This window comes from Streptomyces sp. TM32 (genome assembly GCF_004122755.1).
Classification (GTDB): Bacteria; Actinomycetota; Actinomycetes; order Streptomycetales; family Streptomycetaceae; genus Streptomyces; species Streptomyces sioyaensis.
In genome coordinates this window covers 1-46580 of the sequence record NZ_SDIG01000036.1, presented here as the reverse complement: position 1 = coordinate 46580, position 46580 = coordinate 1, and the positions used below count along the sequence as shown (strand labels likewise).

The 46580-nt window shown below is 68.5% G+C and carries 77 protein-coding genes; 9 read left to right on the top strand and 68 right to left on the bottom strand.

Annotation, left to right across the window (positions count from 1 at the left end; genetic code table 11):
* Nucleotides 1–76: 76 nt before the first annotated feature.
* The 20 genes from EST92_RS11850 to EST92_RS11755 all read right to left on the bottom strand — a co-directional run bounded on the left by EST92_RS11850 (nt 77) and on the right by EST92_RS11755 (nt 18261).
* Nucleotides 77–436, bottom strand: coding sequence for a hypothetical protein (locus EST92_RS11850; protein WP_129280904.1), 360 nt, complete (start codon nt 434–436; stop codon nt 77–79).
* A gap of 39 nt (nt 437–475) precedes the next feature.
* Nucleotides 476–1711, bottom strand: coding sequence for a phage tail tube protein (locus EST92_RS11845; RefSeq protein WP_129280903.1), 1236 nt, complete (start codon nt 1709–1711; stop codon nt 476–478).
* 3 nt (nt 1712–1714) lie between these two features.
* A complete protein-coding gene (locus EST92_RS11840) occupies nt 1715–2077 on the bottom strand; it encodes a hypothetical protein (RefSeq protein WP_129280902.1) in 363 nt (120 codons plus the stop codon).
* A gap of 8 nt (nt 2078–2085) precedes the next feature.
* Nucleotides 2086–2622 (bottom strand): hypothetical protein, encoded by a 537-nt coding sequence (locus EST92_RS11835; RefSeq protein WP_129280901.1) that lies wholly within the window; start codon nt 2620–2622, stop codon nt 2086–2088.
* 2 nt (nt 2623–2624) lie between these two features.
* Nucleotides 2625–3515, bottom strand: coding sequence for a hypothetical protein (locus EST92_RS11830; protein WP_129280900.1), 891 nt, complete (start codon nt 3513–3515; stop codon nt 2625–2627).
* Between the two features lie 19 nt (nt 3516–3534).
* The gene (locus EST92_RS11825) at nt 3535–3846 is read right to left on the bottom strand and encodes a hypothetical protein (RefSeq protein WP_129280899.1); all 312 of its coding nucleotides are present in this window, start codon (nt 3844–3846) and stop codon (nt 3535–3537) included.
* A complete protein-coding gene (locus tag EST92_RS11820; protein ID WP_129280898.1) occupies nt 3846–4118 on the bottom strand; it encodes a hypothetical protein in 273 nt (90 codons plus the stop codon). The genes EST92_RS11825 and EST92_RS11820 overlap by 1 nt, the downstream gene beginning before the upstream one ends.
* A gap of 63 nt (nt 4119–4181) precedes the next feature.
* Complete coding sequence (locus EST92_RS11815) at nt 4182–5900, bottom strand: hypothetical protein (RefSeq protein ID WP_129280897.1); 1719 nt, start codon at nt 5898–5900, stop codon at nt 4182–4184.
* Between the two features lie 65 nt (nt 5901–5965).
* Nucleotides 5966–7639 carry a hypothetical protein gene (locus tag EST92_RS11810; RefSeq protein ID WP_254068777.1) on the bottom strand — a complete coding sequence of 558 codons (1674 nt, stop codon included), beginning with the start codon at nt 7637–7639 and terminating at the stop codon, nt 5966–5968.
* Nucleotides 7640–7727: 88 nt separating this feature from the next.
* The gene (locus EST92_RS11805; RefSeq protein ID WP_254068776.1) at nt 7728–10463 is read right to left on the bottom strand and encodes a phage portal protein; all 2736 of its coding nucleotides are present in this window, start codon (nt 10461–10463) and stop codon (nt 7728–7730) included.
* 41 nt (nt 10464–10504) lie between these two features.
* Nucleotides 10505–11974, bottom strand: coding sequence for a hypothetical protein (locus EST92_RS11800; protein ID WP_129280895.1), 1470 nt, complete (start codon nt 11972–11974; stop codon nt 10505–10507).
* A gap of 21 nt (nt 11975–11995) precedes the next feature.
* Nucleotides 11996–12706, bottom strand: a complete 711-nt coding sequence (locus EST92_RS11795; protein WP_129280894.1) for a hypothetical protein — start codon at nt 12704–12706, stop codon at nt 11996–11998.
* On the bottom strand, nt 12703–13113 hold the full coding sequence (locus EST92_RS11790) for a hypothetical protein (protein ID WP_129280893.1): 411 nt from the start codon (nt 13111–13113) through the stop codon (nt 12703–12705). The genes EST92_RS11795 and EST92_RS11790 overlap by 4 nt, the downstream gene beginning before the upstream one ends.
* 9 nt (nt 13114–13122) lie before the next feature.
* Nucleotides 13123–14940, bottom strand: a complete 1818-nt coding sequence (locus EST92_RS11785) for a hypothetical protein (protein WP_129280892.1) — start codon at nt 14938–14940, stop codon at nt 13123–13125.
* A gap of 12 nt (nt 14941–14952) precedes the next feature.
* Entirely contained in the window at nt 14953–15324 is a 372-nt protein-coding gene (locus EST92_RS11780; protein ID WP_129280891.1) for a hypothetical protein, read from the bottom strand.
* Between the two features lie 212 nt (nt 15325–15536).
* Nucleotides 15537–15779, bottom strand: coding sequence for a hypothetical protein (locus EST92_RS11775; protein WP_129280890.1), 243 nt, complete (start codon nt 15777–15779; stop codon nt 15537–15539).
* 147 nt (nt 15780–15926) lie between these two features.
* Nucleotides 15927–16676, bottom strand: coding sequence for a hypothetical protein (locus EST92_RS11770; protein WP_129280889.1), 750 nt, complete (start codon nt 16674–16676; stop codon nt 15927–15929).
* A gap of 112 nt (nt 16677–16788) precedes the next feature.
* On the bottom strand, nt 16789–17439 hold the full coding sequence (locus tag EST92_RS11765) for a hypothetical protein (RefSeq protein ID WP_129280888.1): 651 nt from the start codon (nt 17437–17439) through the stop codon (nt 16789–16791).
* Between the two features lie 79 nt (nt 17440–17518).
* Nucleotides 17519–17704 carry a CHAP domain-containing protein gene (locus tag EST92_RS11760; RefSeq protein WP_129280887.1) on the bottom strand — a complete coding sequence of 62 codons (186 nt, stop codon included), beginning with the start codon at nt 17702–17704 and terminating at the stop codon, nt 17519–17521.
* Between the two features lie 35 nt (nt 17705–17739).
* On the bottom strand, nt 17740–18261 hold the full coding sequence (locus EST92_RS11755; RefSeq protein ID WP_129280886.1) for a hypothetical protein: 522 nt from the start codon (nt 18259–18261) through the stop codon (nt 17740–17742).
* A gap of 90 nt (nt 18262–18351) precedes the next feature.
* On the opposite strand from EST92_RS11755, the gene EST92_RS11750 reads away from it, so the two are divergent.
* Together EST92_RS11750 and EST92_RS11745 are read left to right on the top strand one after the other, a co-directional pair.
* A complete protein-coding gene (locus EST92_RS11750) occupies nt 18352–18534 on the top strand; it encodes a hypothetical protein (RefSeq protein WP_129280885.1) in 183 nt (60 codons plus the stop codon).
* Nucleotides 18535–18923: 389 nt separating this feature from the next.
* Nucleotides 18924–19400, top strand: coding sequence for a hypothetical protein (locus EST92_RS11745; RefSeq protein WP_129280884.1), 477 nt, complete (start codon nt 18924–18926; stop codon nt 19398–19400).
* 616 nt (nt 19401–20016) lie between these two features.
* On the opposite strand, the gene EST92_RS11740 is transcribed toward EST92_RS11745, so the two are convergent.
* The 22 genes from EST92_RS11740 to EST92_RS11640 all read right to left on the bottom strand — a co-directional run bounded on the left by EST92_RS11740 (nt 20017) and on the right by EST92_RS11640 (nt 29973).
* Nucleotides 20017–20196 (bottom strand): hypothetical protein, encoded by a 180-nt coding sequence (locus EST92_RS11740; protein WP_129280883.1) that lies wholly within the window; start codon nt 20194–20196, stop codon nt 20017–20019.
* A gap of 55 nt (nt 20197–20251) precedes the next feature.
* Nucleotides 20252–20554 (bottom strand): hypothetical protein, encoded by a 303-nt coding sequence (locus EST92_RS11735; RefSeq protein WP_129280882.1) that lies wholly within the window; start codon nt 20552–20554, stop codon nt 20252–20254.
* A 72-nt stretch (nt 20555–20626) separates the two neighbouring features.
* Nucleotides 20627–20827 carry a hypothetical protein gene (locus tag EST92_RS11730; protein WP_129280881.1) on the bottom strand — a complete coding sequence of 67 codons (201 nt, stop codon included), beginning with the start codon at nt 20825–20827 and terminating at the stop codon, nt 20627–20629.
* An 11-nt stretch (nt 20828–20838) separates the two neighbouring features.
* On the bottom strand, nt 20839–21027 hold the full coding sequence (locus tag EST92_RS11725) for a hypothetical protein (protein WP_129280880.1): 189 nt from the start codon (nt 21025–21027) through the stop codon (nt 20839–20841).
* A gap of 38 nt (nt 21028–21065) precedes the next feature.
* Nucleotides 21066–21548: a hypothetical protein gene (locus EST92_RS11720; RefSeq protein ID WP_129280879.1), complete on the bottom strand. Its 483-nt coding sequence runs from the start codon at nt 21546–21548 to the stop codon at nt 21066–21068.
* Between the two features lie 122 nt (nt 21549–21670).
* Nucleotides 21671–21862 (bottom strand): hypothetical protein, encoded by a 192-nt coding sequence (locus EST92_RS11715; protein WP_129280878.1) that lies wholly within the window; start codon nt 21860–21862, stop codon nt 21671–21673.
* A gap of 92 nt (nt 21863–21954) precedes the next feature.
* The gene (locus tag EST92_RS11710; RefSeq protein WP_129280877.1) at nt 21955–22335 is read right to left on the bottom strand and encodes an RNase adapter RapZ; all 381 of its coding nucleotides are present in this window, start codon (nt 22333–22335) and stop codon (nt 21955–21957) included.
* Entirely contained in the window at nt 22335–22541 is a 207-nt protein-coding gene (locus tag EST92_RS11705; protein ID WP_129280876.1) for a hypothetical protein, read from the bottom strand. Before EST92_RS11705 ends, EST92_RS11710 begins: the two co-directional genes overlap by 1 nt.
* A gap of 234 nt (nt 22542–22775) precedes the next feature.
* Nucleotides 22776–24956 carry a hypothetical protein gene (locus EST92_RS11700; RefSeq protein WP_129280875.1) on the bottom strand — a complete coding sequence of 727 codons (2181 nt, stop codon included), beginning with the start codon at nt 24954–24956 and terminating at the stop codon, nt 22776–22778.
* Nucleotides 24953–26194: a hypothetical protein gene (locus EST92_RS11695; RefSeq protein WP_129280874.1), complete on the bottom strand. Its 1242-nt coding sequence runs from the start codon at nt 26192–26194 to the stop codon at nt 24953–24955. The genes EST92_RS11700 and EST92_RS11695 overlap by 4 nt, the downstream gene beginning before the upstream one ends.
* A 33-nt stretch (nt 26195–26227) precedes the next feature.
* Nucleotides 26228–26443, bottom strand: a complete 216-nt coding sequence (locus EST92_RS11690; RefSeq protein WP_129280873.1) for a hypothetical protein — start codon at nt 26441–26443, stop codon at nt 26228–26230.
* Between the two features lie 97 nt (nt 26444–26540).
* Entirely contained in the window at nt 26541–26672 is a 132-nt protein-coding gene (locus tag EST92_RS32570) for a hypothetical protein (protein ID WP_275540873.1), read from the bottom strand.
* Nucleotides 26673–26686: 14 nt separating this feature from the next.
* Nucleotides 26687–26869 (bottom strand): hypothetical protein, encoded by a 183-nt coding sequence (locus tag EST92_RS11685; RefSeq protein ID WP_129280872.1) that lies wholly within the window; start codon nt 26867–26869, stop codon nt 26687–26689.
* A gap of 141 nt (nt 26870–27010) precedes the next feature.
* Entirely contained in the window at nt 27011–27223 is a 213-nt protein-coding gene (locus EST92_RS11680; protein WP_129280871.1) for a hypothetical protein, read from the bottom strand.
* 106 nt (nt 27224–27329) lie between these two features.
* Nucleotides 27330–27587 carry a hypothetical protein gene (locus EST92_RS11675; RefSeq protein ID WP_129280870.1) on the bottom strand — a complete coding sequence of 86 codons (258 nt, stop codon included), beginning with the start codon at nt 27585–27587 and terminating at the stop codon, nt 27330–27332.
* Nucleotides 27587–27931: a hypothetical protein gene (locus EST92_RS11670; RefSeq protein WP_129280869.1), complete on the bottom strand. Its 345-nt coding sequence runs from the start codon at nt 27929–27931 to the stop codon at nt 27587–27589. The genes EST92_RS11675 and EST92_RS11670 overlap by 1 nt, the downstream gene beginning before the upstream one ends.
* 49 nt (nt 27932–27980) lie before the next feature.
* On the bottom strand, nt 27981–28187 hold the full coding sequence (locus EST92_RS11665) for a hypothetical protein (protein ID WP_129280868.1): 207 nt from the start codon (nt 28185–28187) through the stop codon (nt 27981–27983).
* Nucleotides 28188–28355: 168 nt separating this feature from the next.
* A complete protein-coding gene (locus EST92_RS11660) occupies nt 28356–28559 on the bottom strand; it encodes a hypothetical protein (protein ID WP_129280867.1) in 204 nt (67 codons plus the stop codon).
* 38 nt (nt 28560–28597) lie between these two features.
* Entirely contained in the window at nt 28598–28822 is a 225-nt protein-coding gene (locus tag EST92_RS11655; RefSeq protein WP_129280866.1) for a hypothetical protein, read from the bottom strand.
* 46 nt (nt 28823–28868) lie between these two features.
* A complete protein-coding gene (locus tag EST92_RS11650) occupies nt 28869–29048 on the bottom strand; it encodes a hypothetical protein (protein WP_129280865.1) in 180 nt (59 codons plus the stop codon).
* 284 nt (nt 29049–29332) lie between these two features.
* A complete protein-coding gene (locus tag EST92_RS11645; protein WP_129280864.1) occupies nt 29333–29530 on the bottom strand; it encodes a hypothetical protein in 198 nt (65 codons plus the stop codon).
* On the bottom strand, nt 29527–29973 hold the full coding sequence (locus EST92_RS11640; protein WP_129280863.1) for a hypothetical protein: 447 nt from the start codon (nt 29971–29973) through the stop codon (nt 29527–29529). Before EST92_RS11640 ends, EST92_RS11645 begins: the two co-directional genes overlap by 4 nt.
* Before the next feature lie 213 nt (nt 29974–30186).
* On the opposite strand from EST92_RS11640, the gene EST92_RS11635 reads away from it, so the two are divergent.
* From EST92_RS11635 to EST92_RS11625, 3 genes are all read left to right on the top strand, one after another.
* Nucleotides 30187–30429: a hypothetical protein gene (locus tag EST92_RS11635; RefSeq protein ID WP_129280862.1), complete on the top strand. Its 243-nt coding sequence runs from the start codon at nt 30187–30189 to the stop codon at nt 30427–30429.
* 117 nt (nt 30430–30546) lie between these two features.
* Nucleotides 30547–31182: an NUDIX domain-containing protein gene (locus EST92_RS11630; protein WP_129280861.1), complete on the top strand. Its 636-nt coding sequence runs from the start codon at nt 30547–30549 to the stop codon at nt 31180–31182.
* Nucleotides 31179–31595 (top strand): NUDIX hydrolase, encoded by a 417-nt coding sequence (locus EST92_RS11625; protein ID WP_129280860.1) that lies wholly within the window; start codon nt 31179–31181, stop codon nt 31593–31595. The genes EST92_RS11630 and EST92_RS11625 overlap by 4 nt, the downstream gene beginning before the upstream one ends.
* 50 nt (nt 31596–31645) lie before the next feature.
* Here the strand turns inward: EST92_RS11625 and EST92_RS11620 are convergent, their stop codons facing one another.
* Entirely contained in the window at nt 31646–32434 is a 789-nt protein-coding gene (locus tag EST92_RS11620; protein WP_254068775.1) for a hypothetical protein, read from the bottom strand.
* A 296-nt stretch (nt 32435–32730) separates the two neighbouring features.
* On the opposite strand from EST92_RS11620, the gene EST92_RS11615 reads away from it, so the two are divergent.
* A complete protein-coding gene (locus EST92_RS11615; protein ID WP_129280859.1) occupies nt 32731–33018 on the top strand; it encodes a hypothetical protein in 288 nt (95 codons plus the stop codon).
* Between the two features lie 45 nt (nt 33019–33063).
* On the opposite strand, the gene EST92_RS11610 is transcribed toward EST92_RS11615, so the two are convergent.
* From EST92_RS11610 to EST92_RS11595, 4 genes are all read right to left on the bottom strand, one after another.
* Nucleotides 33064–33402 (bottom strand): hypothetical protein, encoded by a 339-nt coding sequence (locus EST92_RS11610; protein ID WP_129280858.1) that lies wholly within the window; start codon nt 33400–33402, stop codon nt 33064–33066.
* A 160-nt stretch (nt 33403–33562) separates the two neighbouring features.
* A complete protein-coding gene (locus EST92_RS11605; RefSeq protein ID WP_129280857.1) occupies nt 33563–33904 on the bottom strand; it encodes a hypothetical protein in 342 nt (113 codons plus the stop codon).
* 57 nt (nt 33905–33961) lie between these two features.
* Nucleotides 33962–34204: a hypothetical protein gene (locus EST92_RS11600; RefSeq protein WP_129280856.1), complete on the bottom strand. Its 243-nt coding sequence runs from the start codon at nt 34202–34204 to the stop codon at nt 33962–33964.
* A 17-nt stretch (nt 34205–34221) separates the two neighbouring features.
* A complete protein-coding gene (locus EST92_RS11595) occupies nt 34222–34506 on the bottom strand; it encodes a hypothetical protein (RefSeq protein WP_129280855.1) in 285 nt (94 codons plus the stop codon).
* A 150-nt stretch (nt 34507–34656) separates the two neighbouring features.
* Here EST92_RS11595 and EST92_RS11590 point away from each other — a divergent pair, with 150 nt between their 5' ends.
* Together EST92_RS11590 and EST92_RS11585 are read left to right on the top strand one after the other, a co-directional pair.
* A complete protein-coding gene (locus tag EST92_RS11590) occupies nt 34657–34851 on the top strand; it encodes a hypothetical protein (protein ID WP_129280854.1) in 195 nt (64 codons plus the stop codon).
* Between the two features lie 203 nt (nt 34852–35054).
* Complete coding sequence (locus EST92_RS11585; RefSeq protein ID WP_129280853.1) at nt 35055–35576, top strand: hypothetical protein; 522 nt, start codon at nt 35055–35057, stop codon at nt 35574–35576.
* A gap of 140 nt (nt 35577–35716) precedes the next feature.
* Here EST92_RS11585 and EST92_RS11580 read toward each other — a convergent pair whose 3' ends face one another.
* The 10 genes from EST92_RS11580 to EST92_RS11535 all read right to left on the bottom strand — a co-directional run bounded on the left by EST92_RS11580 (nt 35717) and on the right by EST92_RS11535 (nt 39949).
* A complete protein-coding gene (locus EST92_RS11580) occupies nt 35717–36082 on the bottom strand; it encodes a hypothetical protein (RefSeq protein WP_129280852.1) in 366 nt (121 codons plus the stop codon).
* A gap of 2 nt (nt 36083–36084) precedes the next feature.
* On the bottom strand, nt 36085–36507 hold the full coding sequence (locus EST92_RS11575; protein ID WP_129280851.1) for a hypothetical protein: 423 nt from the start codon (nt 36505–36507) through the stop codon (nt 36085–36087).
* Nucleotides 36504–36743 carry a hypothetical protein gene (locus EST92_RS11570; RefSeq protein ID WP_129280850.1) on the bottom strand — a complete coding sequence of 80 codons (240 nt, stop codon included), beginning with the start codon at nt 36741–36743 and terminating at the stop codon, nt 36504–36506. The genes EST92_RS11575 and EST92_RS11570 overlap by 4 nt, the downstream gene beginning before the upstream one ends.
* A 14-nt stretch (nt 36744–36757) precedes the next feature.
* A complete protein-coding gene (locus EST92_RS11565; protein WP_129280849.1) occupies nt 36758–37474 on the bottom strand; it encodes a hypothetical protein in 717 nt (238 codons plus the stop codon).
* Complete coding sequence (locus tag EST92_RS11560; protein ID WP_129280848.1) at nt 37471–37692, bottom strand: hypothetical protein; 222 nt, start codon at nt 37690–37692, stop codon at nt 37471–37473. Before EST92_RS11560 ends, EST92_RS11565 begins: the two co-directional genes overlap by 4 nt.
* Before the next feature lie 185 nt (nt 37693–37877).
* The gene (locus EST92_RS11555; RefSeq protein ID WP_129280847.1) at nt 37878–38150 is read right to left on the bottom strand and encodes a hypothetical protein; all 273 of its coding nucleotides are present in this window, start codon (nt 38148–38150) and stop codon (nt 37878–37880) included.
* 59 nt (nt 38151–38209) lie between these two features.
* A complete protein-coding gene (locus EST92_RS11550; RefSeq protein WP_129280846.1) occupies nt 38210–38659 on the bottom strand; it encodes a hypothetical protein in 450 nt (149 codons plus the stop codon).
* A 10-nt stretch (nt 38660–38669) separates the two neighbouring features.
* Nucleotides 38670–38858 (bottom strand): hypothetical protein, encoded by a 189-nt coding sequence (locus EST92_RS11545; RefSeq protein WP_129280845.1) that lies wholly within the window; start codon nt 38856–38858, stop codon nt 38670–38672.
* Nucleotides 38859–39231: 373 nt separating this feature from the next.
* Entirely contained in the window at nt 39232–39615 is a 384-nt protein-coding gene (locus EST92_RS11540; protein WP_129280844.1) for a hypothetical protein, read from the bottom strand.
* A gap of 34 nt (nt 39616–39649) precedes the next feature.
* A complete protein-coding gene (locus EST92_RS11535; RefSeq protein ID WP_129280843.1) occupies nt 39650–39949 on the bottom strand; it encodes a hypothetical protein in 300 nt (99 codons plus the stop codon).
* Nucleotides 39950–40107: 158 nt separating this feature from the next.
* Here EST92_RS11535 and EST92_RS11530 point away from each other — a divergent pair, with 158 nt between their 5' ends.
* A complete protein-coding gene (locus EST92_RS11530) occupies nt 40108–40371 on the top strand; it encodes a hypothetical protein (RefSeq protein ID WP_129280842.1) in 264 nt (87 codons plus the stop codon).
* Between the two features lie 166 nt (nt 40372–40537).
* Here EST92_RS11530 and EST92_RS11525 read toward each other — a convergent pair whose 3' ends face one another.
* From EST92_RS11525 to EST92_RS31320, 11 genes are all read right to left on the bottom strand, one after another.
* Nucleotides 40538–41134, bottom strand: a complete 597-nt coding sequence (locus EST92_RS11525) for a hypothetical protein (RefSeq protein WP_129280841.1) — start codon at nt 41132–41134, stop codon at nt 40538–40540.
* Nucleotides 41135–41199: 65 nt separating this feature from the next.
* Nucleotides 41200–41514, bottom strand: coding sequence for a hypothetical protein (locus tag EST92_RS11520; protein ID WP_129280840.1), 315 nt, complete (start codon nt 41512–41514; stop codon nt 41200–41202).
* Nucleotides 41507–41767: a hypothetical protein gene (locus EST92_RS11515; protein WP_129280839.1), complete on the bottom strand. Its 261-nt coding sequence runs from the start codon at nt 41765–41767 to the stop codon at nt 41507–41509. The genes EST92_RS11520 and EST92_RS11515 overlap by 8 nt, the downstream gene beginning before the upstream one ends.
* Before the next feature lie 108 nt (nt 41768–41875).
* Nucleotides 41876–42109, bottom strand: a complete 234-nt coding sequence (locus tag EST92_RS11510) for a LuxR C-terminal-related transcriptional regulator (RefSeq protein ID WP_129280838.1) — start codon at nt 42107–42109, stop codon at nt 41876–41878.
* Nucleotides 42109–43431 (bottom strand): DNA cytosine methyltransferase, encoded by a 1323-nt coding sequence (locus EST92_RS11505; protein ID WP_129280837.1) that lies wholly within the window; start codon nt 43429–43431, stop codon nt 42109–42111. Before EST92_RS11505 ends, EST92_RS11510 begins: the two co-directional genes overlap by 1 nt.
* Nucleotides 43428–43730 (bottom strand): hypothetical protein, encoded by a 303-nt coding sequence (locus EST92_RS11500; protein ID WP_129280836.1) that lies wholly within the window; start codon nt 43728–43730, stop codon nt 43428–43430. Before EST92_RS11500 ends, EST92_RS11505 begins: the two co-directional genes overlap by 4 nt.
* Complete coding sequence (locus EST92_RS11495) at nt 43727–44731, bottom strand: methyltransferase (protein ID WP_129280835.1); 1005 nt, start codon at nt 44729–44731, stop codon at nt 43727–43729. The genes EST92_RS11500 and EST92_RS11495 overlap by 4 nt, the downstream gene beginning before the upstream one ends.
* Nucleotides 44728–45078 (bottom strand): helix-turn-helix domain-containing protein, encoded by a 351-nt coding sequence (locus EST92_RS11490; protein WP_129280834.1) that lies wholly within the window; start codon nt 45076–45078, stop codon nt 44728–44730. The genes EST92_RS11495 and EST92_RS11490 overlap by 4 nt, the downstream gene beginning before the upstream one ends.
* Nucleotides 45075–45242, bottom strand: a complete 168-nt coding sequence (locus EST92_RS32110) for a hypothetical protein (protein ID WP_254068774.1) — start codon at nt 45240–45242, stop codon at nt 45075–45077. Before EST92_RS32110 ends, EST92_RS11490 begins: the two co-directional genes overlap by 4 nt.
* Before the next feature lie 190 nt (nt 45243–45432).
* Entirely contained in the window at nt 45433–46176 is a 744-nt protein-coding gene (locus EST92_RS11480; RefSeq protein ID WP_129280833.1) for a hypothetical protein, read from the bottom strand.
* Nucleotides 46173–46580 (bottom strand): hypothetical protein (locus EST92_RS31320; protein ID WP_161981731.1); only part of this gene is annotated, 408 nt, incomplete at its 5' end. The genes EST92_RS11480 and EST92_RS31320, both read right to left, overlap by 4 nt.

The following is a 46580-nucleotide window of genomic DNA, read 5'->3' as shown; positions in this document are numbered from 1 at the left end:
CTCCGATCAGCACCGATACCCCTGTGCCACACGTTCCAGCGACAACAAACGTGACAACACGTCACATACCGCCCTCTTAGGCGGCGGAGGGCTCGGTAGGGGACGCCTCGTCCTTGGTGTCCTTCGGGTCCGACGCCTCGGGCCACAGAAGCTTGCGTACCGGCTCGGTGATCTTCATGAGTTCTTCGTCGTCCTCAAGCGGCAGCAGATCCAGCGACTCAAGGGACGCGCTGGGCAGCGGCAGGTCGTAGGACCAGTCGATGATGAGGATGGCGAGGATGCCGTCCGTCATCTCGTAGGCCATCGCCAGCGGCCGGTCGCCGTCGCCGGTGACGCTGGCGACCGCCCGCTTCTTGTCTCCGCGGCGCAGGGTCTTCGGGTCGCGGAGCTGGACCCAGGCGCCGGAGGGCAGCGTGTGGCGTTCGGTGGTGGACATGAGGGTGCTCCGAGGGTGTGAGGGTTGGGGTGGTTCGGATCAGAAGCCGGTGGCGTTGTTGGTGACCGAGATCTTGATGGGGCTGTAGCCGCCGGATCCGCCCGCGTTGGTCGTCGAGAGGACGGAGACCCATGAGCCACCGTATTCGACAGCTGCCTTGGTGCCGTCGGGGTCGACGTCAACGAACGCTGCGGTGGCGATGTCGAATTGGATGGCGATCCGGTTGACGCCGGTGAGGCCGTTGTCGATGACCATCTGCAGCTGCGGCTGGGTGTTGTTCAGCATGTACAGCAGCGGCGACTCATCGGACGCGACGAAGTTGAGCTTCCCTTCAACGCTGACGCCGCCGCGCTGGATGATGTACGGCGACTGGACACCGGTGGTCGTGTAGTAGGGGTTGAGCTCCCGCTTGATGGTGATCTCACCATCGGTGATCGTGTTCAGGAGCGTGCCGCCGGATGCGGGTCCGCCGATCCCCGCAGTCATGCGCCACGACGCCACTGGCAGGACCGTCGACGGGTTGGACACCGGCGCCGACCCGAGGGCCACCGACGGGTACGACGTAGCCTTCCCCGACCAGGTCAGCAGCTCGCTTTCCGCATTCCACTTGAAGGAGACCTCGGAGAAGCAGGCGCCCGGATACTGGCGGGCGCCACTGGTCGGGGTCGGGCCGAGGAAATGAGTCAGCGTGTGCGTGAGCGGCTGCCCGCTCCCGGAGTTCAGGAGGCTGTGGGCCTGCGTGTACGGGCCTGTCGACGGGGTGACCGCCTGGGCAGAGGCGTGCGCGTACTGCAGGGTGGAGCCGGTCAGCGGGATCGTGTACGGGCCAGCACCGGAAGGGGTGCCAGTGGTGGCAACCTCCGCGGTCGCACCGGTTCCGATCTGGACGACCGTTCCGTTGGGGATCGATGCCACGCACGAGATCGACGACGCGCCGGCCGCCGCGCTTGCGGCGAGCGTCGTCGCGCCGGTGCCAGTCGCGGTGGCGGTGACCGCCATGTCCCCGAGGACGTTGCGCAGGAAGTAGCCGATACCGTCCCCGTAGACCGGGCCACCGAGATCGAATTCGGCGGCCTTGACCCCGGCGATCTGCGCGAACGAGTCGGTGGCCATGGAGCCACGCCAGCTCTTGTCCTCAAGGAACTTGGGCTGGTCCTTCGGTTTGAACTCGTTCACCAGGACCGTGGCTGTCATCGCCACGGGCGTGCCCTGCGTGGTCTCGGGGGCGATGCCGACGAACTGCTTGGCGGGTGCGTATGTAGTGGGAGTCGGCACCGGTCACTCCTCGCTGCTGAGGGCCGGGGCGTTATCCGCGGCCTGATTCGGCTTGCTCTTACGGGTCTTGGCCCAGCGGCCGTCGTTCGGCGGGCCGAACGGCCAGTCGAAGACGGTGGCGGGGAGTTCCTTGCCGTCGTCGGCTTCGCGCACCGGATAGGCAGTCAGCGGCACATGCGGATAGACGCAAGCGGTCGGGTGCACGTACTCGTAGACGCCCGGGGCCGGGCCGTCCTGGTCCTGCGGCGCCGCCACGAGCTCCGGCGCGGCCGGGGCCGGGGCCGCTTCGGCTTCACGCGGGGCGCGGGTTTCGCTCGAGGCCGCCTCATCAGGGGCGTCCTTGGCCGGGGTGCTCTTCGTCGACATGGACGCTCCTATGCGTTAACGAACTCGATCGCCGCGAAAGACATTTCGAGGAAGCTCTTGGTCATCTCGGCTTTGGTCTCGGGCTGCCCGTAGCGGAAGTCGATGCCCGCCTGACCCGCATCAATGTGCTCGCCAGCCTGGAAGACGGCCCCGCCGAGGGTGCGGTCGAGGCGCATGTGCTCGACGAGGGCATCCCGCAAGGCGTACACGTCGTCCTGGGCGTCCTCCGCGTAGGCGGTCTTCGACCGGATGTAGCAGAGTACCTGCACCTCGTAGATGATCTGCTTCATGCCGCTGTGGGCACCACCGAGGGCGATGCGTTCCTCGTGGTGGCGTGGGATGAAAATGACGATCTGGCAGCCGGTGCGTGCCCCGGCGTCTTGGCCGTGGAAGTAGTCGGCGTGGTCGTCGCGCTTGGCCCAAGCCCTGCGGACGGTGCCGACGCCGGCAGAGGCCAGGGGTGATGACCGGTAGGTGCGGGTCTGCTCGTCATAGGGCCCGCCGAAGTAGCGACAGATGCCGTCGAGAGCAGTCTGAACGCTCACCGTCACCTCACCCGCTGATACGAGGAGAGGATCCGCCGCGCCTGATCGACCAGGCCCACGCCGGTGCGCCGGGAGTCCTTGCCGCGGGTGGTGGACGCCATGGCCGTGTCGGGGAACTCGTCCTCGGCACTCGTGTCCGGGCGCATCAGGAGCGCCGTGGTGTAGTTGACGATCGCGAGCCGAACATCGGGCGGCATGCCAGAGAAATCGTGGCCAGCCTCGTGGCTCCCCAGAGTGGGGGCGGCAAGCGGCACGCTCGTCGCGGCCGGCATGCCGGTCGGAGCCGGCGGCTGCCACACGGGCGACACCGTCACCGTCTCCTCGGCTCCCGGCTGCCAAATGCAGTATTGGCCACCAGGCTCGATGCCCGTGGGGTCGGCCACCTGCAAGCTCGTAGCGCCCACATCGGCTGCGGCAGCCAGCTGCGTCGAGACGTAGCCGGCCACATAGGAAATGCGGGCGAACGTCTCTGCACCCGGGGCTGCGCCGACGCCCACCTGCAGCGAGCCGGTCCAGGCCCCGGATGCACCGCCGAGCCCGATGACCATGTTGGCGCCGTCCTCGATCCACGCCTGCGGTGAGGCAATCGATGTGAGCGAGGTAGGCGACGAGCCGTACCCGACGGCCGTCACGGCGCTAACGGGCCCGCGTTCGGCGTGCACCCGGATCATGCCCGAGCGGTCGGTGCGTACCCGGCTGGACTGCGTGAAGAGGTGCGCACCGAGCGGCTGGTTGACCTCGTTGTCCGCCCAATCCGACGCTTGCAGCAGCAGGTTGGCGAGTACCGCGTCCTGGGCGGCCGGGTCGGGGTTGTCGGGGCGGAGACTGTCGAGGTCGAGGTAGGTGGGGTGGGCGCGGAACGCCGCGGCGGACACGTAGGGCGTGGTGGGCACGACGCCGCACCCCCTCTCGCTACTTTTCGCGGGTCCAGTTGCCGTGGGTGCAGCCGACCGCGGTGGCGTGCTCGGGCCAACCGTTCGGCATGCACTCGGAGCAGGGCTGGTCTGTCGTCTGCTGGTCGCCCTTCTCCTGGCCGTCCGGTTCCTCGGGCTCGGGGCCGTCCTCGGCGCCTGCCGACTCAGGCAGGGTGTCGCTGTTGTCGGGCGCGTCGTTTGTGTCGGCGGAGTCGCCCGTCGCGGGCTGCTCTTCCGTCTCCGGCCCACCGGTCGTCTGCTGGTCTTCGGCCGCTTCGGGCTTGCTGGCGGCACGCTTCCTGGGCGGCATCAGCCGGCCTCCTTCTCGCAGGTGCCCCCGCATCGGGAACAGGACTTAAAGAACGCCCCGAAGCCGCATGTGGTGCAGCGGTATCCGCCGTGGGTGCGTCCGCCGAGGTTGGCGGGGAACGCCCCGTATTGGCGGAGAGCCTTCTCGTGCTGGGGGTTGTCGACCGTGACGGTGCCGTCGCGGCCGGGGGTGTAGGCGGTGGTAGCGCCCGTCTGGGCGCCCTTGATGTCGATGCCGCGCATGGCACCGTCGGGCATGCACAGTCGTGCCATGGTGAAGCTCCTTGAGGGTGCCCGCGGCCCCGCACCCTCGAGCGGGGCCGCGGGCGATCGGGGTCAGGCAGCCTTGATGCCGGTGATCGCGCCATTCCAGGCGGGGGCGTAACAGAGCAGCGTCCCGAACCAGTAGGAGCTCGACTCGAACGCGAACTGGTTGACGGGCCAGTCGATGCCCATCAGGTCCTGGACGTTGAAGACCGACCAGACGTCGCTGACTTCGGAGTCCGGGATAGGGAGACTGTCGGAGAGGACGACCGAGCTGCCCTGCGGCATCCACGGGTGCACCTCGACAGCGACGCCCTTGCCCGTCACCTCGTTGATGATGGTGTTGACGACGTCGCCGATGGTGACACCCGTCAACTGGTCCTGGGTGATCGTCATCCGGTAGTTGCTGGACGACGAGCCCTTGAGTGCGTCGCTGAGCTGCTTGCGGTCGGAGCCGTTCAGCAGGGTCCGGTCCGGGTCGGCCTTCACGCTGTTGTAGAGCGACACGAACGCGTTCTGCCATTCCACGCCCGGGTTCGTCGTCGACAGGACGGCATTCAGTCGGTTGACGTAGCCGGAGTCCGCACCGGTGCAGATCGGCAGGATGCCGTCGTATCCGGAGGCGTAGGCGGTGGTGTCGGCAGTCACGGTCGACGCGGCGGTACCGGAGGTCGGCAGGGCGCCCTGCAGGGTGAAGGTGTTGGTGCCGCTCTTGCCGGCGTACCAGCGGGCGGCGTCGCCCGGATCCGAGGATCCGGTGGAGACGTACACCCGCATGCCGGTCGCACCGGCCGGCAGGGTGACGGTTACATCGACGACCTGCGTGGACGGGGCGACGGTGGCGGCCGAGGTCAGCACGGACTGGCCGAAGTCACCGGCGTCCGAAGTGACCTTGACGTAGATGTTGGTCGAGACGCCGGTCAGCGCGGTCTCACCGGCAGCCGCGGAGCGGGCGGTGAGAGCCAGACCCGTCGGGGCAGCGACCGGTCCGAGGAAGCCGTTGCCGGCCGTGCCGCGGCCCATGAGGAGCATGCGCTCCTCCAGCAGCATGCTGGAGTACATCAGGCTGGTGCGGGACAGCTGCCGAATGTCCTGGTAGCCCTGCCCGGCGTACTGCGCGGACCAGGTGACCTGGTCGGACACGGAGAACTGGCTGTACGACACGTTCTTGTCGTAGCCCGCGTAGGAGATCTTCGGTCCGCGGGCGTAGTACAGGCTGTTCGAAGCCCCGCCGGGGGCGAAGTTGTTCTGGGTGCTGTCAGCGATGCCCGGGTGGATGTTGCCGACGCCGCCGCTACCGGTGCCGGTGAACCCGCTGATGACCTTGAAGCGGTGGGAGAGGCCGATGCCCTTCTTCCGCGGGATCCGGTTGCGCAGCGGTGTGGGGCGCGGCGTCAGCATCTTCGAAGGCGCCTCAAGGTCAAAGGCGACCAGGCCACCCGCCACGGGGGACGACGTGGTCAGGTCCTTGACGAGGTCCGGCTGCTGCGACTTCAACTCGTCCAGCGCACCCGTGATGGACGCGAGGGACTCGGCAGACAGGCCCTTGGCGATGTCCGGGCTGGACATCGCCTTGGTGATGGCGCCGTAGGCACTGGTGGGCTGCTGGTCAAACGAGATGCCGCGGCCCTCGGAGAAGGCCTGGACGACATCGCCAGGGCCGAGCGTGCGGCCGGGGGCGTTGGTGACGGCAGCCATCAGCTCGTCGAAGCGAGTGGAGACCTCCGCTTTGCTGAGCTGCGGGGCCTCCGGGGAGTCACCGAAGAGAACTTCGGCCTTGGGCAGAGCCATCACTGGCTCCCTTCATGCGAAAGGCCCCACACGGGGCCAGGAGTCTGGTGGAAGGGTGCAGGCGGTTAGGCGTCGGCCTTGGCGAGGAGCGCCTTGGCGCGGTCGCGGTAGCCGTCCCGGAGGTCGCGGTCGGCGACCTGGTCGGCCTTGGCCATCAGGGTCTTGGCCTCCGCGCGCATGCGGTCGGCGTCGGATCCCTTGGCCTGCGCCTGCTGTGCTGCGGTGCGAGTGAGCGCGGGTCCGCCCGCTGTGGGCATGGCCCGGAACTCCTCGATGGCAGCGTTCGCCTTCGCCAGCTCTGCCTCGAGCGCCTTGGTGCGCTCCTCTGAGGCTTCGGCGGCCTGTGCGACTGCAGCCTTGACGAGTTCGGCCACATCGGCCTTCGTCACTGCGTCGGTGGGCTGCTCACCGTCGGTGGGCTCGCCCTCCTCGGTGGTGTCTTCCTCCGGCTTGTCGCCTTCGGTGGTCTGCGCCGCCCCGCCGGACGGTGCAGAAGTCTCGGTGGAGTCCTCCGTCGCCGGGTCGACAGCGTCGGACTTGGAGGCAGCAGAGGCCTCTTCGTACTCCTCGTTCTGCTTGAACCAGGCCAGGGAGCGCACGGCGGAGAGCAGCAGGTCGATGTCGCACGCTTCGTTAAGGTTGCCCTGGGCGAGGGACTCGGCCTCGGCGATGATGAGCCGGGCGATGCAGGCGATGGCCTCGTCGGCGCCGGAGATGTCCGCGGCCTCGTCGTGCTCGCCGCCGTCGCCAGCCGACGTGACTGCGTCGTCGTCGGCACTGTCATCGGCCTTCGCCAGGGCGGGGGCGAGGGCGCGCACGTCGCGGAGCACCTGCTCGGCCTTCGCGGTCACCTCGTCGTCATCCGACTTGGTGGCGGTCTTGAGCGACCCGTCCGCATTCCAGTTCTTCGGCACCATGGCCTCCAGTCCGAGCGCCTTGGCGCGCTTCATGACGTGCTTACGGATCTTGTCGTGGTCGGCGCCGCCACGGCCCACCGCGCGGATGGCCTTCCGCAGGTCCGCCTTAGTTTTGATCGGGTACGAGCCATCAGGTAGTGCGGCTCCCTCGGCGGCGGCCTCGCGTCGCCCGGCCGCGGAGGTGTCAGCCTTGGCGACTTCCGTCGCGGTGACGGCTACGTTCACGACCAGCTGAGGTGCAGCATCGTCGTCGCTCTTCACCGTCTCTGCGCTAACCGTGGCGCCGCCGGCAGCGAGTTTGGCGAGCGCGTCCTTCACCGGAGCCGCGAGACGGTCGTACAGCTCCCGCGGCAGACCGAACGCCTCGGCGCTCGACTTCTCCACCAAGTGCGGGTCCTCGACGGGCTGAAGCTCGTCAGCGCCATCCGCCTTGGCCAGCGAGAAGATGCACTCGCTGTTCGCGGGCCGGTCGCACACACTCAGTTCGCACACGGTCCCGTCGGTGACGATCCCGTTCGGCGCCTCGGTCTTCCCCATCGCGATCTTGGGGTTTTTGATGCCGACAGAGAAGCCCTTGAGCACACCGTGCTTGACCTTCGCCACAGCCACCGGGTCAACGATCCGGGCCGTGACGTAGTGGGCTCCGTCGTCGCCCTTCGTTAGGCCGACACCGACGCCGACCGCCCGCTTGGCGTCATGCTGCTCCCGAACATTCGCCCCACTTCGGAACCATTCCGGCATCGCACGGTCAAGGAAGTCCGCGGCGAGTACCTGCTGGTCCCGGTCGAGCGCCGAGGATGCAGCGGGGCCGTAGACGACCACAGTGCCGTCGTCCTGTTCCTCCGACTTTGTGATGGGCGCCCACGCGTAGGCGACGTCCGGCTGTGGCATCGGTGACTCCTTCCGCGTGTCAGGCGGTGTAGGTGGTGAGTCCGGTCGAACCGGTCTCGGGGTAGATGGTGCAGCGGCATGAGGGGTGCCCTGGCGGGGATTGGGCGCCGTTCGGGAAGGCTGCGGTCAGCGGGATGGCGCCGACCCCTTCGTTGCGGAGGCAGACCTCACAGACGCGCTCATCGACAGCAGACAGCCACGACTTTGCCCCCACGCCGTTGGCTTGGTAGGTGGCCAGGGATGCTGCGGAGATGGCACGGGAGATCTCAGTGACGGCTACTCGTTCGGCCCATGCCGGATCGTCGAGGACGTCCCGCAACTCCCGGGCGAGCGTGTCCGTCGAGTCGCCGCGGTCCAGTGCGCCGGAGAGCGCTTCGGCCATTTTGTCCATGCGATTGCCCGCAATGGACTGGATGGTCACGCCGTCTCGTTCCAGGAGCCCTGTCAGGCCGTTGCTACCGTCCGGGCGCAGGACGAGCGCCGCCGCGTGCGGGTCGCCCGGTTTCCAGGCCGTCCAGTCCACGGTCGAGTGTCCGGCGAGGATTGCACTGGCCGAGCGCTCGCCGATGACGTAGCCCTCGGCGTGCAGCTGGCGGATGATGCCGAGCGCCACGGTGAGGTCGACGCCGTGGTCGGCCAGCCACGATGCCGCATCGCCGCCCGGCCGGATTGTTGCCTCGTCGCCGCCGGCCCGCTGCACTCCGGAGAGGTCCGCCTCGTCGGCCTTGACGGTGATGGCTCGTGCAGCGATCCACTGCTCGGCGATGCGCCGGGTGTCGACCGCGTCCCGCATGGCCTTGCGGATGCGCGGCTTCCAGTAGGCGACCGCCTTCAGGTCGACCTTCCAGCCGGGCCAGTCACGGACGCTTTGCGCGTCTGGGACTTTTGGGCCGGCATCAGCCCCCGCCAGGAGCACATGCGGATCGTCGGCCAGGTCTGGGGCGTCTGCCTTGGTGACGGTGGTGAACTCGAAACGGCGGCCGGGCTTCGGGTTCCGCCGCGCCCAGCGGCCGAAGACGGCCAACTCGGCCTTCACGGCGTCCTGACGGTCCTGGCCACTGTCGTCAGCCTCCTCATCTTCAGAGGTGTCTTCGCCGCCGGAGTCGTCTCCCCCCACTCCCCCGTCGTCGGCCGAGCCGCCGCTGTCGGCGCCGGACTTGGGGACGGACACGATCGCGCCGGGCGTGCCCCTTTCGGAGGCGCCTTCGACGAGGACGAGGCCGCGGCTGGTCATCAGCATCGGCATGTCCGCCTCGGGGAAATCGAAGCGCGGCTGCCCCATGCGGTCGCGGTCCTCGTTGAGGGTCATGCGCCCCCACTGGACGCGGTTGCGCGCCACCTCATCGGCGGCGGCTTCGTCTTCTTCTTCCAGGCCGAGGAACCGGAATTCGAGCTCGGCCGGCATGTCGAGGTGGCTGCGGGAGACGGAGGTGAGGAGCTGCTGCAGCCACCGCAGCGTCGGCAGGGTTGCCTTCCGCTGCTGGACGTCGGCCTGCCCCTCATGCCAGCCCGTCGAGCCGAGGCCGCCGGTCTCGGTGAAGCCCAATTCCGCGATCGTCACGTCGAAGTGCGCGGCGATCTGCTTGATGAGGAAAAGATCGTATTCGGGTCGATACTTCTCGCCGAAGTCCTGTGGCGTGTCGATGTCGAAGCCGGGCGGCAGGACCCGCAGGCGGTGCCGGGCCGCCGTGGATCCTGCGTAGGCGTCGTTGAGGGCGGTCTCGTACTCGGCGGTCTGCGCGGGCGACCAGCCGGTCTGGCCGTTGCTCTTCACGAACCCAGCCGGGACGGTGCCTTCGGTGTACTCGTCGCGGATCCATTTGCGGCGCCGCAGCCATACATCGACGTCCTCGAGGGCCTGCTCGACCGCCGAGTAGCCGTAGGGCGTGTGCGCGCGGACGTTGCGGCGCTTGTACACCAGCTGATCGGAGCGGTAGCCGCCGACAACGCTGCCGTCAGCGTCCGTGTCCGCGACGAACTCGCCGCGGGGAAAACCCCACAAAACCTGCTGGTACGCCGGGTTCGGCGGGAGGGGCCTGCCGCCGCGGTGGTCGCGCAGCGGCTTGATGGTGGAGCCGTCGAGGATCTCCAAGGCGTACAGGGCTCCGCCGTAGGTGCGTCGCGGGTAGATGGCGACCGCGTCCAGCACGAGCTGCTCTTCGAGGAGCTTGGCGAGCCAATCGCCGAACGCCTCGTCCTGGCCGGGGTCGGGCTTCTCCCAGAAGCGGGTGCAACGCACCATCTCGGCGGAGAGGGACTGGCGAAGCTCCTGCTCAACTTCGGCGCGCGGCCGGTCCGAAGCGGCCTGCGCCTCCTCGACAGCCTCCTTGGTGATGGTGATGGCCCAGTCAAGGGTCGTCACCTCCGCCTTGCGGATCTCAATGCAGCGCCGCGGCAGGCCCCCGGCGTCCGCAGCGTCCCGCAGTACCTTCCACGGGACGAGACGGTCGCCTACGCCCGGTAGGTTGCTCGTGACGGGGTACTCGTTGAAGCGGGGCTCGGCGCGTCCGGTGCCAGGCTGCAACGGGTCGATCGGGGCTGGAGTGAGGGGTGTGCCGGGCCCGAACGGCACCTGCGGTTCCGTGCGGGGCAGCGGCGCGAAGGTCGTCGCCTCGCCCGCGGCCCGCGCGGTCGCGGTGACGAGGGTGGCCACCTGCTGGGGCGTGTACGTCTCCGCGGTGGCGTTGAGTGCCTTGGTCGTGTCGGGCTGGGCGAAGGCGTCACGCAGGGCTCGGATCGGGTTCCAGCGGGCCACGGCACCTCCCGGTCACATCGTGGGCGCGTCGAGCCTTCGACTCATCCGGCTTTCATTCCTGCGAGGTAGCCCATGGCTGCGTCGAATCCGCCAGGCGCCGCGTAGAAGGCGAGGAGTAGTGCGTCGGCGTTGTCAGGCGATCTGCCGAGACGTTTGATCGTCTCGGCTTTCGGCTCGACGACGATCCGCCCGGCGGAGTCGATGCTGTACTTCGGTGCGGTGAGCTGTGAGACGAGTCGCTCGCGGTCGTCTTCCTCAAGTCCGGATAGGTCCCAACTGCAGTCCTCGGAGAGCTTGCGTCCGATCTCCCACCAGATCTGTGACCGCAGCCGTGTGAACCGTTGGGGTTCGGTGGATGCCTCGGACACGTTGACGCCGAGGATCTCCGCGGTGTGTCTGCCCTGCTCGCGCTTCTCTCGCAGGTTGCCGACGATGCCCCAGCCGATGCCGATCGAGTCGACCTTCACCGTGCCGGCGCCGGACTCTCGGATGGCTTCCACGATCCGGGCCGCGGCTTTAACCGGGTCCTTCTCTCTGAACCTCCACTCGCGTCCCACGACCATGCCGCGGCGTTCGCGGATGGACGTTTCGTCGCCGCCGGCACCCATGTCCACGCCCAGCTCGACGGGCAGGACATCCGTGGGCGGCTCGTCGCGGGGAGCAGCGCAGGCGCGCAGCTTCGAGAGGCGAACCACACCGTCCTCTGAGTCGTGGGGGAACTCTCCGCGGACTTTGGAGGTGTACGTCGGGGACTCGGTACCGAATTCGGCGGCCATGTCGTCGACGTAGTCGCGGCTGACGAGCATCGGCCGCAGCTCGTCGGGGATGGGCTCGTCGGTGAAGTTGGGGGTATCGAACGCCGAGATGCCGATGACGTTCCAGCGGTCGGTGTTGGCGCAGGCTCGGGCGAACTGGGACCCAGGATCGTCGGGGTTGCCGATTGCCAGGATGCGGCAGTGCTCGCCGGTGGCGATGGCGTTGGCGGCGGTCCAGAACTGTCTGTTGATGCCGCAGGCTTCGTCGAGGATGACGAGGACGTACTTGGCGTGGATGCCTTGGAAGGCGTGCGGGTTGTAGTCGGAGGGCTTACGCCCGAAGGCGATCATGCGCTTTCCGAGCTTCCACTCCGTCTCGTTGATGCGCCCGATGAAGGGACGCTCTCTCGCCTCGGCCTTGGAAAACGCGGCGTTGATCTCCGACCACAGGATGGCCTTGACTTGGTCGCCAGTGGGGGCGGTGGTGACGACGCGGGCTTCTCCTGGCGGGTGGGTGTCGAGCCACCAGGCCGTGAGCCGAGAGGCGGTCCACGATTTGCCAACTCCGTGGCATGACCTGACTGCTGTCAGCCGGTGGTCGCGGACGGATTGCGCTATCTCTACCTGCTTGGACCACAGGTGCTCGCCGAGTTTGTCGCGCGCCCACTTCACGGGGTCTCTGGCGTAGTCGGCGGCTAGTTGGTCTCGCTCGGTGCTTTCGTCGAGCCGGTCGGCGGCAATGAGGAGAGCATCCATCGCTCACCTCCCAAGCCGTCGTCAGCGCACGGCCCGCAGGTATCGGGCACCGGCTTGCTTGGCGCCGGTGGCCGCCGGGCCGGTGATCCCGGCGTGGGCCAGGGCTGCATCGATCGCACCGATGACCGCCTCCGCCTGCTTCTCCGTGATCGCGGCGAGCCGCTCGTCGATGTTGAGCTTCGCGATGGTGGCGAGGAGGTTGCCGGCTCGGTCCATGGCGCGTTCGTACAGGACGATTTCGGCGCGGATCTGTTCGCCGGCCGCGCCCTGGTAGCGGATCTCTTCGAGCTCGTTGACGCGCTCGGCGAGGATCTCTTTGAACGCGAGCACTTCGCCAGCGAGCTCGGCGAGCGCGGTGAGGGGGTTGTCGACGGGCTTGGCGCCGATCCGGGCGAGGGTCCGGTGTGCTGCTTTCTCCACTGCCGCCTCCGCCAACCGTCGCTCGGCCGCCCGCTTCGCCTGCGGTGCGCTGCCGCCGTGGTACTTACAGACCGCCTGTCCTTTGAGGGCCCATTGGGTGCACCGGTCGCCTTTGTTGCTGGTGGCGGAGCACTGCCGTTCTTCGGGGCGGTTTGCGTGGATGTTGGGGGCTGTGCCGGCGTGGACGGGGCACAGGTCGTGGCCCTTCTTCTTCCATCCTTGGCAGCGTGAGGCTGGCTTGCCGTCTCGTCCGGGGCGGATGGCGGTGCACTGCCTGTCGGGCGGTGCCCGGTGTGGGCTGTCCGTGGTCATGCGGTGTGCCAGCCTGCGGGCAGCCGGGGCGCTGCGGTGCGGATGAGCTCTTCGTCCGGCGGCGGTGGCGGTTCGGGGGTGCAGTCGCATTCGGGCAGGTCGGCCGTCTGCGGGGCGGTGCAGGTCTTGCGGTGGACGAGGGCTGCGAGGTCTATGCCGATGCCGTGGTCGGCGCAGGCGTACACGGCGGTGGTGTAGTCGCTGGGCTGCGGCATCGGCCCGAACACTGGCGGCTGGGCGGGGTCGGCGAGGAGGGTCGCCTCGTCACGGCGCTCCTGCTCTGCCTCAAGGACCTGGGCGAACTCTTCGTCGGTGAGGCGGCGGCGCCACTGCACCACAGCCGGCTCGCCGCACAGTGCGCAGGCCGGGCCAGCGGACATCGGCTCGACAGGTGTGGGTGTAGCCATGGACTCCCCCTATGAGATCCCGTACCACTGGCTGGCCCAGCCCGTGTTGATGATTGTGGTGGTCTGCTGGGTGAGGTCCAGCGTCGACGGCAGTGTCGTCTGCCCAGTGAGCATGTTGGAGTAGCGCAGGCGTGGGGCCGAGAGGCCACAGTTCACGGTGATCCCCGCGCCTGTGGACTTGAGGGTGAAGGCGTTGGTCTGCCACGTGCCATTCAGCAATAGAGCGATGAAGTATTCGCCGGGCGCTGCGGTGAAAGGGCTGCCCAGGGCGAAGGAAATCCCCTTGGCGTTGGAGCCATTGACGAGCTGGGCGGAGAGGTCCGCGGTGGAGCCCTTAAGATTCCCTGACGCGTCGTATACGCCCAAGTAGCAGTTCGCCAAGGTCGCAGCCGTGTCAACTCCGGCCAGGCCAATCCAGAGCGCTGACCAGGTGATCTGCTTCCTGATCTGAACCTTCGTGAGAGTGATGCGGCCGGCGACGCCTCCGTTGGACTGGGCGGTGACGTGCCCGGCGTCGTTCGGGTCGCCGGTCCACGCCAGCAGGCCCTGATCGGACGGGAGAGCGAGCGGGGTGTCGAGGTTGATGCCGGACGCCGCGGGGGCGCTGCCAGAGACCTTGACAACCTCGAGCAGCGAGCCCGCCTTAAGCGTGACCGGGCTTGCGTTGGTGGTCTGCTGCGACCAGCGCAACCGGAGGAGACCGGGAGTTGCGCCGGTAGCGATGATGCCGCGCGGCAGAGCCATGATCCCGGCAAGGCTGGCGGACGACGCCATGACGCCGATGTCCGAGTTGCTGCCGAACTGCCGTGCCGCGACTTTGATCTGCGCGCTGCCGTCCGGCGTGGTGGTGCCGAGGGTGCCCGCGTTGGGTGCCCAACCGCCCGTCGCGCCGGATGGCACGGTGTAGGTGATGCTGGCGTCCGCTGTTTCCGGGCCGTCGAAAAGGAGCGTCGACGAGAACCGGTAGGTCGAGTTCGCTTCCAGCGAGGCGAAGAGATGCAGATCGTCGGCGACTGTGACGGTGGAAACGCGCTGTTCGTCAGCGCTCTTCACGACCGTCTGGGTGAGAGCCGACAGCGCGGCGACGGCCGAGCTTGCCGCGCCGGCCGCGTCGGCCCCGATATCGGCGGGGCTGAGGGCGTCGCTTCCGCCGGTGGCGTGCGTGCTCTTGTGGGCGGTCGGTGTGCGGGAGTTGCTGAGCCGGGAGTCGTCTCCGGCGGCTACTGTGCCCGTCACTGTGCCGACGTTCAGGGTAGCTGCGCCACCGAGGCCGAGGTTTGTGCGGGCTGTGGCGGCGGATCCGAGGCTGGCCAGGTTGTCGGTCTTGGTGAGCGCGGTGTTCTCGACGGTGGTGACGCGGCTTTCGAGGGTGGTGCCGGCGCTGGAGGTGTAGGCGCCGATGGCGGCCGGGGTGACAGGGTCACTGCCGTTGGCGGCGTGGCTGGAGGCGTGGGCGGTGGGGGTGCGGGCGTTCGTGAAGCGTGCGTCGTCCCCGGCGGCGACGGTGCCGGTGGCTGTGCCGACGCCGAGGGTGGCGGCTCCGCCGAGGCCAAGGCTGGTGCGGGCGGTGCTTGCGGAGACGAGATCGGCGAGGTTGTTGACAGCGAGTAGGGCTCCAGCGCCGCTTCCTCCGCCGCCGAGTGCCTGCCCACTCCCCCACGCGCCTGCGGTCTTGGGGCCGTAGATGACGAGCGCGCTGGGGGTGGTGTTGTCGATGTACCAATCCCCGTCGATGCCTGTGCCCGAGCTGGGCGCGCCGGTGCCGGTCAGGATGCTGTTGCCGCGGGGGCCGGAGGTCCCAGCGGAGGAGACAACGACGTTGACCATGCAGGGCACCCCCTACGCGTTGACGGCTGGCCTGCTGTTGAAACGGCCTTCGACGAGGCAGGTCTGCTGCGACTGCCCGGGATCCATCCACAGGGCGAAGGGCCGGGAGCCCTTGCCGAGGAGAGCGGTCGCTGTCGGCGTGAGGACGACCTGCACGGTGGCCGTGACCGTATCGACGGTGATGTAGCCCTGGACGGTCGGTGTCGTCGTCACCTTGATGAGTGGCGATGGGGCCGCATCGACGACGGTGGGCCGGATGGCGAACTCGAAGCCCTTGCTGCTGATCGCCATCGGTGTGCCGTCGTCGTCCAGCAGCGTGAAGTCCGCAGCCCATTCGGAGCCGGCCGCGGTGGTGGTGCTCCACTGCAGGGGGAGGTCGGGCACGGCGCCTCCTATCGCTGGGGCCCGCTGCCCAGCGCGGGTGAAGTCGAGGGCAGCGGGTGCTTTGGGTCCGCCCGGCCACCCCGAACCGGCCGGGCGGACCTGGGTGCCGAGCGCAAGGCGTGTGCGCTTCAAGGCCCCTGCCTGCCCGCACAGCAGGCGCTGTTCCTCGCGGGCGGGAGCCGCCGCCGGGGGCTCGACCACCCGCGAGGAGTTCAGGCGGCGCGGAGGCCGCGTTGGGGTGTGGCTCGGTAGGTGCGGGCCAGCGCTTCGATCTCGGGGAGGGCGTACATGGTCTTGTATTCATGCCCGTTGCCGGTCAGCCGGTTCTCGCCTGAGAAGCGCCGGATCTTGCCGCGGGACGCCCACTGGCGGATGACCTGCTGGGGCACGCCCGTCGCTTCGGTAGCCTCATGGGCAAACACGAGATCGTCAGGGTGGATTTCAACGAGCCGCATGTGCTCACCTCCTGATCCGGACATGCAAGAAGCCCCCGACGAATCGGAGGCTTCCTCAAGGTTCGGGCACACGGGTGCTTCGTGTGAAGCAGTGTGACATTCAACTACTGGTTGCGCAAGCACCCTTCCGTTGCGCGCCCTGGCCTGTTAAGTCGCCCTTCGTTCGCCTTTAGCGAGCAGCGAGGTCATGTGGTCGAGGAAGTAGAGGGGGCGCCCCTTCTGCGTCTGCGCGACTTCCTCAAGCTTTCCTCGGCGGATCCACACGGTGATCGTGTTTGGTCGAATCCCCAGCCTGGCAGCCCCCTCTTGGACGGTGACCAGTTCAATGGACTGCGGAGCGTCAGGCCGCAGTGGGCGCGGCTGGTCCCGCTGTGAGAGGTTCGACAGCGTGGTCCAGGCGGGGTCCGGGCCGCCGTGGAGACTCAGCAATGCACCGATATGGCGTCGCAACTCAGAAGTGAGATGGAAGTACTCGGCCCTCTTGGAGATGCGGAGGTGACTGAACTCGCGATGTCGGGACCTTTCCTCGACTCGCCCGCCAGGCTCCCAAGCCATGATCTCGTCCGGGATGAGGTTATGGAACCTAGCCGCCGCCGAGGTGGTGTAGCCGATCTTGACGAGATCGCGACGGCGCACGTAATAGACGATGCTTTGAGGGATCGAAGCGATTCTCGCTTCCTCGGCTAGGGCTGCACGCCCGCGCGATACCGCGGCAAGGACCTGCTCCTCGCCGAGCTCCGCGCCCGACTCCGTGGCCTCCTTTAGGAGGGTCGCGATGTGGAAGAAGGCGGGGTCACCGGGGTCAACGAGTCGCATTAGCTTGGCGACACTGGGACGCGGCCCGGCGGACTTCGCCTCACGCCGGGCAAGCTTTACAGCTCGGGTATTGTCGGGCACGTCGACTCCTAACCAGTCGGCCATGCCCCGGGGGTGTTACCGCACCCGCCGGGGTCTCAACTACCCCATTTTATTGGGCCAGAGCCCAATTAGGCGGGTCTCTCAGCACTTCTCAGGCGGCCATGCCCCGCACAGCGAGCGGCAGCTCGAGCACGTCGGCTCGGGCGTATTGGGTGCCGCAGCTGGCGCACCGTGCACCCGGCGTCGAGACGGTCACTCGCAGAGTGCTGCCACAGGGGCAGGCGACGGATATACGGCGCTCGGGCTTCTCCCCCGTGACCTGGCGGCGGCACGAGCGGACCAGCGTGGCGACCTCCACCGAGAAGTCGCCGAATGCCGGGTGTTGACTGGCTGCCCACTCCAAGTTCGCACGGAGGGCCTGTACCACCTGGTCGAGCTGTTGCTGCAGATCGCCCTGCCAGCGCGGGTGCGCCCATTGCAGCTGGTCGTGCCAGTCCACGAGCCAGGTCTGCAGCACGGTGACGACTCCCCCGCGCGCGGACAGGCTGAGCGGTTCGAGACGCAGCGGCAGGGGTGCGCTTCGTGTGCCACCCGATACGCGCGCTTCGCCGCTGCCGGCCCCGGGCGCGAGTGCAGCGGCGAGTGCGGCGTACAGCCCTTGCGACCCGGCGAGTGCTTCGAGGTTCTGGTCCGCGCGGCGCTGGCACATTCGGCAGGCGCGTCGGCCAAGCTCGTTCTCCCACAGGTCGCGTCCGCAGGCAGCGCATGCGGGCCACAGATATTCGTCGGCGGGCTGGTTCATGGCGGCTCCTCGCGGCGCGTGGGACTGCGGGGTGAACTGATCCCATTGTGCCGACGGTTCCCGACAATCCAGACCGACACTACCGGGCGACGTCCCCCGGCCTCGAGGTGGAGTCGCCGGCCCTGAAAGCCCTTTTCAACTTGATGGCGAAGTCGGCTGCCGTGCCCGGGAGGGGTTCGATTCCGAGGAGCTCGTACTCCAGCTCCGCGATGCGCAGCTGATCCGGGCGCCGGGGTGCGGGCTTCTGCCGCTGGAACCACTTCATGCCTTCAGTGTGCACAGCCGCTCCGGCGACGCGCTCTACGGCAGCTTGTCTGCTGCCTCCTTGTACTGTCGGGCTTGCTGCGGGGTGAGGTGCCGGGAGACGCGGATGACGACGGCCCCGTGGACGTAGTCGTATTCGCCGAGTGCTGGCATCCCCTTGGTGACGGCCTGGATGTACTTGGCGCGCGTCGAGGCGTCAGCCGCGTTGGCGAATACCTCGATCGCGCCGCCGAGTTCGATGTCGCCAGCTTTGTGTCCGGACCGGTCGGAGGCGGGTACTCGACTGTCAGCGAACGTGACCTTCGACGTGTATTGGCTCGGCCGCCCGAGGAGGTGGTTGGGGTCGTTGGCGGCGGTGACTGTGCCGTTCTGTTTGGCGGTGGTCACCATGGCGGCGATGTCGTTGAGTGCGGTGGCCGCGTCGAGCTTCGTCGCGGTTCTGGGTGTCGCGTGGTCTTTGGCGGATGCTGTGCCCGGCTTGCTGTCGCCGGTCGTGCAGCCGGCCACGGACAGGGCGGCAGCGATGACGGTTGCAGCCAAGGCGAGGGTTCGCTTCATGACCGGGGATGTTCCCACGCGGTGACGGCCGTTGGAGGGCTTTCTCCGGCAATCCGCCCCGTCTGGGTAAGGACCGGGCAGACTGGCCCCATGGCGACTGTCTTCACAGTGCTGGCGGATACGAAAGCCGACGCAGCGGCGGACTTGACCCGCCTGTGCCAGCTGCTCGGTCTTCAGCCGCTGGGCGAGCCGTCGGCGGTCCTGGGGCGGGGTCGGTGGATGGCCCGCGCTGTGCCCGCGGAACGGCCGGCCGGGGTCGAGCAGTCGGCCTGACCCACACGGGGAATGCGCAGGGGACAAAACGGTGGTTTCGCGCCACGGTTGGAGTGAGCAACTCCAGCACGAATGCACGCACTCCGAGGACTCCAACATCCGCCGTCAACGCGGGTGCCACTAATGGCCGTTGCGCCCATGAGCCTCCCGCAATCACCGCGAGTCGATGGGGTCGTGTACAGCTGCGTGAACGTGTAGACGCAGCAACGGGCCCGCATCACCGGTGGCTTGATCGTCCCCTCTCGACGCTTCCTCGGGTGTGACGGGGCACCACGTTGTGCATATGATCACGCTCCGCCCGGAAGGGGCGGATGCGGACACACCTGCACGGATTGCCACGTCGCGCTGCAGACATGTCCGCATCCTTTGAACTGCAACAAGGAGAATACGTGAACCGCAATGGCTTGCGCATAGCCGCCGCGACCGCCATGGCCGGCGTCGCCTTCGGTGTCGTCGCCCCTGCTGCCAACGCCGTCGAGGCGCACCGCGCCGTTGCCGCCGCCCCTGTCGTGTCGGCGGCGGAGCTCGCTGCCATGAAGGCGGCGAACCCGGCGTCCGCAACCAATGGCGAAGCCGGGATCACTCCGCAGCAGCTTGCGGAGATGACTGCGCTGGCGAAGGCGGCTGGAGCTCAGCCGGACGAGAGAGCCAGCAGCCTCGCTGGTGGAAAGCTCGGCAGTCTCATCAACCTGCTGAAGAAGTCGCCGGGGTTGCTTAAGGCTGCGGTGAAGGCGGCCAAGGGTGGCGCTCGCGCCTTCGAACAGTGGACCAACAGTCTGTCGAACTGGAACCCGGTCAAGTGGGCCATCAAGTCCGCGCCGGATTACATCATTTACCAGCTCATCGACTATCTCGTGAATATGTAGTTCGAGACACTCATGCGAAACAATCGAGTTTCGGGTGAGCGTTAACAGTGAAGCAGGTGCGGGCCGGTACTGGTCACCCCGGCCCGCACCTTCGAAGCTCCTCCCGGAAACGCCGGGAGGAGCTCATTTAGCGTGGAGGCAAGAATGAAAAAGACTCGCGGGCAGATCGTTTCTGACAACATGTGGGGCTCGCCAGCGCTCTTCTGCATGGCTGCCTTTGTGGCATTCGTCATCGTCCGCACCGAGTCCGCAACGCGAGTGGGGTGGATTCTATACTTCGCTGGATGGATTCCTGCGATCTGTATGGCGGTGTGGTGCGCGGCGCGACGCAAGTCACCGGGTGTCGGAGGGGCATTCGCCTTCACCCTCCTTGCGGTGTTTGGGCTGCTTTCCTGGCTTGCGCATGGGTGATTGAGGTCTGCTCTGAGCACGTCGCTGCTTGGCCTGCGTGTGCTGGCGAACCGTGTTTCAGGGCGGCGGCTGCAACGAGTTTTGCGGCCACTCCCCCGAGTAGCCGCGGACGCAACTGGCCCCGCCGCGACGGGGGACGCGGCGGGGCCGGGTTTCATTGTGCCAGGCTGGGGCGGGTATCGACGCGAATCGGCTCAGTTGCCCGTCAGTCGCCGCCAAGCCGCTGCGCATAGTCCTGGGCGGTGACGCCGAAGACGGCGGCGAGGTCCATTGCGGAGTTGGCGGCGCGCACATCGTCACGGTCGGTCTTGCCGTCGTCGAGTTGCTTGAAGACCTTATCGAGTGCCTGGGCTGCAGCGTTGGCAGCGGATTCCTTGAGGCTCATCGGCGTTCCTTTCGGAGTCTGGTGATTGGTGGCGCGGGCCTCGTTGGCTTGCTCATCAGCTCCACTCCCAGGACTGTCGGGCGTCAGCGGCCTTTTGTGCGGCGTTGGCGAATTCCCGGGCGAGGCCGCCCCAGTCGGAGGGCATCTTGCGGTGGCTGGCCGCTCGTCGTAGTACGGCAGCGATTTGTCGGGCGTCGGTGTGCGTGACGCGGAACGGGTCGCCGGAGCGGTCGCCGAAGACGGGCTCAAGGGTTCGCCAGTCGGATGCCGGCAGGACGTGGGCGAGGTGTTTGGCGAGGTTGTGGATGGTGGTTGCGGAGCGGGTGTTGGTGACGCCGTGCGAGATGGACCAGCCCATGGTGGGCTCCCTTCGGGCGGGTGGGTGTCGACTGGCGGGGGCTCGGAATCGGACTCCGGGCCTCTGAGACGGTCAGTCGCGGATATCGCCGAGGAGGCCGAGGCCGGTGACGTCGGCGCAGGTTCCGCAGGAGCCGCAGGTGTGGGTGCGGTCGCCGTACTTGTCGGGGTCGGCGACGGTCATGGTCTCGTCGCAGCAGGTGAAGGTGGCGTCGGTGCCGACGTCGTCGCCGAGGCTGACTTCGTCGAGGTCGTAGTTGGTGGCGATGGCCATGTCAGGCTCCTTCAGATGGTCTTCTTGCCGAGCGGGGTGGTCATGGTGGCTTCGAGGAGTTCGGCGGCTTCGGAGCCGTCGGTGGTGCGGGTGTTGAAGCGGGCTGTGACCTCGCGGACGATCTGGTCTGTGGTCTCGGTGTCGCCCCGCTTCTTGGCGGTGATGTAGTCGCGGACGGTCTGGTGCTTCGGCTGGCTCATGCGGTTTCCCTTCAGGTGGGTGTTGTGGCTGAAGCTGCTCAAATGCCTCGGGCGTCGGCTCGGTTGGCGGCGTGGCCGAGGATTCGGGCGGGCATGTGCCCATCGCGTTGCCGGCCGTTCCAGCTCGCGATGGTTTCCGCACTGGGGTCGAACTCGTCGCGGATGATGTCGAGGAGGAGCACGCAGGCGTCGTCCGCTTCGGACCGGCTGCCGGCTTCGGCACGGATAGCGCCGATCAGGCAGCGGGCGCCTTGCTCGTCGCGGAGCCGGCTGGCGCACCAGCCACCGTTGAGAAGCCGGATGTGGGCGCGGTGGAAGAGGGCGGCGATCGGCGTCCGGTACGGCTGCGGCGCCGGAGCGACCGGGGTGTTCACGGGGCCGCGGATCACGTCGGCCAGGTCGAGGGGCTCGGTGTTGATCCGGGCATCTACTGCCAGGGCGGCGAGGGCGAGCCGCTCGTCGAAACTCAGGGCGGCTGGCGCCGGGGCACGGGTTGCGGGCGAGCAGGTGATGGTGGGCATGCTGATTCCTGTCTGCTGCTGATGGGTGGTGGATGGCGGGGCGCCCCTGGTTGCTGGCAGGCGAGAGAGGGGCGTCCCGCGGCGGCCCCGGGATTGCGCCCCGGGGCCGTGCGTCGTTCCGGCTACTTCCTCTTCGTGTAGGACGCGTCGAGCATGTCGGCGTGAATTTCGGCGGTGAACGTGTGGTCAGGGCTGGTCACCTTGATGACCACCTTCGGGCCCTCGCCGGTGCTGTACAGGTGGACGACTTCCGCCGACTGGCCCTTGAAGGTCTTGTGGTCGTAGATGTCGCCGTAGAACGGGTTGCTGCTCATGTGATCTCTCCTCTGGTGGGTGGGAATCTCTTGGCTTCGCTCAGTCCGCCCACATGTCTGCGGGTTGAGCGGTAGTGACGGGTGGATCGTGTTCAGCGCTGGACGACGGGCTTGTCGAGGTCGCGGTGGGTGACGACGGCGGTGATGTCTTCGTCGGCCAGCGCGGCTTTGAGGGCCATGGCGACTGCGGCGGCTCGGTGTCGGCCTCCTGCGCATCCCACGGCGACACGGACCGGTCCGGCGCTCGGGCCGCGGGTGAACGCCACGACAGCGTCGGAGGCGGCTTCGATCAGGGCGGGGATGCCGGGTGTGCCGTAGACGGCCTGGCGGACCGCGCTGTCGTTCGCGGTCATGTGGCGCAGCTCCGGGGAGACGTGCGGGTCCCGGAAGTGCTCCCGCAGGTCGAGGGTGAGGTGCGCGGGCGGCGGCTCGCCGTGCAGGAAGCCGAAGCTGGTCACGTAGACGGTGAGCATCAGGCGTTCACCCGGGCCTTGCCGGTGCCCTTGCAACTGGGGCAGGTGATCTTGACGTGTTCGCCGCGGAGCGCAGTGAAGAGGGCGCCCTTGTCGCCGCAGTGCCAACAGAGGCCACGGGCTCGGCGAACGTCGGGGGTGAGGGGGCAGTTCTGCGCCTCCCACTGCTGGTCGGTCATTCTGGTGGCTGGACTGATCTTGGACATGGCGAACTAAGCCTCCTTGCCTGGCGGGTGAAATGTGGCTTATGCGGGGTGGACAGTGGCCAGACGGCGGGCCATACGCCCTGGTATGCACCCCGGACAAGGGGTGGACAATCACGCTTCGAGGCATCCAGATGTCCGGCCCCAGCGGCGACTGGCCGCCCCCTGTCCGGGTGACATATCGGCGCTAAACAGGGCAAACAGTCACCCTGTCCGCCCCCTGTCCGGGGTGAACGATCAAGAAACGGGAGCTGTAGGGCGTTCGAGTTGCTCGCGGGTGAAGCCGTTCAACCGCTTCCCTCCGGGCGTCAGCACCTTGTCCGTCGTGATACCAACCACCCTCAGGCGGTCCCGCAGCCCATCCGCGTCGATCTCCCCGTAACGATCCGGGCACACGGCGCGCAGACCGTCCACCAGCGCGTCGGCGGTCAGGCCCCGACCATCCGGTACTGCGAGGCGATCGAAGGCATCCACTGCATCCGCCCGAAGTTCCGCAGCGCGGGCCGCGGCCACAGAGGCTCGCGCATGCACCGCCGCATACCCTGTGAGCGTCCCTGCCTTGATGCGCAGCTGCTGGCCGCGCTCGCAGATCTTTCCGAACTCCGGCAGGTCGATGGCATCGGCCTTGAGGCTGACGTGGCCCGACTCGGCGCCCTCGTCGAGGACGAAGACGCCCCGGTGAACCTCGCGGAGCATGTGCGGTGCGGCGCCAGCCCCGACCGCCTCGTCCCCCAACACCATGCGGGCGCTACCTTGACCCTTGACCCGGGCGGAAGCCCGCTTGTCGCAGACTTCCCGCAGCTCAGTGGGGACGCTAGTGGCGTCCGGGCGCTGGGTGACAAACAGCCCCATGCCGCCGACGAACCGGGTGACATTGACGAACCGGGCGAACTTCTCGACCAACACCGTCTTGCCGCTGCGTCCCCGGCCACCCTCCTCCTCGTCCTCTCCCCCGACCTTCACCTTCGTCATGGCGGCGGCCAGGAGCAACTCTTGGAGTTCGTCGACTAGCAGCAACGTGAGCCCGCGTCCCGGCTGGCGGGCAAGCTCCCGTGTCAGCTTGCCCTCGGGGCATGCGGCCGGGTCGGTCTCAAAAAGCTGCTCCAGGTCTTCGCCTCGCTGCTGCATGTCGGCGATGGTTTCGTCGAGGACGTCGTGGATCTGCCGCAACTTGTCCGGGGTCGCGCCGGAGACGTAGGCGTGGGCGATCTTCTTCAGTGGAGCCCAGTCCGGGCCGCTCTTCCCTACGATCACGATGATCCGGACGTAGGGGTCGAGTGCCACCGCTGCCGCGATCAACCGGGCAAGGTACGACTTGCCATACCCCTTGAGACCGCCGACCAGCAGCGATGACCACAGCAGGTCCAGGTAGCGGCGCGTCTGCCGGGCGTCGAGCCCCAGCGGTACACCGTTAGCCCAGAAGTCCCACACCTCGGCGGCGGCCAGCTCGGAACGGACTTTCCCCTCTCCGAAGGGATTGTCGCTGTTGGCCACCCAGATCGAGAACTGCCCTTCGTGGCCGTCCTCGCTGGTGTCCGCAGACAGCTCCAACTGACCTGCCTTGACCTTCAAGGCGGAGGCCAGGGGCCCGATCTTCGAGATCGCTTCGGTCGCGGTCCCTCCCGCCGGGAGCTCGACCGTGGCAGTCCAGCCTGGGCCCTCGGAGCGGATCACGCCGATCACGCTGGTCTCATCGCGCTCGGACTTCTCGATGATGCCAGCTTTGACCAGGGCGGTGATCAAATCTTCCGCTCCGTGCACCGTTAGGGGCGTCGCTCCTGCGGAGGGAGCTGCCTCAATGGCCTCGAACTGTGGCGCGTCAGATAGCTCGCTGTTTGACGCCTCGTCATCGCTGCCACTTCCCGGCCGCCCGTTAAGTGCGCCGACGGCCATCGCGCAGCCGGTCATCAGTAGGTCGATCCCGAAGCCGCCCGTGACGGCGGCGACGGTAGCGGCGGCGACGGTAGCCGCCGACCAGCCGCCAGTCTTGATCCAGTGCCAGCGCTTGTGGATCCGGTACTCGGCGCGGCGCGCTTCCAGCACCTCCCTCGCAGAGGACTCCGAGTTCGTGTCGCCGGCTGCGGCCTTCAGTTCTACCTTCGCCGACCGGATCATCTGGGGGTAGTCATCCCGCCGGGCCTCCAGCCACTGTCGCCCGAGTCGCCGGTAGCCGCGGGCAGCCCAGCCGACGTACAGCCAGTTGTCGAGTGCGTGGCGCTTGGCAAGCTCGGCGCGGGCCTTGCCGGACTGGATCCATGCCGGCTGGACAGACTCGCCCTGGTGCGCGACGACCGCACCTTCGACGCGCTCGGGCTTGACGAGGCTTAGGGGCGGTCGGGTGTCCTCGGTGACGGTCGTCATCGCGTCTCCCTTGGCGTGCTCATGGGTGAGATTCGGGTACGTGGTCACGGCGGTCACCGGCTCTCGTTTTGGACGTGGTCGCGAAGACGGACGGCGTACTCGTTGCTGCCGCCGCCGATGACTTCGCGGACCTTGCGGGCGGAGAGTTTGTCGGCACCGCCGGAGAGTTCGGCGAGCTTCCGAACCTTCTCGATGTGGGTCGGGTCGAGGGGCTTCTGCGGGGTCTTCTGCGAGGAGCGGCCAGAACGCTGCTTCCCTTTACGCCCAAGGCCTGCAGGGCCTTCTGCGCCACTCCCAGGAAGGGTGAGCGTCGAACCGCCACCAGTGCCACGCGGGCCGCCCTGGGGGCCCTTGTCGCGCGTTCCTCCGGCAGGTCCGCCATCCCCTCCAGGGGTGCCGAAAAGGTCGGCGAGAAGGAGGTCCACGGCGATCTGTTCGGGGGTCAGCTCCGAGGTGGCGAGGGCGTCGGCGACGCGCTTCTCGGCAGCGATCCGCTCCGAGATGACCGAGTCCGTGACAGCCGGCGGAGCGCCCTCGATGTCGTACCAGGCGCGGTCGAAGGCCTCCTGCTTTGTGAGGGTTCCGAAGGGTGCGGCGAGCATCAGCTGCTCCGCCCGCTCGGCGACGGCCTTGAACTTCCGGCGCCGCCCACGCTCGTGCTTCGCCCGAGCCTTCTCCTCCGCCCGCTTCTTCGGATCGCGGACCTTCTCGACCAGCGTGATAACCCACTGGCGGACCTCGAAGAACAGCGGGCCGCCAAGGGTGACCGCAGCGAGCCCGAGGCCTGCGGCAGCCTGCTGGTCCGACGTGAGGCCCGTCAGGTGGGACCCGAAGTCGTAGTTGATGTGGGCGGCGAACCCTGCGGCGGACAGTGACAGGCCGCGCAGTAGCCAGCGCACCCACATGGGGAGTTTCCGCTCGTCGGCGTAGGCCACGCCCGCAGCCATCACCCACGCCCCTCCTTCGACGGCCGGCCCGATCGGGGCGAGCATCCAGGAGATCGCCACGAAGTGCATGATCTGCGCGGGCAGGGAGGCGAGCGCGGACAGGCCGACGAGGAGGAGGGTTCCGCGCCGGTAGACGTTGCCGGGGGTGAGGGTCTTCTCCCGCTTGGCGGCCCGCGCCTGACGACGCTGGGCGCGGTCGCGGCGCCGCTGGATCTGGTCGGTGCGCTTCTCGTCGCGATCCTGCTTCCGCTCGTCGCGGGCCAGCCTCGCGTTGAACTCGGCGTCCTTTCGAGCTTCTGCAGCTTCGGCCGCCTTGTCGGCCCGCCGCTCTTCGCGCCAGGTACTCATGGTCGTTCAGTCCCTTCGGGGGTGGGGTGCGGGTTAGGCGGCGGTGTCGTAGTCGCGGCCGGGGCGGGGTGCCGGGATCTTGGTGCGCTGGTCCTCGACGGCACCGTCGCCGACGATGGCGACCAGGACGAGCAGGAAGATCAAGGCGCGGATGCCGGCCGGTACGGACAGGCCCAGGAAGAACGCCAGTCCGGCGGCCATCAGAGCGAGGCGGAGTCGGGTCAGGCCGATCAACAGTCCGTGCTGCATGGCGGTGTCCTTCGGTGAGGTGAGGGTGGGGTGCTGCGTCGGATCTCCAGGCCGCCGGTCCGGTGCGGGACCGACGGCGAGGGCTACCGGCGAGCGGTCAGCGCTTCTTCTTCGTGGGCCGGTTGGAGCACCCCTTGCCCGGCGGGCAGACGGGCTTCTTGAAGCCGAGGAGCGTCCGCTCCTGCTTCGCTCCGGGCTCTCCGCAGACCCAACAGTTGTCATTCGACATGGCGGTCCTCTCCCTCAGTGCTCGCAGCCGCCCTTGTGGGTGCAGTCGACGTTGCAGCGGGCGCGGAGCCCTCCGAGGACCGCGGTGGCGATGACGTCGCCGACTCGGCCGCCTCGCTCACCGCCGACCTTCTTGCCGGCGCGGTGGAGCTTCCCGGCGGCGGCGTCGAGCTTCTCTGCGGTCTTCTTTCCGGGCATGGGTTCCTCCTAGTGGTTGTTGGTGATCGGTTGGCGTACTGGGCTGCCCGTCACTGGGCGGAGCTGAGCTCTTCCGGGTAGAAGCCGGGGATGCCCTTGACGGTCTCGGCGGTGGTGGTGTCGACGACGGGTGCGTACTGGTCAGTGGCCCCAGATCTTCTGGGTGTCGGCGTCGAGTTGGTCGGTGATGCGCTTGCGGTGGGCCTGCTGGTGCTGGATCTCGGCGTCCCATTCGCGAGCCCCGTCGTAGTCACCGCGCTGACGCAGGATGCGCTGGTGCCTCTGGGCCTGGCGGATGTTGGCGTCGCACTCGCCCTTCGTCTTGGGGGTCCTGAAGCTGGACTCGAATGCCATGGGGTCCTCTCCGTCGGGTTGGGGCCTGCCGGTTGGCGGCTCCCTGCGGGCCCGGCGCCAGACGGTGCCGGGGCCACAGGCAGCGGTCAGGCGGGCGTGCTGCGGGCTAGGGGGCGTCCGGGTCACCGGGATCCGGCTCGTGGCTGTGGCCGACGGAGCAGTCAGCGGTGGCGATCTCGATGACGATCCGCTGGCCGCGCGGCACGCTGTCCGAGAGCCCGGTCCGGAGGGAGCAGCCGCAGCGGGGGCACTCCCACACGTCGTCGTCCCAGACCCGGCCCCTGCTACGGAGTTCCAGGGGGCGACCCCAGCAGCAGGTAGTTTCGGCGGGCACGATCCCCTTGCCGACGGCGATCTCCGCCATCAGCGGCGGACCCCCTGCTTACGGCGGGACTCGCGGACCTGGAGGATGTCCATGGGCGTCGCGTACACCTGGTCGTCGTCCTTCTCGAACAGCGGACGGATGTGACTGCCCGGCTGCTCGTCGTAGATCGGCCCGTAGTTGAGGCACAGGTACTCGGCGGACATGTGGCCGCCCATCGCCGCCCCGGTCAACCAGGACCGGCGGTCGAAAACGTGGCTGTCCCAGACTTGCTCTTCGCCCCACGGGTTCTTGGTGGTGTGGATCGTGTAGTACGTCTTGCCGATCTCAACCTCGCGGGCGAACTTCTTCGCGCCACGCCTGCTGCGCTCCCATTCCTTTGCCATTGCTGTCTCCTCGTTTCGGTGATGCGGGTGGGTGGTGGGGGGCGGCCGATCAGACGGCGGTGAGCTGGGCGTGGTAGTCGCGGACGTCCGCGTCGGTGAAGCCGTGAGAGCGGGCGTTGGCCTGGTAGCGCTCGTGCACGGCCAGCTCGTCGGAGGTGAGCGGCATATCGCGGCGCTCCCGTGAGGCCTTCAGGTCGATCGCGACTGCCGCCCAGTGCAGGGCGTTCAGGCGCTCGTCGGTCAGGTCGATCCTCATGCGGGGCTCTCCTTCAGCGGCTGGTGGTGCGGTGGGCGTGGTGACAAGGCGTGCAGCCACAGCAGGAACTAGGAGCCGGCTGCGACTCGGCCAGCAGCTCTCGGCGAGCAGCGGTCACGATCGCGAGGGCGAGACCGACTACGACGAACGCGATCAGCAGCGCCCACATCAGGCGGCGTCGCCGAGGCGGGCACCGTGCAGCTCGTCCACGAGGGACGGGGCACCCCGGTTATCCCGGTCGTAGCGGGTCGCCTCGGCGAGCAGGTGCATCTCCTCCGCCCAGTCGGTGGCCCGCACATAGCGGGCAATCAGGTCGGCGCGGTAGGCGCTGGAGCTGCTGGACGACTGGCGGTCGATCAGGCTGAGCGGCATGACGGTGGTCCTCTCGGAAGAAGCAGACGGCGGGATGCTCAGGCGGTGGTGAGCTCGGTGTAGGTGAAGCTGGCGAAGGTGATCCCGTTCGCGTCGCAGCCCTGCTGTGCCGCAACGTCGCGGGCGATGCTCTGTCGCAGCTCGGACTCGGTCTGCGGCGTAGCCGCGTGGGTCTCGCCCTGGAGGCCGCCGCGGGCACCGCTGTACTTGCCGTGCGGCGGAAGGTCGATCAGGGCGTTCCAGGCGTAGATGTGCTTGGGCATGACGGTGGTCCTTTCGGAAGGTGTGGGCGGTGGCAATTGGGGCGGGTCAGGCGGTGCGCCGAGCGCTGCTTTTCGCGGCGCGTTCCTCGGCCTTCCATGCGCGGGCCAGGCTTTTGGTGTGCTGGCGTCGAGCGGTCTCGCCGAGGGAGTCGCCGCGCAGTGCGTGCACCCGCCACCTTTCGGCGGCCTGGTGGTACGCAGCGGCTTCTTCCAAGTAGCGGGACATGACGGCATGGCCTTTCGGCGAGTGATGCACGAATGGGGTGGGGTGGAGAGCCGCGCCCGGGGCGCCGGGGGTTGTCAGCCCGCGGGCGCGGCGGTCAGTGGGCGGTTTCGCCCGGGCAGTCGCAGGGCTCGCTGGCCGGGTCACCGTCACCGCTGGCGCCGCAGCCGGTGCAGTACCAGCGGGGGTGGTCGGTCACAGCGATCCGCCGGGAGTCCGCCGAGGGAGCGGCGGCAACGCGGGCGGGGTATCGGCCCGGTCGTGGCGGGGCTCAGGCTCGGCCGGCATCAGGCCGCAGCCAACTCGATGGCGGTGGCGACGGTGGTCTTGCCGCGGAGCGCGGTCACCGACGACGAACGGCGGGCCGCATCGGCGTCGCCCAGGGACTCGGCCAGGCGAGCAGCCGGGCGAGGGCGGACATACGAGCCGGCCTCATGCGCGGCGATATCCGCGGCCGACATGGCGGGGGCAGTGGGGGCGCTCACTGGGCACCCCCGGAGATGATCCCGACCAGGGCGCGAAGCGCGTAGCCGTGAGCGATGGTCTGGTCGGCCGCAGCGAGAGCGGCCTCGGGGGTGAGCTGGGCGACCTCGTCGCCGACTGCGTCGAACGCGACGAACGGGCGCTCGGTGGCCGGGTCGCCGGCGAAGGGCCAGCTGGAGATGCGGGCGGTCAGTACCTGCTCGACGCCCTGGTGGCTCGGGGCGGTCAGGGAGATCGCGTCGCTGTGGTGCGAGACGTCCTCCAGCGACCGGTACACCTCGCTGTGCGGGCGGGTGCACCACGGCGGACAGTCGACGGTGACCTGCTGGCCACGGACGAGGATGGTGATCGTGCCGTTGGTGCGGACCGGGTGGTGCTCGGCGGCGTTCACGGCATACCGCTGGTCAAGGGCGGTACGCACGCCGGTAAGCTGGCGTGTAGCCATCAGGGTCTCCCTAGCAGGTGCCTGGTGGTCAGGGCCGGCCTGCGATGTAGGAGTCGCGGTGTCCGGCCCGTCTTCAGTTGTGCGCGCGCCTCGCGGACAGAGTCCGGTAGGAGTGAGCCGCGCTTTCAAGCTCTGATTTGAAGCTAGACCCTCACCGGAGTCCGCGTCAAGCCAGAGCTTGAATCGTGTCGGCCGCGCAATTACAGTCAGGACATGACGACGCCGCTGGACGAACCACTCGCAGCTATCGCAGCTGCCCTCGACGCCATCGAGGACACCGCCGAGCAGCACCAGCGCATCCTCCTTGCCGGCAAGGAGTGGGAGGACACCATCAGGGGAGTCCGTCAGCGTCGCGCCAGAAGGCTCAAAGACGAAGGCAAGACCTGGCGTGAGGTCGGCGAAGTCATGGGCAGCGTCTCCCCTCAGCGAGCTGAACAGATTTCCCGCGGCGTTTGAGTCGGCGTTCTCCATGTCATCGAGTCAACGCCTGCGTAACCTGGCCAACCATGAGCCGGTGATGCAGTTGAAGCGGCAGTTGTAGTGCAGGTGTGAATCACGACGGGGCGGGGCCACGTGGACGTGATTGATGTGTGGAGCGGTCGGCATGCGGTCGCCTTGCAGGCCGCGATGCGGTCGACGAATGAGGAGTTCGCCCGGGCGCTGGGCGTGGCGGTCCGGACCGTTGCCGCGTGGCATGCGGACCCCGCGATCGTGCCGCGCCGGGAGATACAGCGAGCCCTCGACACCGCCCTTGAGCGGGTAACTCCCGCCGAACAGCGGCGCTTCGGCGTGCTCTACCGGCAAACCGCCGAGGTACAGACACAGGCTCTGCGCGTGGCGATCGCCGTGGTGGTGCGCGGGGACGAGGTACTGCTGGCGTGCCGCCGCGGCGAGGACACACTTCGGTGGCAGTTCCCAGCCGGCGTCATGAAACCCGGCACCAGCGGCAGTGCAGTTGCAGTGCAGGAAACCCTCGCTGAGACGGCAGTTCACTGCTCGGTGCGTAAGCATCTGGGTAGTCGAGTCCACCCGACGACGGGGGTCTTGGCGGACTATCAGCTCTGCGAATACCTGGCCGGCGATGCTCGCAACGTCGACACGGTCGAAAACCTGGACGTGGCTTGGGTGCCGATCGCCCAGCTGACGAAGTTCATCCAGCTCGATTCGATCTATCCGCCGGTGATAGCGGCCTTGGAGGGAACCTCATGAGTGACCAGCCCGCCGACCAGCCGGGTGTTAGCGCCGGGATCATCGTGCACGAGAACCGCGTGCTCATGGTTCGACGCCGCGTGAAGGAAGGGGAACTCATATGGCAGTTCCCGGCCGGTGCGATCGAGGACGGGGAGACCCCGGAGCAGGCGGCCGTCCGCGAGACCCAGGAGGAGACCGGGCTGACCGTGGAGGCACTCAAGCTCCTCGGTGAGCGGGTGCACCCGAAGACCGGCCGGTTGATGTCGTACACGGCCTGCGCCCCCATTTCCGGCGAGGCGCACGTCGCCGACGAGGAGGAGCTGGCTGAGGTGGCCTGGGTGGCACACGCCGAGATCGCTGACTACGTGCCTTACGGCCTGTTCGAGCCGGTGCAGGAGTACCTCGACGGCGAACTGACGCGGGCCGAGTAGCCCCTAAACGCGCGGGAGCCCCGCCCCTAAGGGGGCGGGGTTTCGCCGTGTCAGCTGCCTTGGGCTGGCGGCCGGTCGTCGATGATGATGCGTGTGACGTCGGGTCGTGGAGCGTGGCAAGCGGTGGTGTCGTTGGCTACGGCGTTCAGGGCTTGGCCGATGCGCTGGTAGATGATGGCGGCGAGGTGTCGGGTGCCGGGGTCGGCTGCCGCGTCGTGTTGAGTCTTCCAGAGCGCGTCGAGGGCGGCGATGAGGGTACGGCCGGAAATGTCGGCGGTGATGAGTCCGTCGTCGCTTTCGTCTACGGCTCCGGGGAGCCGGAAGTGCTGGCCGCTGCTGGACTGGGCGATGAGGAAGTCCCAGTGGTCGCGGTGGCAGGTGATCTCGGCGTAGGCGGTGCCTGCGGCTTGAGTGAGGAGCTGCTCGAAGTCGTCGGCTTCAGTGTCTGCCTGTTGGGCTGGCGGCTGTCCTGCGGCGGCTGCTGGTTCTGGCTCGGCGGCTTCGGTGGGCTTGTCGGCGCGGAAGGCGGCGGCCTCGGCGCGCCAGCCTTCGACGGCGGCTCGGAGGCTGGCGAATTCGGCGAGGAGCCGCGTGTTGCCGTGGTCGGTCTTGGGTTGGCGGACGTCGTCGCGTAGGGCTTGGAGTTCGCTGTGGATGGTGTCGACGCGGGCGTGGGCGGCGGCTGCGGAGTCGCGTGCGTTCTGCGCTGCGGTGAGGGTGGTTTCGACGGCGACTCGGAGTCCTGAGACGGCTGCTTCGAGTTTGTTGGGGAGTTCGTTGAGGATCTGTCGTGGGATGTCGCTGATGGCGGCGACAATGCGTTCGGTTTTGAAGGCCACTTGATTCCCCCCTGGGTGTTGGTGCCGCGCTGATGCTCCCCGGGGGTGATCGGGTTGACGCGGCGGCTTTCGGCCGCTGTCGGCTCGGGGGTGCGTTGGCGCGCAAGGCGTCGCGTTGGAGACGGGGCCGCGCCGCCTCCTTCAAGCGCGCCCGCGCCGATGTTCGCCCCTTCGCGCCTCTGCCGAACCGTCGGTTCCGCTGGCAGGCTGTCGTCCTTCTGGCCGGAGGGGTTGCGATGGCGTTGGCGTGTCCGCGGTGTAAGGGGTCGGGGCAGGTACTGCACCTACTGGAGTTCGTGGCGTCGCTGCCCGGCGAGTCGCCGTTGCGCGGCAAGTACGGTGAGCCGCCGGAGTATGTGGCGCAGTGGCTGCTGCCGGTCGGTGCAGTCGTGTTGGGTGTTGTGCTGCTGGTGATGGGCGAGGGGGCGGCTGGGCTCATGCTGCTGGCCGGCGGCGGTGGGGTGGGCTTCTGGTTCTCTCGCCTGTCGTCTGCGGCGGAGGCGGCGCGGGAGCGTTGGGCGCGATCGCTGTATTGCCGGCAGTGCCCGGCGACGTTCCTGCGGGAGGATGCAGTGACGGTCTGAAAGACCCGCAGAGAGGCCCCGCCTTCAAGGGCGGGGCCTCGACTGTTAGTGGTCGACGCTGAGCCGGCGTGCTTCCCGCTCCGCCCACACGGCGTGCCGGATCGCCTGTTCTACTTCGGCCAGCTCGCGCCCGCGCAGGTGGCTCGGCGGGGGAAGCGGCTGGCCGGCCGGGTCGAGGAAGAGCCTGGCTTTCTGTGGGATGGGCAGCATGTCCGCTCCGTCGTAGCAGTCGCGCCAGGGGATGCTGTAGCCGAGCGGGGTGCACCAGTGGGCGTGGGCTGTGTTGAAGACCTGGTGGGAGTTCTCGCCGCCGAGCAGCTCTTCGAAGGGCGCGGGTAGCTCACGGGCGATGAACTTGGCGGCGTTGATCCTGCCGATGGGCATGGTGGGCCTATCTGTGCTGCCGCGTTCCTCGCGGCTAGGCCCCGCGCCTGGGCACAGGGTGGCACATTCCGCGCGCAGCGTTCCCCCTGTAGTCCGTTTCCGCTGGCCAACGCAACGAGGCTCCCGCCCAGGATCGGGCAGAGGCTTCCAGCGGGTCCTGTCAGCCTTCGTCCGGCTCGTCGTCGACGTGCTTGAGCTTCATGCGCGCCTTGACGAGGTCGGGCCCGGTGAGGCTTTCCCAGTAGGGGTGGGTGTGGACCTGGTCGATGAGGTCGAGGAGCTGCTGCCGGAGCTCCTGCTCGCGGGCCTTGTCGTCGTCGCTCCAGCCGGGCGAGGGCTCGCGCTGCCGGTCGCGCCAGTAGCCTTCGCCGGGCCGGTCGGTCCAGCCGTCGGTGGGCTCGGGCGAGCCGGGGTGCTGGTCGAGAAAGGCTTTCAGGTCAGCGGTGGTGGCGTGGAGGTCGCGCTGCAGCTGTACGAGATCGTCGGGGAAGTCGGTGCTCACTCTGCGGGAGTTTACTCCGCTGCTCGAACTGGCGAGCGAAGGCGTGCCGGGGCGCGTCTACCCGAGGTGGTTGATCTGCAGGATGCGGACGCGCTTCATGGCCGCGGTGACGAGGAGGACGGCGATGGTGTCGTCGAGGATGAGCTGTCTGGTGACACCGTCGTCGACGCCGTAGGGCTGGGTGGCTGCGATGGGGTCTTCGCAGACGGCCATGAGGGCGTGGGCGAGGCGGGTGCGGGCTGCGTCGGGGAGGCTGTCCCAGATGGCGGTGACGGTGGGGTCGCAGCGGAGTTCATACACGAATGCAGACTGTCACATCATGCGACGTTGCGTGACGCGTTTCCCTGGACTGCGGCGCGAACACGGTCGGTCAGGTCGGGCCAGTCGGCGGTGGGGTCTTCGCCGCGGGCCTCGGCGGCGGCGATCTCCCGTCCGCGCTCGACGGCGGCGACGGTGTCCTTGGCGATGCGCTCCCAGCGGGCGAAGACGGCCAGGAGCTCGTGTGCCGGCGCCTTGTTGATCTCGGCGAGGAACTTCTTCGAGATCGCCGGGTTGCCAAGCGCCTGGCAGATGCTCTCGATAGTCCACGGCTCGGTGCTCATGCCGCCCTCCCGATGTGGATATGCCATTCGTGATGCACGGTGCACAGTAGCGCAATAGATCCCCTTCGGCCCGAACGCATATGCCATAGGCATGATCCACTCCTAGGTGTGACCCTCGGGCCAGCGGCTCGTTGCCAGCCCATGAGCGACATGGATGACCGCCTGCTCGGAATGATCGACAACGTGGGGGACGTGGACGAGGAGCGCATGCCGTTGTTGACGCTCCGCGAGGCGCAGGCCGCAGTGGAGCTTCTGCAGCTCCTGACCGACAGCAACGGCGACGGCGCGTTTGCCGCACGACACCTGGCCGGGAACCTGGCACGTCGACTGCCGGCGGAGGGCTAAGAGGCCGACTGCCGGGCGTGCTTCGTCGTTCAACCCCCGCTTCTACGCAAGCGGTTGCCCAAGGGACGACCACTTGGTGGTCAGAAATCGGCATGGATACCTGTTGTTCACCAACCGCCCTCTACCCGCATAGACCGTGCTGCTGGTGACATGGCGTCAAGTGCCCGGGACCCTGCCGGGCCCACCCCCCACGGAGCCCCTCCATGCCATCGACGCAACGACTCGCCTCAGCGACCACCGCCATCGCGCTCACCGCCGCAGGACTCGTCCTCGCCACCGGCAGCGCCCACGCGGCGACCTGCTCCCGATCCCACCTACCGCTGCCCGACGCCAAATGCCAGCCGGGCGCCTACAACCCAGCCGTCACCCAGTCCACGATCAAGTCGACGATCTGCGTGCCGGGCTGGACGAAGACTGTTCGCCCGCCGGTCTCCTACACCACCCCGCTGAAGATCAAGCAGATCGGCCAGTACGGCTACCCCGACACGAAGACCGCCGACTACGAGGAAGACCACCTCGTCCCCCTCGAACTGGGCGGCGCACCCCGCGACCCGAAGAATCTGTGGCCCGAGCCCCGCTACGGCAACAAGCCGGCCGCCAGCAAGGACTCCGTGGAGAACAAACTGAAGGTCGCCGTGTGCAACGGCACCGTCAAACTCGACGCCGCACGCAGCGCCATCGCCACCAACTGGACCACAGCCCTGTCGAAGGTCGGGATCAGCTGACCCTGGAGCGACAAAGCCCCCGTGGAAGCTACGGACGCCGCGGAACGGTAGCGGCTTGACACACGAATCGGCCCCCGCCCGGGACGGGGCGGGGGCCGCCGCGGGCCACGGGGGCCGGGGTATATCAGCGCCCGTGAGGGTCACTGGGACCAGCCGATGAGCCGGAACTCGACGCCCTGCTCCTCCAGCTCCCGCTTCGAACTGCACTCGTCGGACTCCCAGACGAGTCGGAGGATCGCGTCACCGTGGGAGGGCGGGCTGGTCTGGTATTCGCCCCACAGCCAGCCCTCGTCGTCGAGCCAGACGGCGTCGTGCTTATCGGTGGGCCGGTCGGCGAGGGGCGCGAGGCCGGCCTCGACAGCAGCACGCAGCCACTCCTCGGCCTCGCCGGTGAGGATCCGCTGATCCTGGTCGGACAGGTCGGCCCATCGCGGCGGGATGCCGGTGCCTTCGTGGGCGATGCGCTGGCGGTGCTCGGCGAGAAGCCGGGCGCGGGGGTCGGGCATGGTCACTGCTCCTCCTCGGTGATCGGGGTGCCGTGCGCCTCGCCGGGGTCGACGTCGGGATGGGTGAACCGCACCGGCCTGCCCAGCTCGCGGGCGTAGGCGATCTCGGCGCGGGTGCTGTCTCCGATGTAATCCCCGACGACGAGCACCTCGTCGGCCAGGCGGATCTTCGCCCGGTGCAGGTCGTCCAGGCGCTGCTTCCCCGCCTCGGCCTCGGCCGGGTCGGCCCACAGCGGGTGCTTCTCCTTCATGTTGCAGCCGGGCTTGATGACGATGCGGCCGGCCCAGGTCAGTTCGCGATCGGCGTCCGCCATCTCCGCCATGAAGCGGGTGGAGCCGCAGATGGTGACGACGGTCGGGGTGTTGAGGCGATGCTTGGCGTCAGCCAGCTTCTCTTCGGCGGTCAGCAACTCGGGGTAGCTCAACGGATCTCCTCGGCCTCGGGCTGGGCGTAGACGGTGAACGTCGCGTACTCGTCGTTGCTGTCGTTCCAGTCGGTCTCGATGACGTGGTAGACCTTGTCCTGGTCTATGAGCCGGTCGGTCTTGGTGACCTCGGTGAGGATCGCGTCCGCCAGGCTGTACGCCTGGTCGACGGGGAGCGTGGTGTCGCGGGCGATGACGGCGACGACGTCGTCACGGATGGTCGGCTGGGCGGTCATGGTGCTCCTTCGGGCTAGTTGGCGTGGTCGCCGCGGGCATAGGCACGGGCGGCGGCGAGGACTTCCTGCCCACGGCCAGCAACAATGGCACTGAGTGGGGTTTCGTCGCCGAGGTAGGGGATCTTGTCGACCATCCAGGCGCGGGCCACATCCGGCCCGTTATCGACGGCGATAGCAGCGAACGTCTCGGCGGCGGCGACGCGTTGGATGTCGGTGGTGAGGAGTGTGGACAGGGCCGGGCCGAGCACGGCCGGCAAGTCGGCGTTAACGCTCATCGCGCAGCCGATCTCCCGACCGGTGCGCATGAGATCGTCCCAGGTGAGGGGCGGGGGCGACGGCACCTCAGCCATCTCGCGGCTCACCGCGGCTTTGAAGGCGGAGGCGATACGCGGGTCGAGGCGGAACACACCCCACTCGTAGCCGCGTTCGGTCCAGGTGGTCAGGGTCAGGTCGAAGGCCCCGCCCTCGGCCGGGTCCAGGCGGAACATGGTCACCGGCTCGGGCTGCTGCACGTCGAGCGTGGTCTCTGGCCGGGGCCGCCTCGGCCCGGCTTCGTGCAGCTGATGGGCGTGGCACTCCTGCCCCTTGCCCATGGGGAGCCCGAGGCAGGTGCAGGCCGGGCGGTCGGCGTAGACGCCAGGGATCTGCCGCCCGCAGGAGCAGTGCTGCCCCTCGCGGATGTAGCAGTGACGGTGATGCCCGGCGTATTCGTCGGCAGTGGTGCTGCTCACGACTGCTCCTTGGGGTCGATGTGGGTGGCGACGAGGCTCATGGCAGCGGCTGCCTCTCCGTCGAACGGAAGCGAGTCCCGATAGGCACGGACCAACTCGGCGTCGTGCCGGCGGACGGCTCGGATGAGGCGGTCAATGGCGGGCAGGTTCCGCTCCCGGAAAACTGCCTCCCGTGCGTCAGCCTCGGCCTGCGCGGCCTGCTCCAATGAAGTGGTCACGGTGTGTCTCCTCGAGGTGGGTGGTCCGCCCCAGACCGGGGCGGGGGGCTATGGCTACGCGGCTTCGTCCAGCTCTTCGTCGCCGTGCTCGTACTCGCGCCCTGTCCAGTAGTCCCGGTCCTGGCGAGCCGTCTCCCGTATCGACGGTTCCGGCCACGAAGGGACAGGCCGCGGGGCCGGGGAGGTCATCGGATGGCCTCGAAGCAGGCGGCGTGAAGGGCGTCCTGGTGAGTCTCCATCGCCTCGACGCGGGTGTAGGCGGTGCGATGCATGACGTTGATGAGCCACTCCCCGACCCCCCTGGCGTGGTGGCGGCGGTCAGCGTGGCAGTCGAGGATGACCGTCTCGTAGCAGCGGCCACGACGGGTGGTCGTGACGGCAAGGTTCTTGCCGGCGGAGCGGACGGTACTGGTGCAGACGAGCGTCGTGGCGTCGGTCGGGACGTTCAACAGATCCATAGCGGACCCCCCTTCGGGGTAGAGCGGGTGGGAAGCGGGAGGGCAGCAGTGAGGCTGCGTCAGGGGTCGCAGCGAGTGAGCCAGAAGCAGCGGCCGTGCTCGTCGCGAAAGGTTCGGCCGATCTCCCAGCCGGAGATGCTGGCCAGTTCGCTCCACGTCCAGCGGGCCGCAAGGGATGCCCAGCCGTCCTCGGGCCGATTCATCAGATACGGCCGACCATCGGGATGGTCGACGCGAACCAGTACCCGGTCCGTCAGGGCGTCCAGAGTCCGAGGCGGGCGCCGCAGGACGGGGCAGTCGTCGCAGCGCCCAGCCCTGATACAGGGCCCGTAGCCGCCGTACCGAGCGCGCCGCGTGTCCAGCGACTCCCAGAAGTGCGTGAGATCGCGGGGTTGCAGGGCGCACTGATCCGAGGAGAGCCCGCCCATGGAGGCAATCGACATGCGCGTCCAGCCCTGCCCGTCAGGGCCTCCGTTGGTCGGCGTTGGGGCCGGGAGGTAGATCGGCATAGCCCTTCCTTCAGGCTCGAGGACGGATGGTGACGGTCTGATCGGCGCTGATGAAGGCCTTGTCTCGCGTTCCGGGGTTGATGGTGATGTCGCCGTACTCGTCGATGACCAGTTCACGGACAGGAAAGTCGCGGCGGGGGTCCGACGTGATGACGTCTCCGACCTGGAGAGCACGGGGATAGATGCGAATGTCAGCCACGGCGGGCTCCTTCGGGGTAGAGCGGGCGGGGAGACAGGAGCAGTGGCCGCCCACGGGGGCTTGGGACAGCCACGAACCAGGGGCCGGGCTCAGCCATGGGGGCGGGCGAGAGGCCGCTCGACCACCCACTCACCTGCCGGAACCGAACGCCTCAGAAGAGCCACCGGGACCCGGCGACCAGGCAGCCCGGCCTCCTCCTGGAGCCTCTGCGCCCAGGCGTCGCGACTCGCCTTGGTATCGAGGTGAATGACGTAGCCATCCGCGCAACGGATGCCCCACAGACAGGCATCGTTCTCACGCTGCTGGGACTCATCGATGTGTGCCTGCGTCACGGAAACTCCTTTGGGGTGAATGGACTGGGCGGCGGAGGTGGCTAAGCCGCCTCCGCGAACTGCGCCTGGACGAGATGGCGGGTCGCCTTGTAGCTGGCGAGGCCGGCGTACAGGGCCGGGTCGGCGGGGGCGTACACGTGCTGGTGGATCCAGCGGCCGGTGGTGCGGTGCTGCGCCCACACCCGGATCGCGTCCGCGCCGCCGTGAGCCGCCCGGAAGGCCTTGGCACAGTGCCGGCCGTACCACGACCGCTGACCGTCGGGCAGATCGGCGCCGAGCCGATCCAGGACGTCACCGGTGCGCACCAGCCGACCGGTGGCGACCAGGGCGGCGATCTCGCCGGAGAGAGCCGTGTAGCGGAGGGTCCGGCCAGCGGTCAGGGCGGCGGCGATCGTGCGGCGGATGGTGGCGACGGTGCGGTGCATGGAGTCCCCCATCGGACGGTGCGAATTGGTCAAGTCACTCGGCAGTGGCGGCGTCGGAGAAGTCGAGGTACAGACGCTCGCTGAGGAAGCGAGCCGCAGCCTTCATCTCGCGTCGGCGGATCGCAGGGGTTAGCTCGTATACGTGGCCATCAGCCCGTCGACCATTCGGTGCGAGCACGATGTGCCCGCTCGCATCCTCGGACGCGTCCAGCCAGCAGGGCACAAACTTCTGCCACCACGAGAGCGGGCGAGGGAACTCAGACCCCGGCTTCATCTTCGCCTTGATGGACTCGTCGACGCGGATCTTGCTCTGGTCGATCACGATGCGGTCCATGTCCGTCTCCCCTGCGGTTGGTGCGCTTGGCGATGACTCCACCTTATGGCCAACTTGTTGGCCACGCAAGAGGCCATTATGTTGGCCTCCATGATTCTTTAGTCGTCTCCATCAAGGTGGCCTTTCCGGTGGCCAACACGTTGTGCGAACATGAAGGAATGGCCACCGACTATTCACCAGCCGAAGAAGCCGCCCGCCTCTACGCCCGCCACAAGCGCCATCACGACGCCCTCGCCGAGCTCAAGGACCCGATCCGCGAACAAGCCGCGCAGGACCTGAAGGCCGGCGCCACACCCGCCCAGCTCGCCAAGCTGACCGGCCTTTCCGACGAGTACTTCCGCCGCATCGCGAGAGCTGTCGGCGCCGACCGGAAGCGCGCACCCACCGTCGGCCGCGAAGCCCAGAAGAAGCCCGACGCCTGAGCGGCCCCGCCCGAGCCGCACGCCGCCCTGCAGCGTGCGGCTCACTCGCGCCCCGCTCACGGCCGGCCGTCCACCGCGGGCGCCCGTATCTCCAGCCGCACCGGGTGCATCACCGGCCCGAGCGCGACGTAGGCGAACAGGCCGGCGAGCAGCGCGCAGATGGCCCTCACGCCGTGCCCCCGCCGGACGGGTCGGCGGCGCTGTGGCCTGCGGGAGACGGGTCTGCCACCTGCGGCCGATGGGTCGACTCGTCGTAGGGCTCGGGCTGGTCGATGACGGCGAGGAGTCGGTCGGCGTAGTCGGCGGCGATGCCGCGGGGTGAGCACCAGTCGCGCATGTCGACGACGAACTCGCGGACCCGAGCCAGCGTGGCCTCGGCCTCCCCGGCACGCTCCCCGTTAGCTATACCGCGGTTGGCGTACTTGCCAAGTCGCGAGATGAGCTGATCCACCTGCGTGGCGAGGCGGTTCCGGTCGCGTTCCATCTCCTCGGCCTTGGCCTTCCATGTCGCGCGGCCGGCGGCGAGTTGTTCCATGCGGCGGTCGCGGACGGCGAGCACGGCGTCAGCGACCTCGCGCGCATCATCTTCGTTCAGGTCGTCCGGGCAGGCCCGGATGATCGTCTGCGTGTACTGCTCGCGCAGGGCTTCGTCGGTGGGGCATCCGCAGCCCCAGTTGTGCGTCTCGGGGGTGGGGCAGTGCTCGGTGTGGGGGATGCCAGCCTCGCAGGCCAGGCAGTCGCGGTTCGGTTCAGTGGCGGTCACGGTGGATCTCCTTGATCTGGGCGAGGGCTATGACCGCGGCAGCCAGGGCGGCGAGGTGCAGGGGCTCAGGCACGGTCGGCCTCCTTGCCGCCACGCTTGGCCGCCCACTGAGTGTCAAAGACAGGCACGGTACCGAGCGGGGGTGGCGGGTCGTGACGGTGGCGCCACTGGTGGGCGGTCCGTCGGGGCGCGGTGATGAACAGGCCGAGGATGACGACGGCGAACACCGGTTGCGTCAGCCACCAGCGGACGGTCCGGCGGGTGACCTCGGGCCGGTCGATGGTCCGGTCTGCCCAGTCGAAAGCGCGCTCGCCGAGGCGGAGACGGCCGAGGGCATAGCCAGCTCCCAGGGCGGTTGCGGCGAGGAGGAGTTCAGGCACGGTCGGTCCCCTCCAGGTCTGCCAGCGCTTCTCGAGTTTCGGCGAGGACGTCGGCGGTGGACCGCATCGTGTAGACGGCGACGGTCCGGGCGAGGAGGTCGCGTTCGGCGCGGAGTTGGCGGATGTGCGGCGGCTCCGTGTGGGCGCAGGGCGGCCTGTCGTGGGCGTCGGCACTCTGCGGGCCGCCGGGGGCTTGTTCGGCGCTCTGCGGGCCGCTGGTGGCCGTGGCAGGGGTTTCCTGTCGGTGGGTCATGGATGCGTCTCCAATGGGGCTGTACGGCCGTCTCTCGGCCTCGAAGGGTGGAAGTGGGGAGCGGGAGCCCCGCGGTTGGTTGCGGGGCTCAGGCGGGCGCTCAGCGCTTCACGGGATGGCGATGTCGTCGACAGCGATCAGGCCGCGGGCAATGCAGATCGCAATCGCATGAGTCCGAGACCGGGCCCCCAACGCATGCGTCGCCTCGTTCACGCGCTGGTGAATCCCGGACTCCGTCGTGCCGAGCTCGCTGGCGATCTGCCGGCTGGTGAGCCCGTTCGCCGTCAGCAGCAGAGCCGCCAACTGGCCGCGGCTCAAGTGGCCGTCGAGGACCCGGGGCATCAGGCCGCCACCTCCAGCCCGCCAGGATCAGCAGCCGGCATCGGAATCCCCGTGGCAGCCGACACCAGGTGCGCAGCCAGCAACGGCGGCACAGCATTGCCGACCTGTTCGAACTGCTTGGTCTTCGTGCCCTGCCACGGATAGTCAGCCGGGAACGACTGGAGGATCGACGCCTCCTGGACAGTGATGCGCACCGTGTCGGGGCTGGCGAACTGGCTCTCGCCACCAGGGTTCCGGTCCCGGTGGCCGGGCGGAGAAAGCCGGTTGGTGGCGCACACTGTGGTAGCCGGCCGCTTCAGCACCCACTGGCCGCCGGACTTCGAGGTGAGGGAAGGCGCTGGGGCAGCCGCAGGGTCCGCGGTCTGCCTGCTGCCATCCGGGCGCTGGTCCCGGTTGGTGTGCAGCACCCAGGCCCCCCGCTCCTGGGCATCCAGCAGCAGCTGCCGGGCCCGCGTGGGGAACGGCTCCGCGCCGCCCGTCTTGCCGCCGCCCGCAGTAACCGTCGGCACAGGCCGGTCCGTCGCCCCCCAGCCCAGCGCCTCGGCCATCGTGACCCAGACAGGCAGCGAGTCGCCGAACAGATCGGCTTCCTGCCGGGTCTGGCTGTGGGTGACCGTCGGCCCGGTCATCTTCCGCACGCATGAGGCGATGAGCACGGCCCGAGTGCGCGTCTGCGGCACACCATGGTTCGCCGCATTGACCTTGCCCGTCCACACCGACCAGCCCAGACGCTCCAACTCCCCTGCGTAGACCTCCCACAGCGGCAGGACGGACGGCACCTGCTCGAACGCCACCCACTCCAGGGGCTCACCCAGATCGTGGGGCCGCTCGCAGATCAGCGCGTACAGGAACCGGGCCGGTTCGACGACGAGAACCGTCGCAATGGTGTCCTCCATGGCGGCGGCCTCAACCTTCGCCTGCGGCCACTGCTTGTCGGGCTTGCGGGCCTGGTTGGCGGCCTCCCGGATGGCGAGCGCTTCCGGGTAGATCTGGTCGCGCAGTTCCTGCCGGCAGTCCTCGCCGCGCATCATGCGGCGGATGCCGTCGGCCAGGACGCTTATGAACTTGCGACCGACGCCGTTGCCCGCGGTGGAGAACTTGGTGCAGGGCGGGGACATGATCAAGCCCCAGGTCTTGCCGATGATGCGGGCGACGACGAATGTGGCGATGTCGATGCGGACGGTCGTGTGCCCGGCTTCCTTCCGGGTCTTGCATGCGGCCTCGTCCCATTCCAGGCCGATGTCGCTGAGGCCCAGCATGCGCAAGCCCTCGGACCAGCCGCCTGGTCCGGCGAATCCGTCCACGATCAGCTTGTCGCTCATGCCGCGCTCCGCTCGTCCGACGTGATCGGCACGGCGAGCACGGTGTCGTCGCCCGCGGTGACCGTGACCGGCAATCCGCGGACCGTCGCGACGTACCCGGCCGGCTGGCGGCACGATGCGGCTATCGCCCGATGCAGGGCCGGGGTGACATGCCGGCCGGCCAGCCACCGGTCATGGCAGGCCGTGCAGCACAGCAGCGACGTCACCACGCCGTCACCCGCGAGGGCGCGGCGGATGCCGTCCGGGCGGGCAGCCTGGGCAACCCACACGGGGGTGCCGATGGGCAGGATCTGGATCACGACGCCTCCCCGAGGCTCCCGAAGGACAGTTGTCCGAACGGTTCGGCAGGCAGCGGGAGGTCAGTGACCTTGGCCTGGCGTCCGTCAGGTCGGGCAAGGTCGCGCGCAAGGGCGTCCATGATGTCCATCGCCTCGCGGAGGTTGCTCGCGATCTCCTGTGCAATCTCCGCCGGATCTCTGAACTGCTCAGCCTCCGGCGCGGCAGTCCGCTGACAGGACGGCCAGGTCGCGGGCCGCGCATCGGCTAGGCGCGTGGCCGGGATGGACACCAGGATGGCGCTCACGCCAGTGCCAGACGCGGTGAAAGCCCTCTCGGGCAGTGCTTCAACGCGCCCACCTCGCTGCTCGACAAGGCTGCGGAACGTCGCTGCGGCCCCTTGCTGGTAGGTGACGGCATGCGACATGACCGAGACCAGGAGCCCGTCCGGCTTGAGGAACTGCAGAGCATGCTGGACATGGGCGACATCGGCCTGCCGAGTAAACGGCGGGTTCATGACCACCCGGTCATAGCGCGGTTCAGGCGGCACGGTCAGGAAGTCAACGACCTGGATGTCGCGTGCGGCGCCAGTCTCGGCGAGCACGGCGGCATAGCCGGGGTCACGCTCGAAGCAGTCGACTATCGCACCACGGGCTGCCGCCTCGGTGGCGATGGCACCAGATCCCGCTGACGGCTCAAGGACCGTCATGCCCGACCGGATGTCTGCGAGGTCGACAAGCCGCGTGACGACAGTGGACGGAGTGGGGAAGTACTGGGCGTCGGTTCGCTTCTCGCGCAGTGTCACAACCTGACCGGTGGCGATGACCGGGGCGATGGCGTCAGCTGCGTCAACCGTGAAGACGTGGGCGCCCTGGTTCCTCGTCCAGCGGCCCCCGACTGCCTCAAGGACTTCGTTAACGCGCTGGTACATGGTGGGGTGCATTCGAGGCCCGGTCAGGACCAGACGCCGGCCGTCAATGTCAGCTTGCTGCAGAGCGTCGATGATCTCGGCGCTGACTTTCATGCGACTTCCTTCCTGGTGCGGTTGTGGGCGCGGCGGGCGTGCAGTTCGGAGTAGGCGGTCAGGTCGCGGACCGTGGCCTTCGGCGCGGGACGGAGCGCTTCCTCAAGGGCTCGCCGGTTGGCGGCGGCCTGGGCTGCACTGGTCGGCTGGCGGCGACGGTCGTAGTCCCGCACCCGGCCCGTCGGCAGTCCCTCGGTGTACAGGCGCTGCAGCGGGTCCTGGAGCTTCCGCTCGAGAACTTGCCGGGCGCGGTGGACCGTGGACCGGTGGCAGCCGAGACGCCTGGCGATGTGCGTGTCGGTGTGGCCGTCGTAGATCAGCGCGGCGATGTCGGGGCGGACGTTCATGCCGCCACCTCCATGGCCTCGCGGTTACGGCGGGCGTGGGTGTCACCGTTGCGCAGCGGCCGACCGTCCTTGTGGCAGCTGACGCCGGGCTCGACCTGGCACTCCGGGCAGCACGCCTTCGCCTGCGCCCAGTTGGAGACTCGCTGCGGGTGCGGGTCCGACATGATCCGGCGCTTGCTTGGGCTGGTGCACGGCCGCTCGGGCTGCGCGCCGCAGTGCGGGCACGGCACCGCGCGCGCCGGATGCTGCGACCTGCGGCCAGCACGAAGCTCCGCAGGCATCGGGACACCGAAAACAAGGCTCATCAGAAACTCCTTGGGTGATCGCTTTGGCAGGGCGGTGGTGTGCTGTCGCTCAGGAGGCCGCGTCGTCGTGCTCGACGACCTCGGCGTCCGGGATGTCCTCGTCGGCCTGCATACGGGCCAGCGCCAGCCGGGACGCCTCACGGCGCCGCTCCTCCTCACGAGCCCGCTGCGCGGGGTCCGTAGTCGGCCGCCCGGACGCGGCGGCGAGGCGGGCAGAGTGCGGGGTGGCCCGCGGCTTGCCCATCGGCTGCTTCCGGCTACCGCCCGGTGTCTTGCACGGCCGGCCAATCGCCGCCTTGCACTGCGGGCACTCGATGCCCAGTGGTCCAGCGCGACGCACCGTGTCGGCGAGCGCCTCCTCATCAGAGTCCGGCACCGAACGCCCCACGCCCTCCAGCTCCTTCAGGACGTCGCGGTGCGGACCACCGGTAAGCGCCGCGCTGCTCGTCGGGGCAGCGACGCGGCCGGATGCGATGGCGTTCTGCTGGCCACGCAGCCGCGCCAGGAACTCGCGAGGCGTCTCGTCCGGCAAGGGCTGGTACTGGAAATGCTCCAGCCGCTCGGAGCGGATCGTCCGCCGTATCGACCGGACGTCGTGCGGCTGGATCCACAGCCGCTGGCCCGGGTCCTTCGGCGGAGTGCCGTAGTAGCGAGCCACCGCGGCGAACGCGTCGTCGTCGAGCGGAATGTCCCGCAGAGCCATCGCCCAAGCCCGCTTGGCGACCTGGCTGGGCTGCCGGTTGTCGAAAGCAGCGCACGCGGCGAGAAGCTTCTGGGCTTCGTCGGGAGTCACGAGATCTCCTGTTCGGAGTCGGAAGGCAGCGACAGCCAGCCGGCGACACGGGCATCCGTGCCGGACAGGGTTTGGCCGGTCGGCAACTGCAAGACGTTGCCCGTGGAGCGCTGGCGCTTGGAGGCGTACTGCGCGGAGTCGCGGATCCACTTCTGCCAGGCGTCGTGCCAGTTGCGCTTGCGGCGCCCTTCGGCGCGGAAGTGGGAGATGAACTGCTCGGTCTCGAAGTCGGGGTCGAGCCCGGGGAAAGTGGCGGCGACCCAGCGGCGCATCGTGTCGTTCAGATGGAAGTCATCTGGGATGGTGTGGAGGCCGTCAGGCCGTTGCTGCCCGGCCTCCGCCGACGGTTCGCCGCGGACGATTCCGCCACCACCGCCCTCCTCTACGGGGCTGGGGTGTGGGGC

What these genes read in the sequence shown, in the direction of transcription:
- EST92_RS11505 (WP_129280837.1), bottom strand. Translation starts at nt 43,431, where the DNA reads ATGAGCGACAAGCTGATCGTGGACGGATTCGCCGGACCAGGCGGCTGG.
- EST92_RS11655 (WP_129280866.1), bottom strand. Translation starts at nt 28,822, where the DNA reads ATGCCCAAGCACATCTACGCCTGGAACGCCCTGATCGACCTTCCGCCG.
- EST92_RS11765 (WP_129280888.1), bottom strand. Translation starts at nt 17,439, where the DNA reads ATGAACCAGCCCGCCGACGAATATCTGTGGCCCGCATGCGCTGCCTGC.
- EST92_RS11815 (WP_129280897.1), bottom strand. Translation starts at nt 5,900, where the DNA reads ATGGCTCTGCCCAAGGCCGAAGTTCTCTTCGGTGACTCCCCGGAGGCC.
- EST92_RS11715 (WP_129280878.1), bottom strand. Translation starts at nt 21,862, where the DNA reads ATGAGCAGCAACCCGTTCTACGGCGACATCTACGACCACAAGACCTTC.
- EST92_RS11490 (WP_129280834.1), bottom strand. Translation starts at nt 45,078, where the DNA reads ATGAACGTCCGCCCCGACATCGCCGCGCTGATCTACGACGGCCACACC.
- EST92_RS11750 (WP_129280885.1), top strand. Translation starts at nt 18,352, where the DNA reads ATGGCGACTGTCTTCACAGTGCTGGCGGATACGAAAGCCGACGCAGCG.
- EST92_RS11515 (WP_129280839.1), bottom strand. Translation starts at nt 41,767, where the DNA reads ATGACCCACCGACAGGAAACCCCTGCCACGGCCACCAGCGGCCCGCAG.
- EST92_RS11705 (WP_129280876.1), bottom strand. Translation starts at nt 22,541, where the DNA reads ATGTCCAAGATCAGTCCAGCCACCAGAATGACCGACCAGCAGTGGGAG.
- EST92_RS11755 (WP_129280886.1), bottom strand. Translation starts at nt 18,261, where the DNA reads ATGAAGCGAACCCTCGCCTTGGCTGCAACCGTCATCGCTGCCGCCCTG.
- EST92_RS11580 (WP_129280852.1), bottom strand. Translation starts at nt 36,082, where the DNA reads ATGCCCGACCCCCGCGCCCGGCTTCTCGCCGAGCACCGCCAGCGCATC.
- EST92_RS11530 (WP_129280842.1), top strand. Translation starts at nt 40,108, where the DNA reads ATGGCCACCGACTATTCACCAGCCGAAGAAGCCGCCCGCCTCTACGCC.
- EST92_RS32110 (WP_254068774.1), bottom strand. Translation starts at nt 45,242, where the DNA reads ATGTCGGACCCGCACCCGCAGCGAGTCTCCAACTGGGCGCAGGCGAAG.
- EST92_RS11690 (WP_129280873.1), bottom strand. Translation starts at nt 26,443, where the DNA reads ATGCAGCACGGACTGTTGATCGGCCTGACCCGACTCCGCCTCGCTCTG.
- EST92_RS11800 (WP_129280895.1), bottom strand. Translation starts at nt 11,974, where the DNA reads ATGGATGCTCTCCTCATTGCCGCCGACCGGCTCGACGAAAGCACCGAG.
- EST92_RS11495 (WP_129280835.1), bottom strand. Translation starts at nt 44,731, where the DNA reads ATGAAAGTCAGCGCCGAGATCATCGACGCTCTGCAGCAAGCTGACATT.
- EST92_RS11510 (WP_129280838.1), bottom strand. Translation starts at nt 42,109, where the DNA reads ATGCCCCGGGTCCTCGACGGCCACTTGAGCCGCGGCCAGTTGGCGGCT.
- EST92_RS11635 (WP_129280862.1), top strand. Translation starts at nt 30,187, where the DNA reads ATGACGACGCCGCTGGACGAACCACTCGCAGCTATCGCAGCTGCCCTC.
- EST92_RS11680 (WP_129280871.1), bottom strand. Translation starts at nt 27,223, where the DNA reads ATGGCATTCGAGTCCAGCTTCAGGACCCCCAAGACGAAGGGCGAGTGC.
- EST92_RS11590 (WP_129280854.1), top strand. Translation starts at nt 34,657, where the DNA reads ATGGATGACCGCCTGCTCGGAATGATCGACAACGTGGGGGACGTGGAC.
- EST92_RS11595 (WP_129280855.1), bottom strand. Translation starts at nt 34,506, where the DNA reads ATGAGCACCGAGCCGTGGACTATCGAGAGCATCTGCCAGGCGCTTGGC.
- EST92_RS11710 (WP_129280877.1), bottom strand. Translation starts at nt 22,335, where the DNA reads ATGCTCACCGTCTACGTGACCAGCTTCGGCTTCCTGCACGGCGAGCCG.
- EST92_RS11840 (WP_129280902.1), bottom strand. Translation starts at nt 2,077, where the DNA reads ATGTCGACGAAGAGCACCCCGGCCAAGGACGCCCCTGATGAGGCGGCC.
- EST92_RS11640 (WP_129280863.1), bottom strand. Translation starts at nt 29,973, where the DNA reads ATGGCTACACGCCAGCTTACCGGCGTGCGTACCGCCCTTGACCAGCGG.
- EST92_RS11825 (WP_129280899.1), bottom strand. Translation starts at nt 3,846, where the DNA reads ATGCCGCCCAGGAAGCGTGCCGCCAGCAAGCCCGAAGCGGCCGAAGAC.
- EST92_RS11695 (WP_129280874.1), bottom strand. Translation starts at nt 26,194, where the DNA reads ATGAGTACCTGGCGCGAAGAGCGGCGGGCCGACAAGGCGGCCGAAGCT.
- EST92_RS11610 (WP_129280858.1), bottom strand. Translation starts at nt 33,402, where the DNA reads ATGCCCATCGGCAGGATCAACGCCGCCAAGTTCATCGCCCGTGAGCTA.
- EST92_RS11850 (WP_129280904.1), bottom strand. Translation starts at nt 436, where the DNA reads ATGTCCACCACCGAACGCCACACGCTGCCCTCCGGCGCCTGGGTCCAG.
- EST92_RS11540 (WP_129280844.1), bottom strand. Translation starts at nt 39,615, where the DNA reads ATGCACCGCACCGTCGCCACCATCCGCCGCACGATCGCCGCCGCCCTG.
- EST92_RS11730 (WP_129280881.1), bottom strand. Translation starts at nt 20,827, where the DNA reads ATGGCCATCGCCACCAACTACGACCTCGACGAAGTCAGCCTCGGCGAC.
- EST92_RS11625 (WP_129280860.1), top strand. Translation starts at nt 31,179, where the DNA reads ATGAGTGACCAGCCCGCCGACCAGCCGGGTGTTAGCGCCGGGATCATC.
- EST92_RS11725 (WP_129280880.1), bottom strand. Translation starts at nt 21,027, where the DNA reads ATGAGCCAGCCGAAGCACCAGACCGTCCGCGACTACATCACCGCCAAG.
- EST92_RS11665 (WP_129280868.1), bottom strand. Translation starts at nt 28,187, where the DNA reads ATGAGGATCGACCTGACCGACGAGCGCCTGAACGCCCTGCACTGGGCG.
- EST92_RS11675 (WP_129280870.1), bottom strand. Translation starts at nt 27,587, where the DNA reads ATGGCGGAGATCGCCGTCGGCAAGGGGATCGTGCCCGCCGAAACTACC.
- EST92_RS11585 (WP_129280853.1), top strand. Translation starts at nt 35,055, where the DNA reads ATGCCATCGACGCAACGACTCGCCTCAGCGACCACCGCCATCGCGCTC.
- EST92_RS11660 (WP_129280867.1), bottom strand. Translation starts at nt 28,559, where the DNA reads ATGCCGCTCAGCCTGATCGACCGCCAGTCGTCCAGCAGCTCCAGCGCC.
- EST92_RS11735 (WP_129280882.1), bottom strand. Translation starts at nt 20,554, where the DNA reads ATGGGCTGGTCCATCTCGCACGGCGTCACCAACACCCGCTCCGCAACC.
- EST92_RS11535 (WP_129280843.1), bottom strand. Translation starts at nt 39,949, where the DNA reads ATGGACCGCATCGTGATCGACCAGAGCAAGATCCGCGTCGACGAGTCC.
- EST92_RS11685 (WP_129280872.1), bottom strand. Translation starts at nt 26,869, where the DNA reads ATGCCCGGAAAGAAGACCGCAGAGAAGCTCGACGCCGCCGCCGGGAAG.
- EST92_RS11760 (WP_129280887.1), bottom strand. Translation starts at nt 17,704, where the DNA reads ATGAAGTGGTTCCAGCGGCAGAAGCCCGCACCCCGGCGCCCGGATCAG.
- EST92_RS11740 (WP_129280883.1), bottom strand. Translation starts at nt 20,196, where the DNA reads ATGAGCCTCAAGGAATCCGCTGCCAACGCTGCAGCCCAGGCACTCGAT.
- EST92_RS11795 (WP_129280894.1), bottom strand. Translation starts at nt 12,706, where the DNA reads ATGACCACGGACAGCCCACACCGGGCACCGCCCGACAGGCAGTGCACC.
- EST92_RS32570 (WP_275540873.1), bottom strand. Translation starts at nt 26,672, where the DNA reads ATGTCGAATGACAACTGTTGGGTCTGCGGAGAGCCCGGAGCGAAGCAG.
- EST92_RS11720 (WP_129280879.1), bottom strand. Translation starts at nt 21,548, where the DNA reads ATGCCCACCATCACCTGCTCGCCCGCAACCCGTGCCCCGGCGCCAGCC.
- EST92_RS11550 (WP_129280846.1), bottom strand. Translation starts at nt 38,659, where the DNA reads ATGCCGATCTACCTCCCGGCCCCAACGCCGACCAACGGAGGCCCTGAC.
- EST92_RS11820 (WP_129280898.1), bottom strand. Translation starts at nt 4,118, where the DNA reads ATGGCACGACTGTGCATGCCCGACGGTGCCATGCGCGGCATCGACATC.
- EST92_RS11555 (WP_129280847.1), bottom strand. Translation starts at nt 38,150, where the DNA reads ATGGATCTGTTGAACGTCCCGACCGACGCCACGACGCTCGTCTGCACC.
- EST92_RS11790 (WP_129280893.1), bottom strand. Translation starts at nt 13,113, where the DNA reads ATGGCTACACCCACACCTGTCGAGCCGATGTCCGCTGGCCCGGCCTGC.
- EST92_RS11650 (WP_129280865.1), bottom strand. Translation starts at nt 29,048, where the DNA reads ATGTCCCGCTACTTGGAAGAAGCCGCTGCGTACCACCAGGCCGCCGAA.
- EST92_RS11570 (WP_129280850.1), bottom strand. Translation starts at nt 36,743, where the DNA reads ATGACCGCCCAGCCGACCATCCGTGACGACGTCGTCGCCGTCATCGCC.
- EST92_RS11785 (WP_129280892.1), bottom strand. Translation starts at nt 14,940, where the DNA reads ATGGTCAACGTCGTTGTCTCCTCCGCTGGGACCTCCGGCCCCCGCGGC.
- EST92_RS11670 (WP_129280869.1), bottom strand. Translation starts at nt 27,931, where the DNA reads ATGGCAAAGGAATGGGAGCGCAGCAGGCGTGGCGCGAAGAAGTTCGCC.
- EST92_RS11775 (WP_129280890.1), bottom strand. Translation starts at nt 15,779, where the DNA reads ATGCGGCTCGTTGAAATCCACCCTGACGATCTCGTGTTTGCCCATGAG.